Annotated in this window: 53 protein-coding genes and 1 other RNA gene (2 of these 54 only partly in view); 18 read left to right on the plus strand and 36 right to left on the minus strand. The window is 51.9% G+C overall.

All coding sequences use genetic code 11. From position 1 onward, the window contains the following. A protein-coding gene (gene nanK / locus ACMHLI_RS17660) for an N-acetylmannosamine kinase (protein ID WP_413530575.1) crosses the window boundary here: on the plus strand, nucleotides 1–872 show its 3' portion. Its footprint begins 4 nt before the window's first position; 872 of the gene's 876 nt are visible here — the last part of the coding sequence; the start codon falls outside the window, past its left edge; it ends in the stop codon at nucleotides 870–872. Nucleotides 873–940: 68 nt separating this feature from the next. On the opposite strand, the gene ACMHLI_RS17665 is transcribed toward nanK, so the two are convergent. Together ACMHLI_RS17665 and gltB are read right to left on the minus strand one after the other, a co-directional pair. Continuing rightward, entirely contained in the window at nucleotides 941–2,359 is a 1,419-nt protein-coding gene (locus ACMHLI_RS17665; protein ID WP_112169234.1) for a glutamate synthase small subunit, read from the minus strand. Between the two features lie 9 nt (nucleotides 2,360–2,368). Further along, on the minus strand, nucleotides 2,369–6,826 hold the full coding sequence (gltB, locus tag ACMHLI_RS17670; protein WP_413530576.1) for a glutamate synthase large subunit: 4,458 nt from the start codon (nucleotides 6,824–6,826) through the stop codon (nucleotides 2,369–2,371). A gap of 870 nt (nucleotides 6,827–7,696) precedes the next feature. Between gltB and arcB the strand changes: the two genes are divergently transcribed. After that, the gene (gene arcB, locus ACMHLI_RS17675) at nucleotides 7,697–10,036 is read left to right on the plus strand and encodes an aerobic respiration two-component sensor histidine kinase ArcB (protein ID WP_413530577.1); all 2,340 of its coding nucleotides are present in this window, start codon (nucleotides 7,697–7,699) and stop codon (nucleotides 10,034–10,036) included. A gap of 896 nt (nucleotides 10,037–10,932) precedes the next feature. After that, nucleotides 10,933–11,661 carry a monofunctional biosynthetic peptidoglycan transglycosylase gene (gene mtgA, locus ACMHLI_RS17680; protein WP_413530578.1) on the plus strand — a complete coding sequence of 243 codons (729 nt, stop codon included), beginning with the start codon at nucleotides 10,933–10,935 and terminating at the stop codon, nucleotides 11,659–11,661. A gap of 79 nt (nucleotides 11,662–11,740) precedes the next feature. Here the strand turns inward: mtgA and dolP are convergent, their stop codons facing one another. The 4 genes from dolP to ACMHLI_RS17700 form a co-directional block, all read right to left on the minus strand. Further along, entirely contained in the window at nucleotides 11,741–12,316 is a 576-nt protein-coding gene (gene dolP, locus ACMHLI_RS17685) for a division/outer membrane stress-associated lipid-binding lipoprotein (RefSeq protein ID WP_413530579.1), read from the minus strand. Nucleotides 12,317–12,325: 9 nt separating this feature from the next. Next, on the minus strand, nucleotides 12,326–12,916 hold the full coding sequence (gene diaA / locus ACMHLI_RS17690; RefSeq protein ID WP_056776362.1) for a DnaA initiator-associating protein DiaA: 591 nt from the start codon (nucleotides 12,914–12,916) through the stop codon (nucleotides 12,326–12,328). A gap of 30 nt (nucleotides 12,917–12,946) precedes the next feature. Beyond that, nucleotides 12,947–13,321 carry a YraN family protein gene (locus ACMHLI_RS17695; protein WP_413530580.1) on the minus strand — a complete coding sequence of 125 codons (375 nt, stop codon included), beginning with the start codon at nucleotides 13,319–13,321 and terminating at the stop codon, nucleotides 12,947–12,949. Between the two features lie 77 nt (nucleotides 13,322–13,398). Beyond that, nucleotides 13,399–15,423, minus strand: coding sequence for a penicillin-binding protein activator (locus ACMHLI_RS17700; protein WP_413530581.1), 2,025 nt, complete (start codon nucleotides 15,421–15,423; stop codon nucleotides 13,399–13,401). Between the two features lie 62 nt (nucleotides 15,424–15,485). Here ACMHLI_RS17700 and rsmI point away from each other — a divergent pair, with 62 nt between their 5' ends. The 6 genes from rsmI (at nucleotide 15,486) to ACMHLI_RS17730 (ending at nucleotide 20,471) form a co-directional block, all read left to right on the plus strand. Further along, entirely contained in the window at nucleotides 15,486–16,355 is an 870-nt protein-coding gene (gene rsmI / locus ACMHLI_RS17705; RefSeq protein ID WP_112169248.1) for a 16S rRNA (cytidine(1402)-2'-O)-methyltransferase, read from the plus strand. 25 nt (nucleotides 16,356–16,380) lie between these two features. Beyond that, nucleotides 16,381–16,759: RNase P RNA component class A (gene rnpB, locus ACMHLI_RS17710), an RNA gene on the plus strand. Between the two features lie 279 nt (nucleotides 16,760–17,038). Beyond that, a complete protein-coding gene (locus tag ACMHLI_RS17715; RefSeq protein WP_413530582.1) occupies nucleotides 17,039–18,457 on the plus strand; it encodes a tyrosine-type recombinase/integrase in 1,419 nt (472 codons plus the stop codon). A gap of 578 nt (nucleotides 18,458–19,035) precedes the next feature. Continuing rightward, the gene (locus ACMHLI_RS17720; protein WP_413530583.1) at nucleotides 19,036–19,542 is read left to right on the plus strand and encodes a hypothetical protein; all 507 of its coding nucleotides are present in this window, start codon (nucleotides 19,036–19,038) and stop codon (nucleotides 19,540–19,542) included. Continuing rightward, nucleotides 19,539–19,682, plus strand: a complete 144-nt coding sequence (locus tag ACMHLI_RS17725) for a hypothetical protein (RefSeq protein WP_413530584.1) — start codon at nucleotides 19,539–19,541, stop codon at nucleotides 19,680–19,682. The genes ACMHLI_RS17720 and ACMHLI_RS17725 overlap by 4 nt, the downstream gene beginning before the upstream one ends. 126 nt (nucleotides 19,683–19,808) lie before the next feature. Next, nucleotides 19,809–20,471 (plus strand): inovirus-type Gp2 protein, encoded by a 663-nt coding sequence (locus ACMHLI_RS17730; protein WP_413530585.1) that lies wholly within the window; start codon nucleotides 19,809–19,811, stop codon nucleotides 20,469–20,471. Between the two features lie 216 nt (nucleotides 20,472–20,687). Here the strand turns inward: ACMHLI_RS17730 and ACMHLI_RS17735 are convergent, their stop codons facing one another. The 4 genes from ACMHLI_RS17735 to ACMHLI_RS17750 all read right to left on the minus strand — a co-directional run bounded on the left by ACMHLI_RS17735 (nucleotide 20,688) and on the right by ACMHLI_RS17750 (nucleotide 22,998). Continuing rightward, a complete protein-coding gene (locus ACMHLI_RS17735) occupies nucleotides 20,688–21,320 on the minus strand; it encodes a recombinase family protein (RefSeq protein ID WP_413530586.1) in 633 nt (210 codons plus the stop codon). 347 nt (nucleotides 21,321–21,667) lie between these two features. After that, nucleotides 21,668–21,931: a hypothetical protein gene (locus tag ACMHLI_RS17740; RefSeq protein ID WP_413530587.1), complete on the minus strand. Its 264-nt coding sequence runs from the start codon at nucleotides 21,929–21,931 to the stop codon at nucleotides 21,668–21,670. Between the two features lie 200 nt (nucleotides 21,932–22,131). After that, nucleotides 22,132–22,746: a hypothetical protein gene (locus ACMHLI_RS17745; protein ID WP_413530588.1), complete on the minus strand. Its 615-nt coding sequence runs from the start codon at nucleotides 22,744–22,746 to the stop codon at nucleotides 22,132–22,134. Between the two features lie 9 nt (nucleotides 22,747–22,755). Then, nucleotides 22,756–22,998 (minus strand): hypothetical protein, encoded by a 243-nt coding sequence (locus ACMHLI_RS17750; RefSeq protein ID WP_413530589.1) that lies wholly within the window; start codon nucleotides 22,996–22,998, stop codon nucleotides 22,756–22,758. Nucleotides 22,999–23,163: 165 nt separating this feature from the next. On the opposite strand from ACMHLI_RS17750, the gene ACMHLI_RS17755 reads away from it, so the two are divergent. Next, complete coding sequence (locus ACMHLI_RS17755; protein ID WP_413530637.1) at nucleotides 23,164–23,373, plus strand: hypothetical protein; 210 nt, start codon at nucleotides 23,164–23,166, stop codon at nucleotides 23,371–23,373. Between the two features lie 206 nt (nucleotides 23,374–23,579). On the opposite strand, the gene ACMHLI_RS17760 is transcribed toward ACMHLI_RS17755, so the two are convergent. Beyond that, a complete protein-coding gene (locus ACMHLI_RS17760) occupies nucleotides 23,580–24,284 on the minus strand; it encodes a pirin family protein (RefSeq protein ID WP_413530590.1) in 705 nt (234 codons plus the stop codon). Between the two features lie 110 nt (nucleotides 24,285–24,394). On the opposite strand from ACMHLI_RS17760, the gene ACMHLI_RS17765 reads away from it, so the two are divergent. Further along, nucleotides 24,395–25,300: a LysR family transcriptional regulator gene (locus ACMHLI_RS17765; RefSeq protein ID WP_413530591.1), complete on the plus strand. Its 906-nt coding sequence runs from the start codon at nucleotides 24,395–24,397 to the stop codon at nucleotides 25,298–25,300. A gap of 66 nt (nucleotides 25,301–25,366) precedes the next feature. Here ACMHLI_RS17765 and ACMHLI_RS17770 read toward each other — a convergent pair whose 3' ends face one another. From ACMHLI_RS17770 to ACMHLI_RS17820, 11 genes are all read right to left on the minus strand, one after another. After that, on the minus strand, nucleotides 25,367–26,350 hold the full coding sequence (locus tag ACMHLI_RS17770) for a glutathione S-transferase family protein (RefSeq protein ID WP_413530592.1): 984 nt from the start codon (nucleotides 26,348–26,350) through the stop codon (nucleotides 25,367–25,369). Between the two features lie 154 nt (nucleotides 26,351–26,504). Further along, nucleotides 26,505–26,897, minus strand: coding sequence for a DoxX family protein (locus ACMHLI_RS17775; protein ID WP_413530593.1), 393 nt, complete (start codon nucleotides 26,895–26,897; stop codon nucleotides 26,505–26,507). A 258-nt stretch (nucleotides 26,898–27,155) separates the two neighbouring features. Next, a complete protein-coding gene (locus ACMHLI_RS17780) occupies nucleotides 27,156–27,440 on the minus strand; it encodes a YqjK-like family protein (RefSeq protein WP_413530594.1) in 285 nt (94 codons plus the stop codon). Beyond that, on the minus strand, nucleotides 27,437–27,844 hold the full coding sequence (locus ACMHLI_RS17785; RefSeq protein ID WP_112169259.1) for a phage holin family protein: 408 nt from the start codon (nucleotides 27,842–27,844) through the stop codon (nucleotides 27,437–27,439). The genes ACMHLI_RS17780 and ACMHLI_RS17785 overlap by 4 nt, the downstream gene beginning before the upstream one ends. A 2-nt stretch (nucleotides 27,845–27,846) precedes the next feature. Further along, entirely contained in the window at nucleotides 27,847–28,149 is a 303-nt protein-coding gene (locus tag ACMHLI_RS17790) for a DUF883 family protein (RefSeq protein WP_101074995.1), read from the minus strand. 148 nt (nucleotides 28,150–28,297) lie between these two features. After that, on the minus strand, nucleotides 28,298–28,675 hold the full coding sequence (locus ACMHLI_RS17795) for a DUF1090 domain-containing protein (protein WP_413530595.1): 378 nt from the start codon (nucleotides 28,673–28,675) through the stop codon (nucleotides 28,298–28,300). A 155-nt stretch (nucleotides 28,676–28,830) separates the two neighbouring features. After that, on the minus strand, nucleotides 28,831–29,214 hold the full coding sequence (gene mzrA, locus ACMHLI_RS17800; RefSeq protein WP_413530596.1) for an EnvZ/OmpR regulon moderator MzrA: 384 nt from the start codon (nucleotides 29,212–29,214) through the stop codon (nucleotides 28,831–28,833). Beyond that, nucleotides 29,214–29,894 (minus strand): DedA family protein, encoded by a 681-nt coding sequence (locus tag ACMHLI_RS17805; RefSeq protein ID WP_413530597.1) that lies wholly within the window; start codon nucleotides 29,892–29,894, stop codon nucleotides 29,214–29,216. Before ACMHLI_RS17805 ends, mzrA begins: the two co-directional genes overlap by 1 nt. A gap of 385 nt (nucleotides 29,895–30,279) precedes the next feature. Further along, the gene (gene exuR, locus ACMHLI_RS17810; RefSeq protein ID WP_112169267.1) at nucleotides 30,280–31,056 is read right to left on the minus strand and encodes a transcriptional regulator ExuR; all 777 of its coding nucleotides are present in this window, start codon (nucleotides 31,054–31,056) and stop codon (nucleotides 30,280–30,282) included. A gap of 185 nt (nucleotides 31,057–31,241) precedes the next feature. Then, entirely contained in the window at nucleotides 31,242–32,534 is a 1,293-nt protein-coding gene (locus tag ACMHLI_RS17815; protein ID WP_413530598.1) for an MFS transporter, read from the minus strand. After that, nucleotides 32,527–32,904 (minus strand): hypothetical protein, encoded by a 378-nt coding sequence (locus tag ACMHLI_RS17820; RefSeq protein ID WP_413530599.1) that lies wholly within the window; start codon nucleotides 32,902–32,904, stop codon nucleotides 32,527–32,529. Before ACMHLI_RS17820 ends, ACMHLI_RS17815 begins: the two co-directional genes overlap by 8 nt. A gap of 489 nt (nucleotides 32,905–33,393) precedes the next feature. Here ACMHLI_RS17820 and uxaC point away from each other — a divergent pair, with 489 nt between their 5' ends. From uxaC to ACMHLI_RS17840, 4 genes are all read left to right on the plus strand, one after another. Continuing rightward, nucleotides 33,394–34,806 (plus strand): glucuronate isomerase, encoded by a 1,413-nt coding sequence (uxaC, locus tag ACMHLI_RS17825; protein ID WP_413530600.1) that lies wholly within the window; start codon nucleotides 33,394–33,396, stop codon nucleotides 34,804–34,806. A gap of 142 nt (nucleotides 34,807–34,948) precedes the next feature. Continuing rightward, nucleotides 34,949–36,400, plus strand: coding sequence for a tagaturonate reductase (locus ACMHLI_RS17830; RefSeq protein ID WP_413530601.1), 1,452 nt, complete (start codon nucleotides 34,949–34,951; stop codon nucleotides 36,398–36,400). 10 nt (nucleotides 36,401–36,410) lie between these two features. Next, a complete protein-coding gene (locus ACMHLI_RS17835) occupies nucleotides 36,411–37,901 on the plus strand; it encodes a UxaA family hydrolase (protein WP_413530602.1) in 1,491 nt (496 codons plus the stop codon). Between the two features lie 126 nt (nucleotides 37,902–38,027). Beyond that, complete coding sequence (locus ACMHLI_RS17840; protein WP_413530603.1) at nucleotides 38,028–38,591, plus strand: YgjV family protein; 564 nt, start codon at nucleotides 38,028–38,030, stop codon at nucleotides 38,589–38,591. A gap of 23 nt (nucleotides 38,592–38,614) precedes the next feature. Here ACMHLI_RS17840 and ACMHLI_RS17845 read toward each other — a convergent pair whose 3' ends face one another. The 7 genes from ACMHLI_RS17845 to pyrB all read right to left on the minus strand — a co-directional run bounded on the left by ACMHLI_RS17845 (nucleotide 38,615) and on the right by pyrB (nucleotide 44,740). Next, complete coding sequence (locus ACMHLI_RS17845; RefSeq protein WP_413530604.1) at nucleotides 38,615–39,346, minus strand: peptidase; 732 nt, start codon at nucleotides 39,344–39,346, stop codon at nucleotides 38,615–38,617. 31 nt (nucleotides 39,347–39,377) lie between these two features. After that, nucleotides 39,378–40,172 carry a transglutaminase family protein gene (locus tag ACMHLI_RS17850; RefSeq protein WP_112169281.1) on the minus strand — a complete coding sequence of 265 codons (795 nt, stop codon included), beginning with the start codon at nucleotides 40,170–40,172 and terminating at the stop codon, nucleotides 39,378–39,380. Next, nucleotides 40,172–41,113, minus strand: coding sequence for an alpha-E domain-containing protein (locus tag ACMHLI_RS17855; RefSeq protein WP_413530605.1), 942 nt, complete (start codon nucleotides 41,111–41,113; stop codon nucleotides 40,172–40,174). Before ACMHLI_RS17855 ends, ACMHLI_RS17850 begins: the two co-directional genes overlap by 1 nt. Beyond that, complete coding sequence (locus ACMHLI_RS17860) at nucleotides 41,107–42,561, minus strand: circularly permuted type 2 ATP-grasp protein (protein WP_413530638.1); 1,455 nt, start codon at nucleotides 42,559–42,561, stop codon at nucleotides 41,107–41,109. The genes ACMHLI_RS17855 and ACMHLI_RS17860 overlap by 7 nt, the downstream gene beginning before the upstream one ends. A 319-nt stretch (nucleotides 42,562–42,880) precedes the next feature. Continuing rightward, on the minus strand, nucleotides 42,881–43,267 hold the full coding sequence (gene ridA / locus ACMHLI_RS17865; RefSeq protein WP_413530606.1) for a 2-iminobutanoate/2-iminopropanoate deaminase: 387 nt from the start codon (nucleotides 43,265–43,267) through the stop codon (nucleotides 42,881–42,883). A gap of 53 nt (nucleotides 43,268–43,320) precedes the next feature. Further along, complete coding sequence (gene pyrI / locus ACMHLI_RS17870; RefSeq protein WP_413530607.1) at nucleotides 43,321–43,785, minus strand: aspartate carbamoyltransferase regulatory subunit; 465 nt, start codon at nucleotides 43,783–43,785, stop codon at nucleotides 43,321–43,323. A gap of 19 nt (nucleotides 43,786–43,804) precedes the next feature. Further along, entirely contained in the window at nucleotides 43,805–44,740 is a 936-nt protein-coding gene (pyrB, locus tag ACMHLI_RS17875; protein ID WP_413530608.1) for an aspartate carbamoyltransferase, read from the minus strand. A gap of 416 nt (nucleotides 44,741–45,156) precedes the next feature. Between pyrB and ACMHLI_RS17880 the strand changes: the two genes are divergently transcribed. Next, a complete protein-coding gene (locus tag ACMHLI_RS17880) occupies nucleotides 45,157–45,627 on the plus strand; it encodes a YhcH/YjgK/YiaL family protein (RefSeq protein ID WP_413530609.1) in 471 nt (156 codons plus the stop codon). Nucleotides 45,628–45,637: 10 nt separating this feature from the next. Here the strand turns inward: ACMHLI_RS17880 and ACMHLI_RS17885 are convergent, their stop codons facing one another. Continuing rightward, nucleotides 45,638–47,410: a sugar phosphorylase gene (locus ACMHLI_RS17885; protein WP_413530610.1), complete on the minus strand. Its 1,773-nt coding sequence runs from the start codon at nucleotides 47,408–47,410 to the stop codon at nucleotides 45,638–45,640. Nucleotides 47,411–47,583: 173 nt separating this feature from the next. After that, nucleotides 47,584–48,591: an ornithine carbamoyltransferase gene (gene argF, locus ACMHLI_RS17890; RefSeq protein WP_413530611.1), complete on the minus strand. Its 1,008-nt coding sequence runs from the start codon at nucleotides 48,589–48,591 to the stop codon at nucleotides 47,584–47,586. 171 nt (nucleotides 48,592–48,762) lie between these two features. Between argF and rraB the strand changes: the two genes are divergently transcribed. Next, entirely contained in the window at nucleotides 48,763–49,188 is a 426-nt protein-coding gene (rraB, locus tag ACMHLI_RS17895) for a ribonuclease E inhibitor RraB (protein ID WP_056776511.1), read from the plus strand. Between the two features lie 559 nt (nucleotides 49,189–49,747). Here the strand turns inward: rraB and ACMHLI_RS17900 are convergent. After that, nucleotides 49,748–50,113: a hypothetical protein gene (locus ACMHLI_RS17900; protein WP_413530612.1), complete on the minus strand. Its 366-nt coding sequence runs from the start codon at nucleotides 50,111–50,113 to the stop codon at nucleotides 49,748–49,750. Nucleotides 50,114–50,503: 390 nt separating this feature from the next. On the opposite strand from ACMHLI_RS17900, the gene ACMHLI_RS17905 reads away from it, so the two are divergent. Next, nucleotides 50,504–51,292, plus strand: coding sequence for a DUF4225 domain-containing protein (locus tag ACMHLI_RS17905; protein ID WP_413530613.1), 789 nt, complete (start codon nucleotides 50,504–50,506; stop codon nucleotides 51,290–51,292). 490 nt (nucleotides 51,293–51,782) lie between these two features. On the opposite strand, the gene ACMHLI_RS17910 is transcribed toward ACMHLI_RS17905, so the two are convergent. The 4 genes from ACMHLI_RS17910 to tssA form a co-directional block, all read right to left on the minus strand. Then, nucleotides 51,783–52,262, minus strand: coding sequence for an Hcp family type VI secretion system effector (locus tag ACMHLI_RS17910; protein WP_413530614.1), 480 nt, complete (start codon nucleotides 52,260–52,262; stop codon nucleotides 51,783–51,785). 17 nt (nucleotides 52,263–52,279) lie between these two features. Continuing rightward, nucleotides 52,280–53,638 carry a VasL domain-containing protein gene (locus ACMHLI_RS17915; protein WP_413530615.1) on the minus strand — a complete coding sequence of 453 codons (1,359 nt, stop codon included), beginning with the start codon at nucleotides 53,636–53,638 and terminating at the stop codon, nucleotides 52,280–52,282. 41 nt (nucleotides 53,639–53,679) lie between these two features. Further along, nucleotides 53,680–57,162, minus strand: a complete 3,483-nt coding sequence (gene tssM, locus ACMHLI_RS17920; RefSeq protein ID WP_413530639.1) for a type VI secretion system membrane subunit TssM — start codon at nucleotides 57,160–57,162, stop codon at nucleotides 53,680–53,682. A gap of 80 nt (nucleotides 57,163–57,242) precedes the next feature. Next, nucleotides 57,243–57,671 carry the 3' end of a type VI secretion system protein TssA gene (gene tssA, locus ACMHLI_RS17925; RefSeq protein WP_413530616.1) on the minus strand. 999 nt of this gene lie beyond the right edge of the window, so the window shows 429 of its 1,428 coding nt (coding positions 1,000–1,428); its start codon lies beyond the right edge, outside the window; its stop codon occupies nucleotides 57,243–57,245.

Below are 57,671 nucleotides of genomic sequence, written 5' to 3' on the forward strand. Positions count from 1 at the left end.
CGACGCTGGTGATTGATATCGGTGGCACTAAACTTGCGGCTGCGCTGGCAGACAGCGGCTTGCATCTCACCCGGCGTCGGGAAATCCCCACACCCGCCAGCCGGACGGCGGATGCTTTGCATACTGCACTGTCTGAACTGATCGCCCCGCTGGTTTCACAGGCTCAGCGAGTGGCGATAGCTTCTACGGGCATTATTAAGCAGGGGGTTCTGACAGCGCTGAATCCAGATAATCTGGGTGGTCTCAGCCATTTTCCGCTGGTGGAGGCGATTTCCCGTCTGACCCAACTTCCCTGCATAGCGATAAATGATGCTCAGGCCGCCACCTGGGCCGAGTATCATTCACTGGCAACGGATATCCGGGATATGGTGTTTCTCACTGTCTCGACTGGCGTAGGCGGCGGAATTATCAGTAATGGAAAGTTGCTGACAGGCACCCAAGGGCTGGCGGGACATTTTGGCCATACGCTGGCCGATCCTCAGGGGCCACGCTGTGGTTGCGGCCGGACGGGGTGCGTGGAGGTGATGGCCTCAGGGCGTGGAATTGCCAGCGCTGCACGGGGCGAATTAGCCGGTAGTACCGCAAAACAGATTTTTGCCCACGCGGCTGCGGGAAATTTGCACGCACAAGCACTGATCTTACGTTCGGCCCAGGTGCTGGCACGTTTGATTGCAGATATCAAAATAGTGACGGATTGCCAGTGTGTCATCATTGGCGGCAGTATTGGTCTGGCCGACGGCTATTTAGGGCAGGTGAAAACCTGTCTTGATGAAGAACCTGAGGTGTGTCGCGTACCACTATTGAGAGCGCAACATCAGCATGACGCCGGTTTGCGGGGAGCCGCTTTACTGGCGCGGGAAATGACGTTTTAGGTTGATTCCGCTTAAAAAAAAAGGACTGTCATCGCTGGCAGCCCCTTTTTTGTTGATGACCTGTTGGATCAGACCTCGAGGAAATTCATAATCCCTTCAGCCGCTTTACGCCCTTCAGCAATCGCCGTGACCACCAGATCAGAACCGCGAACCGCATCGCCACCGGCGAAGATTTTCGGATTGCTGGTCTGGAAAGCGTTATCGCTGCCTTCCGGTGCCAGGATGCGTCCCTGAGTATCCAGTTCGACGTCGTGTGCAGCCAGCCATTCCATTTTGTGAGGACGGAAACCGAAGGCCATGACCACGGCGTCTGCTTCCATCACATGCTCGGAACCGGCAACAATCTCAGCACGGCGACGGCCATGTGCATCTGGTGCACCCAGTTCGGTACGCGCCATGCGCACGCCGCAGACACGGCCAGAATCATTCAGCTCAATACTCAGAGGTTGCAGGTTGAACTTGAATTCCACGCCTTCTTCACGCGCGTTCTTCACTTCGCGACGCGAGCCCGGCATGTTCTCTTCATCACGACGGTACGCACAGGTCACGTGAGTCGCACCCTGACGGATTGAAGTACGCACGCAGTCCATCGCAGTATCACCACCGCCCAGCACCACCACGCGTTTCTTGTCCATGGTGACGTAAGGCTCTTCCTGACTGTCGTCGTAACCCATCAGCTGTTTGGTGTTGGCTATGAGGAACGGTAGTGCATCGTACACGCCGGGTGCATCTTCGTTCGCCAGACCGCCGCGCATGGACTGATAAGTCCCCACGCCGAGGAAGACAGAATCGTATTCCGCCAGCAGTGCATCAATGGTGATGTCTTTACCAACTTCCGTATTGAGTTGGAACTCGATACCCATCTCAGTGAAGATTTCACGACGCTTGGTCATGACCGATTTTTCCAGCTTGAAGGCCGGAATACCGAACGTCAGCAGGCCGCCGATTTCCGGATGACGGTCATATACCACTGCTTTGACGCCGTTACGGGTCAGTACGTCGGCACATGCCAGGCCAGCCGGTCCTGCGCCGATGATCGCCACACGTTTTCCTGTTGGATGCACGTGAGACATATCCGGGCGCCAGCCCATTTCGATGGCTTTGTCGCTGATGTAGCGTTCGATATTACCGATGGTCACCGCGCCGAATTCATCGTTCAGGGTGCAGGAACCTTCGCACAGACGATCCTGCGGGCAGACGCGCCCACAAACTTCCGGCAGGCTGTTGGTCTGGTGCGCGAGGTCGGCGGCTTCCATGATGCGACCTTCGTTTGCCAGCTTCAGCCAGTTTGGAATGTAATTGTGTACCGGACATTTCCATTCGCAATAAGGGTTACCACAGGAAAGACAGCGGTCTGCCTGCGATGCAGCCTGAGTTGCTGAGAACGGCTCGTAAATTTCCACAAACTCAATTTTACGGATCTTCAGCGCTTTCTTAGGCGGATCAACACGCTGTAAGTCGACAAATTGATAAACGTTTTGACTCATCTTAACCTCTTACTGCGCTTGTACCCGCAGCTCAGCTGCGGAACGGCTACGGTGACCCAACAATGCTTTGACATCACTGGACTTCGGTTTAACCAGGGCAAATTTCGGTGCCCATTCTGGCCAGTTTGCCAAAATCTCTTCACCGCGGGCTGATGCGGTCAACTGTACGTGTTCAATAATCAAACCGCGCAGATGCTCTTCGTGGATGGCCAGGTCGGCCACTTCCAGCACTTCTACCAGTTCAGGATTGACGCGCTTACGGAATTCACCATCTTCATCCAGCACGTAAGCGAAGCCGCCGGTCATGCCTGCGCCGAAGTTGACGCCGGTACGACCCAGCACGCAGACGATGCCGCCAGTCATATATTCACAGCCGTTGTCGCCGATGCCTTCAACCACGGTAATCGCGCCGGAGTTACGCACGGCGAAACGTTCGCCTGCGCGACCCGCCGCAAACATTTTGCCGCCGGTTGCGCCATACAGGCAGGTGTTACCGATGATGCTGGCTTCGTGGCTGCGGAATGCTGAACCGATTGGCGGGCGGATGGCGATACGGCCACCGGCCATGCCTTTACCCACGTAGTCGTTCGCGTCGCCGGTCAGCATTAAGTCCACACCGCCTGCGTTCCAGACGCCGAAGCTCTGGCCTGCGGTGCCGTTGAAGTTAATACGCACCGGATCTGCCGCCATGCCCTGATCGCCATGTTTCTCAGCAATCGCGCCGGACAACATTGCGCCGACAGAACGGTCGGTGTTACGGATATCAAAGTAGAACGCTTTGCTCTGCTTAGAATCGATATGCGGCGATGCCTGCTCCAGAATATCTTTGTTCAGCTGACCTTTGTCGAAGGCCGGGTTACCTTCGGTGCAGTACACCGCTTTGCCTTCGTGCGGCGTGGCGGTCGCCAGCATCGCAGAAAGATCAAGGCTGTTTTGCTTCGCGGTGAAGCCGTCCAGCTCGGTAAGCAAGTCGGTACGACCGATCAAATCTACCAGCTGACTGACGCCCAACTCGGCCATGATTTCACGGGTTTCCTGCGTGATGAACTTGAAGTAGTTCACTACGCGCTCTGGCAGGCCGTGGTAATGGTTGCGGCGCAGTTTGTCATCCTGTGTTGCCACGCCGGTGGCGCAGTTGTTCAGGTGACAGATACGCAGGTATTTACATCCCAGCGCGACCATCGGGCCGGTACCAAAACCGAAGCTCTCTGCGCCCAGAATGGCCGCTTTGATGATGTCTAAGCCGGTTTTCAGACCGCCATCCACTTGCAGACGAATTTTGTGACGCAGGCCGTTGGCCACCAGAGCCTGCTGTGTTTCCACCAGACCCAGCTCCCACGGACAGCCCGCGTATTTCACCGAAGACAGCGGGCTTGCGCCGGTGCCGCCGTCGTAACCTGCGATGGTGATTAAATCGGCATAGGCTTTTGCCACACCGACCGCGATGGTACCGACGCCTGGTTCAGAAACCAGCTTCACCGAAATCATCGCTTTCGGGTTGACCTGTTTCAGATCGAAGATCAGCTGTGCCAGATCTTCGATGGAATAGATGTCGTGGTGCGGCGGTGGAGAAATCAGGGTCACGCCCGGCACGGAATAACGCAGTTTCGCAATGTACGGCGTCACTTTGTCACCCGGCAGCTGGCCGCCTTCGCCCGGTTTTGCACCCTGCGCTACTTTGATCTGAATAACGTCAGCATTCACCAGGTACGCCGGCGTCACGCCGAAGCGGCCAGAAGCCACCTGTTTGATACGGGACACTTTATTGGTGCCGTAGCGCGCCGGATCTTCGCCGCCTTCGCCGGAGTTCGAACGTCCGCCGATGCTGTTCATCGCTTCGGCCAGAGACTCATGCGCTTCCGGGCTTAACGCACCGATAGACATCGCTGCGGTATCGAAACGGGTAAACAGACCTTCCGCCGGCTCTACCTGATCGACCGGGATCGGCTGGTCTTTCGGCGTTACTTTCAGCAAGTCGCGCAGTGTGGCGACCGGACGCTCGTTAACCAGTTTGGCGTATTTTTTATAGTCATCGTAATCACCGCTGTTGACTGCCGTTTGCAGGGTGGTGACCACATCCGGATTGTAAGAATGATATTCACCGCCGTGCACGAATTTCAGCAATCCGCCCTGATCCAGCGTTTTACGTTTCAGCCACGCGCGCTTGGACAGGTTCAGCAGATCCTGTTCAAAGTCAGTGTAACCGGCGCCGCCGATACGGCTGACCACGCCGTTGAAGCAGGTGTTGCAAAGATCTTTCGCCAGACCGACGGCTTCAAACAGTTTGGAACAACGGTAAGAGGCAACGGTGGATATGCCCATTTTGGACATGATCTTGTACAGACCTTTGTTGATGCCGTTACGGTAGTTCAGCATCACTTCACGGTATTTCTTCTCGATAACCTGCGAATCCACCAGCTTGGCCAGCGTTTCATAGGCGAGGTATGGATAAACGGCGGTGGCACCGAAGCCGATCAGCACCGCGAAATGATGCGGGTCACGGGCGCTGGCGGTTTCAACAATAATGTTGGCGTCGCAGCGCAGGCTTTTCTCAACCAGGCGCAGCTGCAGCGCACCGACGGCCATTGGTGCAGGCAGCGGCAGGCGGTTAGCGGAGATGTTGCGGTCGGACAGCACCAGCAGCACCGCGCCGTTACGCACTTTCTCTTCGCCTTCGTCACAGAGTTTCTGGACGAACTGCTCCATATTTTGCTCGGTCGGATCGTAGGTCAGATCCAGTGTCTCAGCGCGATAGTGTTTACTGTCAAGCTGGGTGAGCTGTTTAAAGTCAGACCACAGCAGGATTGGCGATTTGAAGCTCAGACGGTGTGCCTGACCTTCAGCTTCGCAGAACACGTTCATTTCGCGGCCAATGCTGGTCGCCAGAGACATGACGTGTGCTTCACGCAGCGGATCGATTGGCGGGTTGGTCACCTGCGCAAACTGCTGGCGGAAGTAGTCATAAATAATGCGCGGACGGCTGGAGAGCACGGCAAACGGCGTATCATCGCCCATCGAACCGACGGCTTCCTGACCGTTCTCACCGAGTACGCGGATGATTTGATCTAATTCTTCACTGCTGTAGCCGAACTGTTTCTGGAAGGTTTCCAGCGTAGTGTCGTCCAGTTCGCGGCTACCGACCTGATCTTCCGGCAGGTCTTCGAACGGCACCAGACGCTGAACGTTTTTCTCCATCCACTCTTTATACGGATGGCGACCTTTCAGATCGTTGTCGGTTTCAGCCGAGTGGTGGATTTTCCCGCTGCGGGTATCGATCACCATCAGTTCGCCCGGCCCGACGCGGCCTTTTTCGACCACTTCGTCCGGCTGGTAATCCCAGATACCCACTTCAGACGCACAGGTAATCAGCTTGTCTTTGGTGATGACGTAGCGCGCAGGGCGCAGGCCGTTACGGTCGAGGTTACAGGCGGCGTAGCGGCCATCTGACATCACGATACCGGCCGGGCCGTCCCACGGTTCCATGTGCATGGAGTTAAAGTCGAAGAACGCGCGCAGATCGTTATCCATATCCGGGTTTTGCTGCCAGGCTGGCGGCACCAGCAAACGCATGGCGCGCAGCAGGTCCATACCGCCCGCCAGGAACAGTTCCAGCATGTTATCGAGCGAGCTGGAGTCCGAACCGGTTTCATTGACGAAAGGTGCAGCATCTTGCAGATCGGGGATCAGCGGCGTTTTGAATTTGTACGCACGGGCGCGCGCCCACTGGCGGTTGCCGGTGATGGTGTTGATTTCGCCGTTGTGCGCCAGATAGCGGAAAGGCTGAGCCAGCTGCCAGCGCGGTACCGTGTTGGTTGAAAAACGCTGGTGGAACAGGCAGATAGCTGATTCCAGACGCAGGTCGGCCAGGTCTAAATAGAAGCGTGGCAGATCCGCAGGCATACACAGGCCTTTGTAAATCGTGACCACGTTGGAGAAACTGCATACGTAGAAGTCTTTATCCTGAACGCGTTTCTCAATGCGGCGGCGCGCCATATACAGGCGGCGCTCCATGTCACGCGGACGCCAGCCGGCAGGCGCGTTGACAAAAATTTGTTCGATACGGGGCAGGGAGGAAAGCGCGATTTCACCGAGGACATCCGGATTGGTCGGAACGTCACGCCAGCCCACTACGGACAACGTCTCGTTTTGCAGCTCTTCTTCAACAATGCGGCGGCTTTCAGCCGCTTCTGTTTCGTCTTTGCTGAGGAATAGCATACCGACGGCATAGTTCTTCGCCAGACGCCAGCTGCGCTCTTCGGCGATCATCCGGAAGAAACGGTCCGGCTTCTGTAAATGCAGGCCACAGCCGTCGCCGGTCTTGCCGTCAGCAAGGATCGCGCCACGGTGTTGCATACGCGCCAGTGCGTGGATTGCCGTACGCACGACCTTATGGCTAGGTTCGCCTTCAATATGGGCGATCAGGCCGAAACCACAGTTGTCCCTCTCTTGGGATTTATCGTACAACATATCGTGAACCCCCCAGGCTCTGCGAGACTCTCACACCAACCGCGAGGGCGCTATAGACAGAGATTGCTCGCATTTTCGCGCACTCTTGCGGTGCGTTGAATGCCCGGGCATCTCCGTCAAAGGCCTCTCGTGATGGTGCTCACAAGTGGTGGTTGACTTGTTTTAATGAGGGAGTCTTCAATTACTGCATAAATATGACGAGTTGCTCACCCGTCGAGATTGCTTCCAGCGGACTCCCAACTTAGCGAGAAAGCACTGACAGGTCAAATGGCGAATTAAGTTATATTAAAAGTGATATAAAGAGATTTAATTAATTGAAATATATATGAATTGTGTCGTTTTTATTGGCGTATTTTCGGTGGGGTCATGCCTGTAAAGTGTGAGCTGACTCACTATGGAGAAAGCTTCAGATCTCCGCACCATGCTGGCACGGGCGTAATTACCAGTATTTTATACTGCAAAAGACTGTGCTGATGCGGTTTGTCACTGTTTTTAACCGGGTCGTAATAATGTACTAATACGGGAGCAGTAATAAGAATTATTCATACTGCCATGAATGACTTTATTTGCAGTAATAATGAATAGTTATGCCTGCGCGGGCAGCGCCTTCAGAGAAAGGTTTACGGGGATAATGAAGAAAAACGTTAGCCGGAGTGCATTTGGCCGGGCTACGGGCAGAATATGGCCGGCCGATATTAATAATATCGCGGCGAAGATTAGTCAATAACTCTGCACTTATTTCCCGCATTGCACCACAGCAAGCCCCTGCAAGGTGCAGCTCACAAACTTTCTGCGCAATATCCGCCCTCAGACTCACCCCGGTGAGGTTTTGCGGTATGATTCACGCGACTTCGTTTTAAGGGAACCGTTATGAAGCAAATCCGGGTTTTAGCGCAGTATTATGTCGATCTGATGGTCAAACTGGGGCTGGTGAGATTCTCACTGCTGTTGGCCTCTGCGCTGGTGGTACTGGCGATGATTGTCCAGATGGCGGTGACCATGCTTCTGCGTGGCCAGGTGGAAAGTATCGATGTGGTTCGGTCCATTTTCTTTGGTTTGCTGATCACGCCCTGGGCCGTGTATTTCCTCTCGGTGGTGGTCGAGCAGCTTGAAGAGTCGCGCCAGCGGTTAACGCGCCTGGTTGATAAGCTGGAAGAGATGCGTCATCGCGATCTCGAACTGAATCAGCAACTGAAAGACAATATCACCCAACTTAATCAGGAAATCGCCGACCGCGTGAAAGCAGAAGAAGCGCGTCTGGCAGTGGTCGATAAGCTAAAACTTGAAATGCATCACCGCGAGCAGGCGCAGATCGAACTGAGCCAGCAATCGGCGTTATTACGCTCCTTCCTCGATGCGTCCCCGGATCTGGTGTATTACCGCAACGAAGATAAAGAATTCTCCGGCTGTAACCGTGCGATGGAATTGCTGACCGGTAAAAGCGAGAAGCAGCTTATCGGCCTGACGCCTGATGATGTGTATACCCCGGACATCGCCGAGAAAGTGGTGGAGACCGATGAAAAAGTATTCCGTCACAACGTTTCTCTGACCTACGAACAATGGCTGGTGTATCCGGATGGTCGTAAAGCCTGCTTCGAACTGCGTAAAGTACCGTTTTACGATCGTATCGGTAAGCGCCATGGCCTGATGGGCTTCGGACGTGATATTACCGAGCGTAAGCGCTACCAGGACGCGCTGGAGAATGCCAGCCGCGAAAAGACCACGTTTATTTCCACCATCAGTCACGAGTTGCGTACGCCACTTAACGGCATTGTCGGGCTGAGCCGCATTCTGCTCGATACCGAACTCGACAAAGAACAGCACAGCTACCTGAAAACCATTCACGTCAGCGCCATCACCCTTGGCAACATTTTCAACGACATTATCGAGATGGACAAAATCGAGCGCCGCAAAGTGCAGCTCGATAACCAACCGGTGGATTTCACTGAGTTCCTGTCCGATCTGGAAAACCTCTCCGGCCTGCTGGTGCAGCCGAAAGGGCTGAAGTTCATTATGGATCCCGATTTACCCTTGCCGCGCAGCATCACTACCGACGGCACGCGCTTACGCCAGATTCTATGGAACCTGATCGGTAACGCCGTGAAATTCACCCGCCAAGGGGAAATTGTGCTGAGTGTGCATTACGAAGCTAACAATATGCTGCGTTTCGTTGTGCGTGATTCGGGGATGGGGATCCCGCAGGACGAGCAGGACAAAATCTTCGCCATGTATTATCAGGTGAAAGATCGCAACGGGGGCAAACCGGCGACCGGCACCGGTATCGGTCTTGCCGTGTCGAAGCGTCTGGCGCAGGCGATGGGTGGCGATATCACCGTCAGCAGCGTACCGGGGCAGGGATCAAGCTTCACGTTAACCGTACGCGCTCCGACGCTGGATGCACCGGTGGCACAGACTGATGAAGAAGAGGATATGCCGCTGCCGGCGCTGCACGTGCTGCTGGTGGAAGATATTGAGCTGAACGTCATTGTGGCGCGCTCGGTGCTGGAGAAACTCGGTAACAGCGTGGAAGTGGCGATGAACGGCCATGATGCGCTGGAGATGTTCGATCCACAGGAATTCGATCTGGTGCTTCTGGATATCCAGCTGCCGGATATGACCGGGCTGGATATCGCCCGTAAACTGCGCAACGATTACGCCGGTCAGCATTTGCCGCCGCTGATCGCGCTCACGGCCAACGTACTGAAAGACAAAAAAGAGTATCTCGACGCAGGTATGGACGATGTGCTGAGCAAGCCGCTGTCCGTTTCTGCGCTGACCGCGATGATCCAGCAGTTCTGGGATCATCAGCCCGATGTTTCCCTTGTGCAGAAGGAGCCCGTAGTGATGAAAGACAGCGAAGCTTTACTCGATACCGCCATGCTGGAGCAGTACATCGATCTGGTTGGCCCGCAGTTGATTTATCAGAGCGCAGACATGTTCGAAAAAATGATGCCGGGTTATCTCGCGGTGTTGGATTCCAATATGACAGCGCGTGACCAGAAAGGAATTGCGGAAGAAGGGCACAAAATTAAAGGCGCGGCGGGTTCGGTAGGTCTTAAGCATTTGCAACAACTGGCGCAGCAGATTCAGACGCCGACGTTACCGGCATGGTGGGATAACGTGCAGGAATGGATTGATGAACTGAAGGCCGAGTGGCGAAATGATATACAGGTATTGCGCGAATGGACGGCAAACGCTGAAAAAAAATAACCCCAGCCGAGGCCGGGGTGCGCGAATACTGCGCCAACACCAGGGAAAGAGGTAACCCACGATAGTTGTTAGGGTTTGGATTTCGCAGGTCTTGGAATTAAGCGTTAAGTCTAATACATCCTGTAGCAATCAACATAACAAATATAAGCTGAACTGTTACAACATTCATTAAAAACTGTGATGTAGATTAGTCTTTGTCTATACAAAACATCAAGTCTTTATCGCAGGATTTTTGAGAGATTACAAATGAAGGTTGCTGATGTCTCCACGCAGGAACGCAGTTTTGCTTATGTTCATGAAAATAAGGGCACTGATTTGCTGGTTTTTCCAACAGAATTTCAGTGTCGTTAATCACCGTGAAGTTGTATAACAGCGTGGCAACCCACTGTAATTCATGATTTATAGGTATCGTGTGATCATATTTTGATCAAAATAAACGGCAGTTTTGAGTTGCCTAAAGATAATGAAAAAATTTCACTTAGGTTGGAAAGGAAAATGCCAGACATAAGCGTAAATTTCCCGCTGAATTTCGCTTTATTTGCGTTGCAGGTTTGACTTAGTGGCAAGAAATTTCAGAGAGGAATTGATGAGAATTCGTTCAGTTTACGTAATTCAATTCATTAGATTTGTTAATCAATTTTTTTTCGATTTTTTACCGCTTACAACCAGAGATCACACGAAAAAAAAATGAGATAAAAGGCATGGGAACCGGTTCCCATGATGCGGAACTCATTGATGATATGGATCAAAAAAATTTTTATTTGTTCAGTTTATGGGTAAAAATCTTAACAACATAAACAGATTGTTAGCAATTCGAGTCGTTATTTCGCTAGCCTGAACCGGCAGCTTCTTACGGAGATTGATTAGATGGTCAGATGTGTTGTGGAAAGTGCTGAATGAATAAATCTTCTAAAAGAGGTCTGTTACGTAAGCCACTGTTATGGCTCAAACGTATACTGATATTGATACCCTGCTTATGGATAGCAGGTATCGTTATTTTCGCGTTTTTGCCGGTGCCATTTTCAGCTGTCATGGTGGAGAGGCAGGTCTCGGCATGGCTGACCGGCGACTTTAGCTACGTCGCGCATTCCGACTGGGTGTCTATGGACGAAATTGCCTCGCCGATGGCACTGGCCGTCATGGCGGCAGAAGACCAAAAATTCCCGGAGCATTGGGGATTTGATGTGGATGCCATTCAGTCGGTGCTCGATCGTGATAAAGAGGGCGGTAAAATGCGTGGCGCATCGACCCTGTCGCAGCAAACCGCAAAAAATCTCTTCTTGTGGGACGGGCGCAGCTGGATCCGTAAAGGGCTGGAAGCCGGGTTGACCGTTGGCATTGAAACGGTCTGGACCAAGCGACGCATCCTGACGGTTTACCTGAACATCGTGGAGTTTGGCGATGGCGTCTTCGGCGTCGAGCAGGCCTCTCAGCACTTCTTCCATAAACCCGCCAGCAAGCTGACCGCATCGCAGGCGGCATTGCTGGCGGCAGTGCTGCCTAATCCACATCTGTTTAAGGTCAACGCGCCGTCGGCGTATGTTATGCGCAGACAGCAGTGGATCCTGCGCCAGATGAGCCAGCTCGGCGGCGAATCTTTCCTGGTGGAACATAAACTGAACTAGGTCTGGCTGAGTTGAACCATAAAAAAGGACAGCCTGAGCGCTGTCCTTTTTCGTCACTAACGTCTGACAACCGTCGGAATTACTTCACGTAAGTAAACGCCGTGGTGACGTGTTTCACGCCGCTCACGCCTGCTGCGATACCCGCCGCAGATTTACCTTCTTCTGGTGTCACCAGCCCCAGCAGGAAGACTTCGCCGTTTTCGGTGGTCACTTTCACGTTGGACGATTTCACTGAGTCACTGGTCAGCAGTTGCGAGCGGACTTTGGTGGTGATCCAGGTATCGGTGGACGCCGTACCCATGCTGACTGGCTTGCCGGTGCGGATCTCGTTATACACTTCGGTTGCACCTTCCACGCCAACTGCAATCTGCTTGGCGCGTGCGGCCATGTCCGGCGTCGGTGTCTGGCCGGTCAGCAGGACTTTGCCCTGATAGGCGGTCGCCACGATACGGGCTTCGTCTTTCAGCTGTTTATCTTTACTCATGGCATTGGAAACACGGGCTTCCAGCGTGCTGTCGTCTACCTGAGTACCGACGGTACGCGGGTCAGTGGTGGTTTTGGTGGCCACGCCAGCTACGCCAACAACGGCGGCGGCAACACAACCTTGTAAAAGAAGGGCGCTAAACACTACTGCAAAGAGGGAACTTGCCTTCATTGGAACTCCTTAATCGTCCTGGTGAGGGAACAGCGTGCTATCAATCAGGTCACAGAGGCAATTCACTGTGAGCATATGCATTTCCTGAATACGGGCGCTGCGATGGGACGGGATGCGGATCTCAACGTCGTGAGGCCCCAGTAAACCCGCCAGCTCGCCGCCGTCATAACCCGTCAGTGCCACAATCGTCATATCACGGGTTACCGCTGCTTCAACGGCTTTCACAATATCACGGCTGTTGCCGCGGGTAGATATAGCCAACAGAACGTCGCCCGCTTGTCCCAGCGCCCGCACCTGTTTGGCATAGATTTCGTCATGCAGCCGGTCATTCGCGATGGCGGTCAGCACAATGTTATCTGCACAGAGTGAGATTGCAGGAAGGCTCGGACGTTCAGTTTCAAAACGATTAATCAGACTGGCGGAAAAATGCTGAGCATTGGCCGCAGAAGTGCCGTTACCGCAGCACAGAATTTTATTGCCGTTGAGCAGCGATTGCACCAGCGTCATCGCGGCGCGGGAAATCGCGTCAGGCAAGGCTTCTGCCGCTGCAATCTGGGTTTGGATACTTTCGGTAAAGCAGACTTTGATTCTATCCAGCACGGGTTTTCGTCCAGTCAGTCGTCATAATATTTATTCCGCATTGAAGGCATCACGCAGCCATTCTATCTGGCTGCCGGTGATGGCAAAAACATCAAAACGGCAAGATGATGTGTCAAAGCTTGCGTGACGTGCGGCAAGCCAGAAAGATGCAGCGCGCAGTAATCGCTGCTGTTTTTGACGCGTTACGCTTTCCGCCGCGCCGCCAAATTTCGCATTGCGCCGGTAGCGAACTTCAACAAACACCCAGGTTTGCTGGTCGCGCATGATCAGGTCTATCTCTCCGGAGCGGCATGCCACATTGGCCGCCACAAAGGTTAACCCTTCGCGTTCAAGATAGCGTCGTGCGAAAGCCTCATACTGATCCCCACACGATCTTGCGCGCAACTTTGACACATTTCCAAACATCAGTACGTCCTTGTACCTGTAAAGTTCTGAATTCCCTTCGCGCTAGCGCTGTTTCAGGTATCTCTTAGAATCACGTCTTAAGAGGAAACCGGCACCAGCGAGCCCTGACGGTATTGCAGCCACGGCAGTTTACGATGGATCACGCAGTTAGCATTGGCGCTCAGATCTCCTGTGCTGCCGGAAACTTCAAAGCCCGGCAACGTGCGCATTTGGGAGAAGTGATTGGCCAGATTCCAGGCATCAATCCCCATTGCGTAGAGACGCACCAGCGAGTAATCGTTGCCGAATTTTGCGGTGGCCTGCTGCATCAGCGCCGGGTTAGAACCTGCCAGCAATGGAATATCGCTAAACTGCACGCCTTCCATTTCCAGTCGGTAATCCGGACCTGCACCGGCCTGATAGCTGCGGGAGCTGGCATAGACAGAAGGACGTGAACGGCCGCTGCCACTCATATCGAACATCGGTTTAATCAGCGTCAGTTCGCTTTGCGTGGCGACTACGTAGACAGAATCCACTGCGCCGCCTGAGCTGCCCTGAACAATCTGAGCATCAGTCGGTGGTGCAGGAATGGTGATCCCGCCGATGGTCACACCCTGCGCTTGTCCCGGAGCGGCTGCATTGCTGGCAATGACCGGCGTCCCTGTCATACGAATACCGCTGCCGATGGATGAACGTAATTCACCCGCAGAACCCAGACCTTGTTTCAGGACGGTCTGACCTCCCAGCTTCTGCCATTCATTAGCAAACGCCTGTGCGATTCGGTCGCCAAAGTTGCCACGCGGAACCAGCAGTAACGGCATACGTTTTTGCTGCGACCACATATGGCGGGCGGCATCCTGTGCCTCGTCTTCCGGCGAGAGCGCAAAGTAACAGATATTTGGGGCGTTTTTCTCAGTTTCTGGCTGATTGAGCGCTAAAACGTTCAACGGGGTTTGATCAGAGGACAGCTCGTTCACCTGATCTTTCAGCAACGGACCGACGACAAGCGTTGCGCCATCTTGCTGAGCCTGCGTCAGCAACGCGCTGAGCGGCTGGCCATTAGTGTCGTAGATTTTGACCTGTGCATTGCTGCTGGCAACCGGTACGGCGGCAGGAGCAGACGTTTGCGGCTGTTCTGCCGGCGTTGCTGTACTTGTGCTCGCGTCCGGCGCAGAGGTGCTGACAGCGGCATCAGGATCCGTGGCGGGCTGAGCCTGCGCATTTTGATCGACCGGCGTATTTTGTGGTGCAGGTTGCGAAATCTGACCGGTCATCGCGGCATTAAAGCCCTGCTGGATGGCATTGCCGTACACTTGCGCCGGGCCGCTCATCGGCAGGAATAGCGCAATTTTACCGGTAGATGCTGGCTGGAACGTCAGCACATTATTCAGCTGCGTTGGCAGGTTTTTGGCTGCCGGATTGACCGGATAACGGCGCTGCCAGTCTTTGATACCGGCTTTCAGCAGATCGGGATCCTGCTTATTGCTCTGCCAGACGCTGAGTAAATCCAGCCATCCCTGCAATGTATTTTCGTCCGCATTGATAACAATACTGGCGGCATCCTGCGCAGAAAGCTGTGTCAGCGACATCCAGGTGCGGTCGATATTGTCCTGATGCGGCTGGCCCTGCAACAGCGGTTCCTGTGCGATATACGCGCGGATCACCCCCAGACTGGTGCGGCCCTGACTGGCGTCGATTTGCGCCTGATAGTAACGTGCCTTCTGATCGTTGGTCAGGTTGGTCGGATCCAACTTACTCAGGCTGGTCGCCGCATCGGTGAAATTCTTCTGCGCTATTTGCAATTGGGCGGCGGTCAGTTGCTGCTCGGTGGTTTGTTCTGAGCTCAGATTCCGCGGCAGCTTGGCGAGCTGATCGGCCGCCTGAGGCAGTTTGCCTTCGCGTATCAGGGCACGCACTGCAAGCAATTGCCAGTCAGCCTTGTTATCATCACCGCTTTGCTGTGCCTGTTGCAGATAATAGTCAGAGCTGCCGGACGCTGCCCCCTGGACACTTTCAGTCGGTGCCTGTGGCGACTGACCGGTACAGCTGGCGAGAAGCATCGCTACGATAATGGCAGGGAGCAAACGTCCCGAACGGGTACGAAAAGTCATTGAGGAAGGCATTCAGTTTCCAGTGATGTTTTTTTCAAGATGCTCAATATTAAATCGGCAATCCGGATGAAACAATGAATCAACACGATCAAGCAGATATTTCTGCATCAACGCTGTACATCGTACCCACGCCAATCGGCAATTTAGGGGATATTACCCAACGTGCATTGGCCGTGCTGAGCAGCGTGGATTTGATTGCGGCGGAGGATACCCGTCATACCGGATTATTGCTGCACCATTTTGGTATCAGCGCCAAAATGTATCCGCTTCATGACCACAACGAACAGCAAAAAGCTGAGCATTTATTATCAAAACTTCAGGAAGGTCAAAGCATTGCGCTAGTTTCCGATGCCGGAACGCCGCTGATTAATGACCCCGGCTACCATCTGGTGCGTCGCTGTCGTGAAGCTGGTGTGCGCGTGGTGCCCTTGCCGGGTGCCTGTGCGGCGATCGCGGCGTTATCCGCCGCCGGTTTGCCTTCCGATCGCTTCTGTTATGAAGGTTTTCTGCCTGCGAAAACAAAATCGCGAAAAGATACCCTTCAGGCACTGATCGAAGAGCCACGCACGCTGATTTTCTATGAATCCACCCATCGTCTGCTCGACAGCCTGCAGGATATGGTGGAAGTCTGGGGGCCGGATCGCTACGTGGTGCTTGCCCGTGAGCTGACCAAAACCTGGGAAAATATTCGCGGCGACGGCGTCGGCGCATTACTGGCCTGGGTGCTTGAAGATGAAACGCGCAAGCGCGGTGAAATGGTCCTGATCGTTGAAGGCCATAAAGCCGATACCGAGGCGTTACCGGCAGAAGCTTTGCGCACGCTGGCGCTGTTGCAAAAAGAACTTCCGTTGAAAAAAGCCGCCGCGCTGGCCGCCGAAATCCACGGTGTGAAAAAGAATGCGTTGTATAAATACGCGCTTGATGAGCAAGAGGGTGACAAATAGGGCGTAATACCCTATCATCCGCCGCGGAGTTGACCAGACAGTCGCCGCTTCGTTGCCGTCCCTTTCGGGGGAGACAGATGGAGGGGAGGAAAGTCCGGGCTCCATAGGGCAGGGTGCCAGGTAACGCCTGGGAAGCGCGAGCTTACGACAAGTGCAACAGAGAGCAAACCGCCGATGGCCCACGCAAGTGGGATCAGGTAAGGGTGAAAGGGTGCGGTAAGAGCGCACCGCGCGGCTGGCAACAGTTCGTGGCATGGTAAACTCCACCCGGAGCAAGGCCAAATAGGGGTTCACATGGTACGGCCCGTACTGAACCCGGGTAGGCTGCTTGAGCCAGTGAGCGATTGCTGGCCTAGACGAATGACTGTCCACGACAGAACCCGGCTTAACGGTCAACTCCAACTTCTATATAAAACAATACGTTGATGTATCTCAGGTGCCCAGAAGCAAAAATGGGATACATAATGGGATACATCAACGGTTGTAACATCCCCCACACACTCCGCCGTAACAACATTTACTACGTTTATTTTCGCCTCCCTGATAACCATTTTTTTCGCTGTTCGATAGGAACCGATAGCCCTCGTCGCTGTAGCCTTATTATTTCCCGCCTTATGCCGTACATATCGCTGTTTAGACTTGGTAAGATAGGGCGTGAACAATTTCTCAAGGTTCTTAGAACAATGAAAAAGCTAACCTCTCAAGATATTGATTTGTTTGTTGCAAATATGAATGCTGAAATCTTGGACTATGTTGAGGCTATACCGGCTGATGCACGTCTTGAGGTGCTGGAAGGGGAAACGACGCCGACACCAGTTCCGATGAAACAGGGCTCCGCTTCATTCTTCAAGAACTACTATGAGGATGCTTTCTTTAACGGCGGCGAGTCCGCGACGGAAACCTACTTCAATAAAGTCTTGGCGACGGTCTTTGACATCTCCGGTATGGAGAAAGCGATCGCGGACGCCGCGTCAAAATACAGCGTCCTTCTCCATCAATCTCAGGAAGCTCAACTCGCTTTTCTCGATAGGGATATCTCCGGCTATCGACAGATTCTCAGCGCCATGAAACCAGTTGCCGCGCTTGTTACGCCAGCCGCTTCCGCCCCAGCGTACAGTGAACCAGAAACGCCCGCATTGACGTTAGCGCAAGCGGTAGAGGGATTCTTGAAGTTTAAATCTGACTGGAAACCCAAGATTCGTCAGAACAACGGAAAATATCTGGAAATCATTAAAGAAGTGCTGGGGGCTGATACGTCAGTAACGAAGATTACGCGGCGTGATATCAAAAACCTTCTTGAAGTCGTGGAAGGGCTACCACTACAAAACAAGACCGCCTATAAGGGGAAAACCGCGAGAGAGCTTATCGAGCTTGATGATATCCCCGAGGATGATCTGATCTCATCCAAAACAGTTAAAGATTATCTGAAACTTTGTCAGGGGCTGTTTTCTACTTACCTAACCGGTTATCAGGACGTACTTCCCGCTTCACCGACTAACAATGTTCGTTATGAGGCGAACAGCACCCGTTATGGCGACTATAGCCTGACGGAAATGAGTAGGTTGGTGACGCATTTTATGACGTTAGATGGCTGGAAAAAGTGGTCGTTACTTCTGCTGGCCTACACCGGCGCACGTCGGAGTGAGATTATTTCTTTGACGGTTGGGGATGTTCGGTTAGATGAAGATTCAAATCGCCATTACATAATGATTGGGCAAAGCAAAACCGATGCCGGAATCCGGCGAGTGCCTTTGTCCGAGCATATTTTGGATATGGGATTTCTGGCCTTTCTGGAAGACCGGGGGAAGGAGGAAAAAATCTTCCCCGAAATCACCTACGCTAACCAACTGTCCAAAGTTTTTCATGGCATCCGTGATGATTTGGAAATTCCGTACCTGAACGATTTTAAAGAGCGCCGGGTGATCCATTCTCTGAGGCATACATTCATTACAGCAGCCAGTAAAAAGCATATTACGCAGCTCGTTCAGCGATTCGTCGGTCATGAACTATCAAACATAGGACAGACGCAAAATTATACTCACCTGAACAGCTTTACCGTGACTGACCTGCTTCCTATCGCCGACTCCATCAACTGGCAATAAATGCGAGTGTTTTAATGCACAAAAACAACATTAATGCAAATGAAAAAATTCTCATTTTGTGCCTTTTGTGATAAAATCATTGTGGGCCAATAAATTAGACAAAATAGAGGACACCTTGAATGTAACATCACCGCCAGCCGCTTTCGCACCTCCAACTGACGCCGAACGTCTTAAGCTGGCAACAGTTTTAAATTCCGTTGACCTACGTACAACGACCCTGCGAATTAACGTTCTCCACTATCTGAATATCGCAGATGTGCCGGTAACAGCAGAAGCAGTCAGCCGCTTCGTGGACCTTCCCCTTTCAACGGCATATAGAACTCTCACCGCGCTTGAGATTAACCGTCTGGCAGGCGTGACCTTCGAACGCGGACATGTAACGCGTTGGTTCCGGTTCCTCCCGGAGACACCACAACACTGTCCGGCATGTGGGCAGAGCTTCTATACAGAGTACGCATAAGCCGTACACACAAACACCGATGAGATGACCGCATATTACGGTTGCAAAAAATGACGCTCACCAGAGAGCGCCAGAGGCCTGCTATGGCCCTTACTCACCAATTCCAGAGGATTACACAATGACAAAGAAGACAGCACACAGCGCCGCTGAGGGCGATCTAAAGGCATTCCTGAGCGAGGCCGCCGAAAGATTCCAACCTGACGCCAACGTACTGGCAGCGCGGATTGATACCGCCGTCAAACGGCATACAGCTACCAGCACCACACAGCGTTTAAATGCTCCCGCTCCGCTGGCTATCCAACAACTCCAAGAGAGGATTCTGGAAGGGTGGCGATATGACATCGGAATCCCTCAGTCGGTCTATCTCGCTGGTAGCTCGGGGAATATGGCAATCACGCTGCGCAAACCAGAATCACTGGTGAAGCAGGAGATTGCCGACCTGAAAAGACAGGTTGAGGATGCATATCACGACGAGCTGGCAAACGCGATGGAACTCGAAGTCGACAAACTGGTACAAGACGCAGCCAACGAGACACAGCGCCTTGCTGAGGAAGCCGCAGCCACAGAACAGGACGCTATGCGAAAGCTCCTCCGCGATATGCTCCTGACTGGAGCGACTGTATGAGCGAGACCAAAAGCGGGCCACCAGCGCCCGCATATATCGCCCCAGAAGCTCTGGAACGTGCAATAGCCGCAGCTCGTAAAATCAGGGAAGCCAACCCGGAAAAGTACAAATCCGTTCCAGCCTCACCGAAACTTTTCTGAGTGAAGAATCTGGCAATTTGTACGACTCCGCGCCAGCAGTGGCGCGGCATGGAGATTCTTTAAGAACGCAGTAACCGTACTGGTTCTTATTAATACCTGTAATACCCACCATCAACTGGAGGAACATTGAACCATGCAGTAACCAGCCATTACGACAATGGCAGATACCACCTTATTAACTCAGCTAACTACACCTTCGACGACAACACGTATCGCCTGAACTTCAAACCTGACAGCAAACGCCATGCGCCGATCCGTCAGGAGATAATCGACAGCTTCATTACCCAGCTCTGCGCGATGCAGTCCCATTACAGCAAAATATTCGCCTTCCGGTTCGACCTGTCAGTACCGGTAGGAATGTCCGTCTCAGAGAGTAACAAGCTAATCAGCGACCTGTTTACCCGGTTGCGTGGCAAGTTCACAGCCAAACGCTGGAATGGGCAGCCGATTAAGAAATTTGCATATGGCTGGGTTCGTGAACTGGAGAAGGCAAAACAGGTTCATTACCACTGCTGGATCGCCTTGCCCCGCTTTCAGGTCAGAGTTGCTGGATTCGGCAACGAGGGCGTATACGGGCTGATAAGCATGTTCTGGAGTGAACTGACAGCCCAAGCTGGTCGCGCCCACCTATGTGATGGCTCATACACCATCAACCGGGATGACCACTCATCGCTGGTGGAACTGGTTGAGCGTGTCTCCTACCTCGCTAAAGCGCGTGGAAAATATTCTACAGGGGACGGGCAGCGTATGTTTTCTGCATCAAAGTTGAAAATACTGACCGCTGCTTAACCGGGTTCGCCTCTAACGGGCAATCCATACGCACAAGAAAAATATCTGGGTCATTTCCCATGACAAATTTGTCTCCAGCAGGCGCACCAACGCCCACAGCGATCCACACGCCGCCGGTTTTCTCACATTAAACAGGCAATAAAAATCCCCGCACATGGCGAGGATCTCAATACGCCCGACCGTCTTAGGTCGGTGCTTTGGATTGTGGACGGCGGATTAGCCAGTGATAGCGGTATCTTTCAGACTCTTGCTCACTTTGGCAACCGTCGCACGGGAACAGTTCACCGTTTCCATGATATCACTGTACGACATACCCGCTTTCAGCAGTCTGGCGATCTTCTCGTTGCGCTGGGCGTCTTCCGGGCGACCTTTGTATTTGCCAGCCTCCTTCGCCTTGCTGATTCCTTGCTCCTGACGGCGTTTACGGTCGGTGTAGTCCTTACGTGCAATGGCGGCGAGCATATCCAACATCATCCCGTTCAATGCTTCCAGCATACGGTTAGTAAACTCATCGCCGGACTGGATTAGCTGGTGGCTGGTAGGTAAGTCTAACGCTACAATCCTGATCCCCTTGTTGCTGATGGTCTGCCGCAATACCTGCCAGTCGTCCGTCTTTAAGCGGCTCAGGCGGTCTACCTGCTCCACAAGCAATACGTCATCCTTCTGTGCGATATCCAGCAACCGGAACAACTCAGGGCGCTGCAAAGACGCTCCCGACTCGTTCTCTGTGAAATAGGTGGCGATGGTCATACCCTTAGAATGAGCGAACTCATCAAGCTGCTCTCTGGCGCGTGATGCGTTCTGCTCTTTAGTCGAGGCTCTGAGGTAGGCATAAACACGTGATGTCATGGCGGCGTCCCTTGTTAGTCTGTTTTTAGTGGTTCAATAATAACAGTCTATTAAGAGTGGTTCAATAAATGTTTTTCCCGGCCTGACTGGTTCAATAAACCAGTGCCTATTTAGGTATACTCAAAAGAGACTTATAGGATAATGAGAGCAGGCAAGATATTTGAGATTAATGGCGAATAGTCCGAACGCATCCACTAAGCAGGCTTGGCTGTGTTCCATGAATGCTGGTACAACCAGATATTTCCACTACCATTTCGCCATAAAGTCAGGCCATATGTATATCTGTGTGAGGGGGGGGGAATTCCAAAAGATGAGCCTCACATGAGGCTCCATCCAACAAACAAAAATTATCCCATCCAACCCGCCTGCTTGGCTGCTTTCCGCATTGCCGGTTGTCCGCCATAGATAGCGGCAAATCCAGTCATATCATTATTGAGCATGAGACACATACGCCAAGTCAGACTTGCTGCGGTGGCATTAGCTCTTGTGATGTCATACGTCTCTTCATAGATAGAAAGAAAGGTAAACGCACGACAAGATTGAAACGTGATATAACGGCCAATCCAAACAAATGCACCGACTGCAATAGCAATACCGATGATAATTTCCATACCAGATACACCAAGTTAGCCCGAAAAACGTAACGACAGGCCTCTTCTACAGAAGGCTCTGCCCCATCACTGTCACTACCGATTTGAACTCTTATCCACATCGCCAAAGTAAAACATTGGCACTGACAACACCTGACGAGCATCACTAAAACAAATCTGCAAATCAAGGGTTACATATCAGTTATTTCTGAGAAAAATATTTAGCGGAAGTCCTTCATTGTGTATCTGTACGCGCTATCATCGGAATTGGCGTACAACTCGGTGATGGTCAGTGAGGCATCATTGATGGCAAACTCGACATTGAAATCAACATTCCCCTTTCCGTTCCAGCGGTTGGTACTTTGCCCTGATTCAGTCCAGATCACATTGTTGCCAGATAATTTGCAATCGATTGAATATTGATTGCCGTCAGACGGACGGCGATAAGAAATTTTATACACGCCAGCCGTATTCGCTTTTGCAGCTTTGAGTGTACCCATATCGCGCCCCATCATTCCAGCAATCGCAGCTTTACAAACCTGAGCAGTGGAAAACGGTCGAGTTTCCGCAGAAGGCAAATCTACCGGAGCGGCAACTTTCATTTTTGTCATGCCAGAAGGTGCAAACGTGCTCTCAGAGTTTCCTGCTGAAACCACATCCTTTGCTGGCTCTGGTTTGTCATCAGTAAACACGACCCACCCGGCCCAGCCTATTACTGCCAGTAGAAAGATTCCTTTGAACGGTGAAATATAAGGTTTTTTTATTCCACAGGACGTGCACACCTTCGCGCTGCTCGAAATACTATGCCCACATTCACGGCATTTTTTCATTGCCATATCCGGGCCTCAATCATTGACTTCAACAATCCAGCGACCACCATGATCCTTGATAGTGTACTCGTAAACATCGTCACAAAAGACGGTGAACGAATTGCTGAATTGAGCAGGATAGACTCCCTTAACCCTGTTGCACTTATAACCAGCCCCCTGGATCAGCGCTTTAGCCTCAGCTTTCATTTCAGGGGAACCATCGTCCGCGTATGCATTACCCACCAACAACCCCAGCACAACCAGAAGTATCGTTTTCAAAATCAGCTCCTTGAACAGAATGACACCGTGAAAAATCAAAATTCATCTTAACCACTATAATAAATTAATTAGATCTTAAAGATCAGTCTTATCGATCGATTAAGATGATAAATTACATGTATGAATCGTGAACAGCACAGAGTGACTCAAAAGGAGCAGGTCGAAATGAAGGGTTTTTCTTTGATTTTTTACGGTTTATTGATGTCATTCAACGTCGCCGCAGGGCAGATCACTATGAATGCACCGGAGCAATCAACCACGGCGAGTGGACAAACGTTGTGTGTCTATAGCAATTCTATCTACACGTTTACGTACGTCACGAAGTCAAAGCATTGCCCGTACAGTAAGACGTTCGACACTGAGGATGCTGATTAAATCAGGTACGGTTAGTAAGTGTGAAGGCAGACTTTATCCGGGATACAAAGTGCGATACATTAAGTGATACACGACTAACACAGCGCCAGAGCACACGTGATGTACTGTTAGTTGAAGGTGACTTAACGGTCAACTCCCTCGTCAAAAGAAAGCCCGCGCAGATAACTCTGTGCGGGCTTTCGCCTTTCTGTGATTCGCAAAATATTTTAGACCGGCAAATCGATCAGCAATGCCCGCAGCGGCGTGCTGGCGGAGACGGTCAGGCTATTTTCCTGATGAATGAACGCGCCATCGCCGCAGGTCAGTTTTTGGGATTCGCGGCTGGCTGAGCCCTGCGCATCCACCTGTCCATGAATTGACTGTAAATACGCACGAGGCCCGCGGATTGGAATCGAAATATGTTCGCCCGCGGCTAAATCCAGATGATGGATCCACACGCTTTGCCGCAGTTGCAGGCTGCCCGCTTCGCCATCCGGAGAAGCCAGCAGGAAACTTTTCGTATTTGGCAGCGCCATTTTTTGCGTCACCGGATTTTCATGCTCCGGGCAGGCATCGAGCCACAGCTGCATCCGCGTCAGCGGTTGTTTATCGCTGGTGTTCAACTCGCTGTAGCTGACGTTGGCCTGGGTCGATAACAACGCCGCTTCTCCCGCTTTTACGCGCACGCTGTGCCCTTCACTGTCGCGGTACTCGGCTTCTCCCTGCAATACCAGATTCAACACATCCACACGCGGATAGGTTCGCGGCTGAAAACTGGCACCTGGCGCCAGCACTTCCTGATTCAGCACGCGCAGTGAGGCGTAGCCCATCAATTTAGGATCGAAGTAGTGGCCAAAGGAAAACGTGTAGCGGGCTTGCAGCCAGCCAAAGTCAGCGGTGCCGCACTCTTTTGCCGTTCTGCTGGTAATCATGGCGGTCGCCTCAGTTAAAAATTTCAATGGATAAATGGTAAGCGTCTGGACGTGTGATTGTTAGCCAGTTAATCTGGTCGCTATATTCAAATTTCCTGAAAGAGAAAAGAATGGCTAAGGATCGCGCACTCACACTGGAAGCTTTAAGGGTCATGGACGCCATAGACCGGCGGGGCAGTTTTGCCGCCGCTGCCGATGAGCTGGGCCGCGTCCCGTCAGCCCTGAGCTACACCATGCAAAAGCTGGAAGAGGAGCTGGACGTAGTGCTGTTTGACCGTTCAGGTCATCGGACAAAATTCACCAATGTGGGCCGTATGCTGCTCGAACGTGGCCGCGTACTGCTGGAAGCGGCGGATAAACTGACCGTCGATGCCGAAGCGCTGGCGCGTGGCTGGGAAACGCAGATCACCATCGTCTGTGAAGCGCTGTCACCGGCGACTAAACTCTTTCCGCTGGTTGAAAAACTGGCGCTGAAAGCCAATACGCAGGTGTCGCTAATCACCGAAGTCCTGGCCGGTGCCTGGGAACGTCTTGAGCAGGGCCGCGCTGACATCGTCATCGCCCCCGATATGCACTTCCGCTCATCGACAGAAATCAACAGCCGTAAGCTGTATAAGCTGGTCAGCGTGTACGTGGCCGCACCGGATCATCCCATCCATCTGGAAGCGGAACCGCTTTCAGACGTCAGTCGCGTAAAATATCGCGGGATTGCCGTGGCCGATACCGCCCGCGAGCGCCCGGTGCTGACCGTGCAGCTGCTGGACAAACAACAACGTCTGACGGTAAGTACGCTGGAAGAAAAACGTCAGGCCCTGCTGGCAGGCTTAGGTGTGGCGACGATGCCGTATCCGATGGTGGAAAAAGACATCGCCGAAGGGCGTTTGCGGGTGGTGAGTGCGGAATACAATCACGAAACCGACATCATTATGGCGTGGCGTCGCGACAGCATGGGCGAGGCCAAAGCCTGGTTCCTGCGTGAAATCGTTAAACTGCTGGGCACGCGCGAAGCGAAGTGATTTTGTCTTCGCTCATTACTCCCATACTTTTCCAGCCTTCCCCCTTGTGAAAGGGGAAGGAGCAGGTCAGAAGCGGTTCTCGCGACCATGATCCGATTCTAAATCCTGCGCCGGGCCGGTGGATATAATGCCGTAAGGATTGATCGTCGCGTGGCTGCGGTAATAGTGGTTGCGGATATGCGCGAAGTCGGTGGTATCACGGATGCCCGGCATCTGATAAATATCGCGCAGAAAGCCGTAAAGATTTGGGTAATCGCTGATGCGGTGACGGTCGCATTTGAAATGCGTGACGTAAACCGGATCAAATCGCACCAGCGTAGTCCACAGGCGAAGATCGGCCTCGGTCAGCTGATTGCCGGTCAGATAACGGTGTTTACCCAGTAAATCCTCCGCGCGTTCCAGCGCAGTAAACACGCCATTCACCGCTTCATCGTAAGCATCCTGAGACGTTGCGAAACCGGCTTTATACACGCCGTTGTTGATCTGCGGATATACCCATTCATTAATCTCATCGATCGCCGGACGTAAAGACTGCGGATAATAATCGCCCGCTCGCGCACCAACGGCGTCAAACGCGCTGTTGAACATACGGATGATATCGGCGGATTCATTGCTGACGATGGTCTGCTGCTTTTTGTCCCACAGGATCGGCACCGTGACGCGTCCGGTGTAATCCTTCTGCGCGCGCAGATAGATTTCATAGGCAAAGTTCAGGTGATACAGATCGTCGCCCGTGGCGGCCGGGAAATCGGTCCCGAAGGTCCAGCCATTTTCCAGCATCAGCGGATGTACTACGGAAACCGGAATAATATCCTCAAGGCCTTTTAGCGTACGCATCAGCAAAGTCCGGTGCGCCCACGGGCAGGCGAGCGAAACATACAGATGATAGCGGTCGCGTTCTGCCGCAAAGCCGCCCACGCCATGTTCACCGGGAGCGCCGTCTGCAGTTACCCAGTTACGGAATTGCGATACGGAACGTTTGAAGTGTCCGCCGGTAGACTTGGTGTCGTACCAGGTGTCTTGCCAGATACCATCTACTAATTGTCCCATGGTCTTCTACCTTGTTTTCAGATGTTTTTTCAGAAATGAAAAAGGGCGAGGTGATAAATCACATCGCCCTGCAGGTCTTACATATTATCTAATTATTCAAGTATAGCCGGGTATTGCCGGCGCGATGTCCGGCGTTATCCCTGGTGTCGGACGATTACCAGTTTTTCTTGATCAAACGGTCGATGCTGAATGCACCAGGACCTGAAGCAAACAGGACGAAGAAACCACCGGCGATGGACAGGTTTTTCATGAACATCATCTGGTTAACGCCCTGAGCGAAATCAGTGTGGAAGATAAGCGCGGTCAGGATGGTGAAGACGGCGGTAATCAGCGCGGTGGTACGGGTCAGGAAACCGAAAAGAATTGCCAGGCCGCCGCCGAATTCCAGCAGGATGGTCAGTGGCAGGAAGAAGCTTGGCACGCCCATGGAAGTCATGTAACCGGCGGTTGCGGTGTAACCATTGATTTTGCCCCAGCCTGCAACGATAAACAGAATTGGCATCAGAATACGGGCAACCAGCAGGGCAGTGTCTTGTAACTTAGTCATCTAATTTCTCTCCGAACGTCATGTGCTCAAATTGAGCTTTAAATGTTACCGGCCCGGTCGGAAAATGTTTCCTGCCGTTACCGCATCAGTTGATGACGAGATAATAGGGGGAATGACGATGCTTTGTTAGCAAGTAAATCTGTCTGAAAGCTTCAAAAAAATTGAACGGGCTTAGGATTGTTATTCAAAAAGAAAAGGGCCAGATGAATGTTCATCCGGCCCTCAGATGTGAAAGCATTGACGTAAAGAGCAGAGCGCTTATTTCTGAGCGAAGGTCTTACGGAACAAACGTACCGTTCCCCAGATCCCGAAAGCGCGTCGTGACCAGCGGACAATCACGCTGGGATGGCGAATACCGTAGACGGCGACCAGACTGGAGCCAACCACCAGATATTTACGCATATCCACGAGTTTCACCCAGCCGCGGTCGATTTTTGCAGTAGCATCCAGCCAGTCAGCACCGGCATGAGATAACTCATTCCGCTGGCGCTGTATCTTGCGCAAAATTCTGACTTTCTCGATAGCGCGGTCCGAGGTGCTCATTGCTCGTCATCCTTCTCAAGCAGGGCGCGATCGACGTCAAGTTGCTTACGCGTGAGGCTAAGTAGCGTAGAACGCTTAGCTTTCGCCAGCGTCATTGCACCCAGAATCACCGCCAGCAGCAGCAGTACGCCGGTCGTAGTGCCCATGGCCATCAGGCGATAAGCCGGATCGATTGCCCAGAAGAGGACAACCAGCAGGCTCATCAGGCCGAAGGCAGTAAAGATCAGGGTAATACCGGCCATGAGCAGCAATTGGAAAATATTGGCCTTTTCCTCTTCCAGCTCAATTACGGCCAGTCTGACGCGCGTTTCGACAATGCCGACCACCACGGTGGCGACACGTTGAATGATGTCGAAAAGCCCTTTACCCGGTCCTTGTGGTGCAGGTTTTAACGGTTCAGCCATAATTATCGGCGAGCTAACAGAACGCCGATGACTACGCCGACCGCGGCACCAATACCGACGCCCGTCCAGGGTTTTTCATGTACATAATCGTCGGCTTTGCCGGCAATTTCTTTTGTCTGATAGGCAATTTTGTCACCCGTATCGCTCAGACGTGCGCGCGTGTCTTTGAGCAGGGATTCTGCTTTACCGCGCAGTTTATCGAGTTCAGCTTTCGGCTTATCGGTAGAAGTCTGGAGCACTTCTTCCAGGGTATCTGCCAATGACTTTAATTCAGCCCGCAGTTGTTCTGATGTATTACTCGCCATGTGTAAGTCACTCCATACGTTAACTGATTCGAACTTTTAACATAGCGGATATTCAGGTGATCGCAAATGCGAATAGTCTGTTTCAAAAAGCAAGATCCCCCAAAAATCCTCCGTGGCAGGGTGCAAAATCACCTCTGACGGAACGAAATCAGTGGCCCTGGGCCTCTTTCAATTCCGCTTGTGCTTCCTGCAACTTCTGCTGTTTTTTAACGATTTTATCGTGATCGCCTTTTGCCTGAGCTTCTTTCAGCTCCTGCTCGCGCTCGCTGACTTTTTCACGTTTCTCTTCAACACGTTTTTCATTCTCAGCTTTCAAGCCAGCGTCGGTACAATGCGCCTTATTTTCACGCAGCGCTTTCTCAAGACCATTAACGCGGTTCTGATTTTTGTGCGCGCGAGCTTCGTCGATTTGTTTTTGAATTTCGTGTTGTTTGGTCACGCAGCTTTCAGGCTGTGGTGCAGCAAAGCTGGTTGTGCTGAAGAATAAAGCAGGGGTGAGCAGCAGTGCAGATAAGGTCAGTTTCATCGTATAGCTTCCTTTTGATGTTTAAGTGAGTGTGGCACTTAATTCCTTGAACAGAGAACGTCAAACAATAGATTTTGTGTATAACTAGCTTATAAATAATATCACCGCCAAATGGGCGGTGATATCAGAAAATTTAACCAAAACAGCCAAAGTGCTTATCCAAACCTCAACCGGTCCCGGTTGAGCTTATCAAGCCACACCCTCGCATGGGGCGGCTCGCAGTTCTGAATGAGGAATCCTGGCGGCAGAATATCCTGCAAAACGCTTTGCGCCATCTGGCGCTGTTCAGAGGAATCGAGCTGAATAACCAGCCCGTCATTGAGTGGCGTAATGCTTTTGATATGGATCCCACGCTGGCTGAGCCCCTGATATACAAAAAAGCCGTCAGGTAGCGAAATACCTGCTTTAGCCGGGCGGATTTGAAGCGCATTGCCGTTGGCGGGTATCCGTGAAACAGCCAGCCCTATCATGGCGGCGGTGGCCAGCAGCATGATCATCACCGGCAAAAGAAAAGAACGTTTAAGAAACCTGCGGCTCATTATGCGCTTTTGCCTTTATTCTGGCGGTCGGCGTGCTTTTTACGCCACAGTACGACAATCGAACCGACCAGCCCGCCGATCAGCAACAGCACCGGTAATAACATCAGACAGTTCATCACCTGATCTTCATATTTGAGGAACAGCGGCGTTTTACCGAGGAAATAGCCCAGCGAGGTAAGGATCATGATCCACAGGAATCCGCTGACCCAGTTGAAGAACTGAAAGCGGCTGTTGCTAAGCCCTGATAAACCGGCGATGGTCGGCAACAGGGTGCGAACAAAGGCCAGAAAACGGCCCACCAGCAGGGCCGAAAGACCGTGTTTATGGAACAGCGCGTGGGCGCGTTCGTGATAATGAACAGGCAAGTGCCCGAGCCAGCTTTGGACTATTCGCGTATTTCCCAGCCATTTCCCCTGCACATAACTGAGCCAGCAACCCAGGCTGGCAGCGCTGGTCAGCAGGAAAATGGTGAGCGGGAAATTCATCGCGTCTTTGGCGATCAGCACACCGACCAAAATTAACAGGCTGTCGCCGGGCAAAAACGCCGCAGGTAGCAGGCCGTTTTCAAGAAAAATGATCATGAATAAAATCAGGTACAGCGCCCAGACCAGCGATGGGTCAGCCAGGGTTTTATAATCTTGTTGCCAGAGTGCATCGATGAGAGAACTGATAATTTCCATCTGTTTCTTAAAACTCCATCATGTTCAGTGAGTCAGCGAAATACATCAGCGGAGAAACTGTCTCGACGCTACCTGTAAGGCTGATATTGGTCGCCTCTTCCCTGGCGTGCGGTCTGGTTGCGAATCTTATGCGTTCCTACGCGTCGTTTTGCCGTGTTTCACCTGGCGCAAACGGGTAAGAAAAGTCGTCTAACTGTAACAAAATAACAATAGCTCAGACAGGTAAATATAGCGCGTCGGGGCCGATCATTTAAGCCTGAAGCACGTTATGGAAAAGGGTTTTACATTGACTGACACTACTCGACAGTGACTGACAGGGAAGGGAAGTTTCTTGCAGAGGCAGGAAAATGGCAGGTTGGGTGAATGAACCTGCCGTAATGCGGGTTTATTTATTATTTACCAGAGGCTGATCGAGATGAACCACCGGATTTTCTGAATACAGATAACGGTCTACATTGAACTCGAAATCATCACTGGTGGCGCGGAAAAGCATTTGTTTGGTGTTTTCCAGATGCTGCCACATTGCCAGTTTTGCCGCGTGCGGATCGCGGCGGATCAACGCTTTAAGGATCAGGTCATGATCTTCACACCAGCTTTCGATCGACTTTTCGTCGATATGTTCATGCAGCTTGCGCCAGTACGGGTTGTGCAGACGCTGGCTCCACATCTTTTCGACGATGGTGGCCAGCGCGCTGTTTTGCGTCGCCTGCGCCACCTGCACGTGAAATTTAAGATCCCATTCTGAATCACGGAACCGGTCTTCCTGCCGCGCATGCTCCTGAATTTCCATCAGGCGCATGATGTCCTGCTTGGTGACCTGCGTGGCGGCAAACTCCGCAATGTTACTTTCAATCAACTGGCGCGCCTGCAATAACTCAAACGGTCCCGCGGTGCCAAATTCACTGCCGCAATCCGGCACGACCAGATGGCGCTGCTGGTTGGACATCACATGAATGCCCGATCCTTTACGGACTTCCACATAACCTTCCACTTCCAGCATGATTATCGCTTCGCGTACCACGGTGCGGCTGACGTTCATTTCATCGGAAATCAGACGTTCGGCGGGAAGTTTCTCGCCAACCGGATAGACTCCGGTCTCAACGCGCTCCTTGAGCGTGGCAGCCAGTTGTTGATAAAGGCGTCTGGTGTCTGTGGATTCCATGTGAGTGCTCTTTAAAGTAGTGAACCTGCAACGAATGAGTCTGACAGATCCCGGGACCTGTTATACAAGTACCAGTATACGGTTTAAGAAGAGGGGATGCACCGTGCATTGGTCAGAAAGGCAGGGGGGATATCTCAGAAAAAGCAAAGCCCGGCAAAGGATCTTACCGGGCTGTAATCAGCGGATCAGGCTTTCGCGGTTTTTAGCGGAGCCGGTACCGGTTCAACGGCGGAACGGTTCTGCAATACTGTCCAGATGATGATTGCACCCAGCAAGTCGAAGACGGCGAGCGCCGCAAACAGCGGGCTGAAACCGATGGTATCGGCCAGCGCACCAACAACCAGTGCAAACAGGGTACTTGCTGTCCAGGCGGCCATCCCGGTCAGTCCGTTGGCTGTCGCCACTTCGTTACGACCAAACACATCAGAAGAGAGCGTAATCAGCGCGCCAGACAGTGACTGGTGAGCAAAGCCACCCACACACAATAAAGCGATAGCAGCGTAAGGGCTGGTGAACAGGCCGATCATGCCAGGGCCTATCATCAGGACTGCACCCATGGTCACGACCATTTTGCGGGAAACGATCAAGTTTACTTTAAAATGTTTCTGGAAGAACGGCGGCAGATAACCACCCAGGATACAACCGAGGTCAGCAAACAGCATCGGCATCCAGGCGAACATCGCGATTTCTTTCAGGTTGAAGCCATACACCTTGAACATAAACAATGGGATCCAGGCATTGAATGTGCCCCATGCCGGTTCAGCCAGAAAACGTGGCAGCGCGATACCCCAGAACTGACGGTTACGCAGGATCTCCCAGGCAGACATTTTCTTGCCGTTGGTGGTTTGGTGCTGTGCTTCCTGACCTTCCAGAATGTAATCGCGTTCTTCGTTACTGAGTTTTTTCTGGTCTTTCGGGTGTTTGTAGAGAACTAACCAGCTGATCGCCCAAAGCATGCTGAGCCCACCGGTGATGACGAACGCGAGCTGCCAGCTGTGCATGATGATGCACCAGACAACCAGCGGTGGCGCAATCATCCCGCCGATAGAAGAACCAACGTTAAAGTAACCGACGGCAATAGAACGTTCTTTTGCCGGGAACCATTCGCTGCTGGCTTTCAGGCCGGCTGGGATCATCGCGGCTTCTGCCATACCGACAGCACCACGCGCGATAGCGAGTCCACCCCAGCTGCTGGCCAGCGCGGTCGCCATACAGAAGATGGCCCACATGATGGCAAACATGGCGTAACCGACTTTGGTGCCCATCACGTCGAGAACATAACCGGCTACCGGCTGCATCAGGGTATAGCAGGCAGAATAGGCGGCGATAATATAAGAATATTGTTGTGTACTGATGTTGAGCTGACTCATCAGTGTCGGTGCTGCAGCGGCTATGGCGTTACGTGTTAAATAACCCAGTACAGTCCCGACTGTGACCAGCCCGATCATGTACCAGCGTAACCCTTTGATCTTACCCATTTAACTCACTCCCAGTAAATAATCCGGCAATGACGGCTGAGGCTGTCATCGCACATTTCGCGCCATCTGACTCAGCATGGGCTTCTGGCTTTTCCTTAAAGTGTTTTCCGGGAACATCGCCGCCAGAGGATTTCGCTGGGGGAGCTGCCCGATGACTCACGCACTGCTTTATTCTTATCTGTGCGTAAGGATCCGATGAACTTCCTGCACACCAGAACAACTGCTTCACCTTCCGGCTGACTGCACCTGAGAAGTGTTGTCCGGCAACAGCGAAAGGACGTGGCAGGTAATCTCTGACGCTCTTGTCCGGACGCAGCAAAGATAACTTGTCATACAGATTTAAAATTTGAATGACATCACAAAACCACATTTAAACTGTGTGCTTACTTAACTTTTTTAACTTCACGGTTATTTACTTGATTTTACAGAGTTAATGGTTTTTTTGTCGACATGCGTCACACTTTTCACTGGTTACGTAACAACCAGCACCTGAAAAATCAAACGAAAGTGGTGTAACAACTTTACGATTTGTTCACAATCGAGGAAAAGAGAGTTAAAACGGCTTTATGCAAGCCATCAGCGGGCGGCGGGGATTGCTGACAGAGAAATAACTTGTCATACCGATTTAAAGTTTGAGTGACATCACAAAATCACACTCGGAATGTGAGGATAATAGCGGTCAGTGCTTAAAGACTCTAAAGTTTTTGTTTTAGAGAGAATTAGTGTGTGTTTTACAACGGAAATCGCCCACTTTCGCGGAAGAGTACCCCTAAAAAGAGCTGGACGATAAACTGAATTGGTGTGATAACTTCTCACCATTGAGAGACAACTCTACAGAATTCATGATGAGGATCCTAAGATGGCGCAGTTTTTAACGGAAGATTTCCTTCTCGACACAGAATTCGCACGTCGCCTGTATCACGACTACGCGAAAGATGAGCCCATTTTCGACTACCACTGCCATTTGCCGCCTGAGCTGATTGCGCAGGATTATAAATTTAAAAACATGTACGACGTATGGCTGAAAGGCGATCACTACAAATGGCGCGCGATGCGTACCAATGGTGTGCCTGAACGTATGTGTACCGGTGATGCTACTGACCGCGAGAAGTTTGACGCCTGGGCGGCAACAGTTCCGCACACCATCGGTAACCCGCTGTACCACTGGACCCACCTCGAGCTGCGTCGTCCGTTCGGCATCACCGGTAAATTGCTTTCTCCGTCTACCGCAGGCGAAATCTGGGAGCGCGGTAATGCTTTACTGGCGCAGGATAACTTTTCTGCCCGTGGCATCATGAAACAGATGAACGTGAAAATGGTCGGCACCACCGATGATCCGATCGATTCTCTGGAACATCACAAAGCCGTGGCGCAGGACAGTAGTTTTGACGTTAAAGTTCTGCCGAGCTGGCGTCCGGACAAAGCCTTCAACATCCAGGCCGCGACGTTCGTGGACTATATGAAGAAACTGGAAGCGGCCTCTGATGTGTCAATCACCCGTTTCAGCGATCTTCGTGATGCCCTGAAAAAACGTATGGATCATTTCGCAGCGCACGGCTGCAAAGTCTCCGACCACGCACTGGATGTTGTGGTATTTGGCGAAGCGGATGATGCGACGCTGGACGGCATTCTGGCCCGTCGTCTGAACGGTGAAACGCCAACGACTGAAGAAATTGCCCAGTTTAAAACCGGCGTTCTGCTGTATCTGGCTTCTGAATATCAGCGTCGTGAATGGGTGCAGCAGTACCATATTGGCGCGCTGCGTGACAATAACACCCGTATGTTCCAGCTGATTGGTGCGGACGTTGGTTTCGATTCTATCAGCGACCAACCGCTGGCAGAGCCGCTGTCTAAGCTGCTGGGTGCGCAGGGTATGGCTGGTGGCCTGCCAAAAACTATTTTGTACTGCCTGAATCCGCGCGATAACGAAGTGATCGGCACCATGGTCGGTAATTTCCAGGGTGAAGGGATGCCGGGCAAGATGCAGTTTGGTTCCGGCTGGTGGTTCAACGATCAGAAAGACGGTATGCAACGCCAGATGACTCAGCTCGCCAACCTCGGCTTACTCAGTCGTTTCGTGGGCATGCTGACCGACAGCCGCAGCTTCCTGTCTTATACGCGTCATGAATACTTCCGCCGCATTCTGTGCCAGATGATCGGCCGCTGGGTGGAAGATGGCGAAGCGCCGGCGGATATCGAACTGCTGGGCAGCATGGTGAAAAACATCTGCTTTGACAACGCCAAACAGTATTTCCAAATCGAGCTGAATTAAAAACGCACGACGGAGCGCAGATTCCTGCGCTCCGATAATAAGCAGAGTAATAACAACTAATTATCCCCTTTAGCACGGCGGCCACAGGACACATTCTTTGTCCTCAAAGACCGGCGTCTGAGCAAATTAAGGTAAATGTGAGATGCAAAGGTTAAATCGCCGTGACTTTCCAGGCCGTCATCATCCCGACAAAATTATTCAGTTCGGTGAAGGTAACTTTTTGCGGGCGTTCGTCGACTGGCAAATCGACCTGTTAAATGAGCATACCGATCTGAACGCCGGTATCGTGATCGTTCGCCCGATTGACACCGATTTTCCGCCTTCGCTCAGCACCCAGGATGGCCTGTACACCACCATCATCAGCGGCCTGAACGAGCAGGGCGAAACAGTGCGTGATACGCGCATCATTCGTTCCGTAAACCGCGAAATCAATATCTACCATCAGTTTGACGAATATCTGGCGCTGGCGCGCGATCCTAATATCCGCTTTGTGTTTTCCAACACCACCGAAGCCGGGATCAGCTACGTCGAGAGCGATTGTCTTGAAGACGCGCCACCGGCCAGCTTCCCGGCCAAACTGACCCGTTTGCTGTTCGAGCGTTTCACTCACTTCTCCGGCGCCGCCGATAAAGGCTGGGTTTTACTGCCGTGTGAACTGATCGACTACAACGGCGAAGCCTTACAAGAACTGGTGCTGCGTTACGCCCAACAGTGGGCGTTACCTGCTTCCTTCACCCACTGGCTGGAAACCAGCAACACCTTCTGCTCAACGCTGGTTGACCGCATTGTGACCGGTTATCCGCGCAGCGAAGTGGACAGCCTGCAGCAGGAACTGGGCTATCAGGACAGCTTCTTCGACAGCGCCGAACACTTCTACCTGTTCGTGATCCAGGGGCCGAAAAGTCTGGCTCAGGAGCTGCGTCTGGACAAACTGTCGCTGAACATCCGTCTGGTTGATGACATTAAACCGTACAAAGAACGCAAAGTGGCGATCCTCAACGGTGCGCACACCGCGCTGGTACCGGTGGCATTTCTCTGTGGTCTGAACACCGTCGGCGAATCGATGAATGATGCGCAGTTAAGCCGTTTTGTAGAGCTGGCTATCGCTGAAGAAATCTCGCCGGTGCTGGATCTGCCGCAGAATGAACTGACCTCCTTCGCGCAGGCAGTGCTAAGCCGTTTCCGCAACCCGTTCATTCAGCATCAGCTGTTGTCGATTGCCCTGAACGGCATGACTAAATACCGTACCCGCATTCTGCCTCAGCTGCTGGCGAGTCAGGAAAAGCATCAGATCCTGCCGCCGCGCCTGACCTTCGCGCTGGCCGCCTTGCTGGCGTTTTACCGTGGCGAACGCCATGGTGAAATCTATCCGTTGCAGGATGATGCCCACTGGCTGAGCCGTTTCTCAGAATTGTGGAGCGGCGTGCGTACCGGCGAATTACCGCTGGCCGGGCTGGTGGAGAGCGTGCTGGCCGATGAAGAACACTGGGGACGGGATCTCAATACCGTACCTGGCCTGACCGCCAAAGTGACCGAACAGTTACAGGCGATCGAAGACCGTGGCATGCGCGATGCGCTGGCGGCTTACAGCTAAGAGGGCGACTATGCAAAGTATCATTCAAATTCATCCTGCTGATAACGTTGCCGTGGCACTGCGCGACATTGAAGCCGGTGAGCGCGTCGAAGCTGGCGATTATCATGTCGTATTGCCAGAAGCGGTTGCCCGTGGTCACAAATTTGCCCTGCGCCCGATTGCGGCCGGGGAAAATATTGTCAAATACGGTCTGCCGATTGGCCATGCACTGACTGCGATCGAACCAGGTGTGCATATTCATTCACAAAACGGTAAAACCAATTTAAGCGATCTGGATCAGTACCAGTATCAGCCGGAATTTGTGACCGTGCCTGAGCAGATGGCCGATCGCGAAGTCCAGATCTACCGTCGTAAAGACGGTCAGGTGGGGATCCGCAACGAGCTATGGTTAATCCCGACCGTCGGCTGTGTGAACGGTATCGCCCGTCAGATCCAGACGCGCTTTCTCAAAGAGACCAATGACGCAGAAGGTACCGACGGGGTTTATCTGTTCACGCATCCGTTTGGCTGTTCGCAGCTGGGCGACGATCACGTCAACACCCGCACCATGCTGCAAAATATGGTGCGCCACCCGAACGCCGGGGCGGTGCTGGTGATCGGCCTGGGTTGTGAAAACAATCAGGTGGACGTATTCCGCGAGACGCTGGGTGAAGTCGACGAAGACCGCGTGCGTTTCATGACGCTGCAAAAATTCGATGACGAAGTGGAAGCCGGTCTGGAGCGTCTGCGCGAGCTGTATGCCGTCATGCGTGATGACAAGCGCGAGAGCGGCAAACTCAGCGAGCTGAAGTTTGGTCTGGAATGCGGTGGCTCCGACGGGCTGTCCGGCATCACCGCCAACCCGCTGCTGGGGCGCTTCTCCGACTTTGTGATTGCCAACGGCGGCACCTCCGTGCTGACCGAAGTGCCGGAAATGTTTGGCGCAGAACGGATTCTGATGAGCCGTTGCCGCGACGAATCGACGTTTGAAAAAACCGTTCATATGGTGAACGACTTCAAGCAGTACTTCATCGAGCACAATCAGCCGATTTACGAAAACCCGTCTCCGGGCAATAAAGCCGGGGGGATCACTACCCTTGAAGAGAAGTCGCTAGGCTGTACGCAGAAAGCCGGTCAGAGCCCGGTCATGGACGTACTGAAATACGGCGAGCGTCTGACCACGCCGGGGCTAAACCTGTTGAGCGCGCCGGGTAACGATGCCGTCGCGACCAGCGCCTTAGCCGGTGCCGGCTGCCATATGGTGCTGTTCAGCACCGGTCGCGGTACGCCTTACGGCGGTTTTGTTCCGACGGTGAAACTGGCGACCAACAGCGAGCTGGCGGCGAAAAAACCGCACTGGATCGATTTCGACGCAGGCCAGCTGATCCACGATGTCAGTATGGATCAACTGCTGGGTGAATTTGTGGATCTGATCGTGGCGATCGCTGATGGCCGCAAAGCCAAAAACGAACTGAATGATTTCCGTGAATTAGCGATTTTTAAAAGCGGTGTCACATTGTAACCCTGCGGCTTTATCGTTAGGATGAAACGGCGTTTCAATTATGAAGCGCCGTTTTTACGTTAGAGCTTTGCGTAGCAGCGATACGTAAAAAAATCGACGAAGTCTTCTACGCAGAGAGCCTGATAAATGACGTATTACTGGTTTGCCCAGTCGATTGGTGTGGTGGCTTTTGTTGTCGGCATCACCATGTTTTTCAACCGCAGCGATCGACGTTTCAAACAGCAACTTTCCGCCTACAGCGCCATTATCGGCGTGCATTTTCTGCTGATGGGCGCCGCACCCGCAGGCATGAGCGCCTTGCTCAACTCCATCCGTACTCTGATTTCTCTGCGCACCCGCAACCAGTGGATTATGGTGATTTTCATCGTCCTGACGCTGGTGCTGGGCCTGAGCCGCGCGCATCACTGGATGGAATTATTACCGGTAGGCGCCACCGTCGTCAGTACCTGGGCGCTGTTCCGCACCAGCGGGCTGACCACGCGCTGCATCATGTGGTGTTCAACCTGCTGTTGGGTGGCTCATAACATCTGGCTTGGCTCGATTGGTGGCTCGCTTATCGAAGGCAGTTTTCTCGTCATGAACGGTTTTAACATCATCCGCTTCCGCCGCCTGCAACTGCGGGGCATCGATCCTTTCGAGGTGGAAAAGAAGATTGTGAAGAAGATGGATGAGAACAAAGCGGCGGAGTGAGATTTCACTCCGTCTCAGGAAAATTACTCTTCCAGCTTAAGCGGCGGCAGCTGCGCGAAGATACTCAGCAAGCCTTCTCCCCAGCCTTTGCGGATCATGTCGAAATATGGGTGTGTTTCGGTTATCCGGTATTGTTGCGCGGTGCTGTAGCTGTCGGTCGGATAGGTCAGAACGTCCAGCGGCAGGCCGACGGACAGATTGCTGCGCAGCGTCGAATCCATCGAAATCAGCGCGCACTGCATCGCCTGATCCAGCGGGGTATCGAAGCTCAGCACGCGATCGATAATCGGCTTGCCGTACTTGCTTTCACCCACCTGAAAATAGGGCGTGTCGTGCGTGGCTTCGATGAAGTTGCCCTGCGGATAAATGTGGAACAGCCGCAGGCCTTCGCCCTTGATCTGGCCGCCGAGCAGCAGGTTGCAGCTGAAATCCGTGGTGCCGCCCTGATTGGCGCCGCTGTCGCGGGCAATCACTTCACGCACCGTTTCCCCGAGCAGGCTGGCGGCGTCATACATCGACTCCACGTTGAGCAGGTTTTCCCGATGATCATCCAGACAGCGGCGATGGAGCAGGCTGATAATGCTCTGTGTGGTCGCCAGATTTCCGGCACTTTGGAGCACCAGCACGCGTTCATCGCTTTGATGAAAAACGTGCAGTTTTCGGAAAGTGGAAATATGGTCCACCCCGGCGTTAGTACGCGAATCTGATACAAACACCAGGCCAGAGGACAAGCGCATGGCCACACAGTAAGTCATAGAAAAATCTTCCTATTTCAAGCAGTCAGGATTATTGCGGAATGTCGAACATCTCAACCGCCGCGACAGTGCGCATGTCTTCGCATCCCCCACCTAACCGGATACCGCGGACCGGGCACGCATCAAGATAATCTATGCCGATAGCCAGTTTCAAATGCTGATTGGGCTGGCAGGTATTATTCGTGACATCGAAGCTTTGCCAGCGGTCATCCAGCCAGGCTTCTGCCCACGCGTGCATTGCCACATGGGCGGAGTCCTGGGTATAGAGATAACCGCTGACGTAACGCGCCGGAATGCCCAGACTGCGGCAGCAGGCGAGGAAAACGTGGGTATGATCCTGACACACGCCCTGTTGCGCGGAAAACGCCTGTGAGGCGCTGTCTTTCACGGTGGTAGTGCCGGGGCTGTAGGGCATTTTCAGCAACAGTTCACCCATCAGACTACACAAACTTTCGTGTTGTGCCTGCGGCCGGTAATAACGGTTTGCGAAATCGCGGATCGCCCCATCGGCTAGCGTCAGCGGGCTGGTGCGCAAAAATACCAGCGGCGAAAGATGCCCGCAATTATCGTCTTCGGTATTGTCTTCAATCTCCACTACGCCGTTGGCTTCAATGGTGATCGCCTGATGCGGCTGATCCAGCGTCAGCACATGCAGTACATTGCCGTAAGCATCGAATGTGCGGGTGGCGTATTCCGGCAGCGTTAAATCCCACGACAGGATTTTTTGATGGCTGGAGTTCTGCGGCGTGAGGCGCAGATACTGTGTGCTGTGCTTGACCTGTTGTGCATAGGTGTAATGCGTCTGATGACTGACATTCAGTTTCATTATTGTGCCTCCAGATAGGTCTGATGGATGCTTTCTGCGATAGCGCCGGTCTGGTCGAGGAACTGCATCAACCAGGGGCTAAGACCCATTTCGACAATTTCTTCCATTTCGGTGAAGCGTAGCTGTGCATGCAGGGTGTGAACGCGGCGACGTGGCAGATTGCCCGCCGTACCGCCGATTTCTTCCAGCTGCTCGGCCATGATTTCCACGCATGACAGCAGGGATCGCGGCAACTCACGGCGCAGGATCAGCAGCTCGGCGATGTGCTTCTGGCTGAGCTGCTGTTTGTAGAGCGTGTGGAAGGCTTCACGGGCGCTGACGGCGCGCAGCAAGGTATCCATCCGGTAATATTCGCGCACCGGATCTTCATCGGCATTGAGCAACTGATTTTTGGCATCCAGCAGGCGTGCAGTGCTGTCTGCACGTTCAAGCATGGTGCCGAGCCGGATGAAATTTTGGGCATCGCTGCGCAGCAAAGTGCCGAACATCGCGCCACGGAACAGATGTGAGCGCTCCTTAACCCAGTCGAAGAAGGAATCCGCACCGGCGGAACCGACACCCTGACGGCGGATGAGTTTCATCTCAATCCATGTGGCGTTGATGCTTTCCCAGACTTCGGAAGACAGGCTGCCGCGCACCGCGTGAGCGTTGTTCCACGCCATTTGCAGACAGCTGTAAATACTGCCGTGATTGATGTTATCCAGCGCGAAAAAGTTGAGCAGATTGCTCATGGTCAGCTGCGGATAATGTTCATTGAACAGCGTGCGGGTACCGGTCATGGTCAGCGGCACCAGCAGATCGTTATTTTCATCGCGCGCCGTGACGTCACGGATCGACATCATCGACAGCTTGTTGGTGACGTCCAACAGACGGGCGATATTCTCGGCGCGTTCCAGATAACGCGCCATCCAGTACAGCTCACTGGCGGTTCTGCTTAGCATGCGTCATCCTCCGTCGAATCTTCTTCTTCCAGCACCCAGGTATCTTTGGTGCCGCCGCCCTGTGATGAGTTGACCACCAGGGATCCTTCGGCGAGCGCCACGCGGGTTAAACCGCCGGGAACCAGACGGATTTCCGCACCGGTGAGCGCGAAGGGCCGCAAATCGATATGGCGCGGTGCCAGACCGTTTTCGACAAACGTCGGGCAGGTTGAGAGCGCGAGCGTTTCCTGCGCGATGTAATTCTCGGGGCGGGTTTTCAGCAAATCGCGAAAACGTGCCAGTTCCTCCAGGCTGGCGGTCGGGCCAATTAACATGCCGTAACCGCCCGCGCCGTGAACTTCTTTCACCACCATTTTGTCCAGATTCGCCAGTACGAAAGACAGGTCGGATTCTTTGCGGCATTGCCACGTCGGCACATTGTTGAGGATCGGATCTTCACCCAGGTAATAACGGATCATCTCAGGCACATACGGGTAGATGGATTTGTCGTCGGCAACGCCGGTGCCGATGGCATTTGCCAGCACCACGCCACCGGCACGATAGACCGACAGCAGGCCGGGCACGCCAAGCATGGAGTCAGCGCGGAATGCCAGCGGATCTAAAAACGCATCGTCGATGCGCCGGTAGATAACGTCGATCTTGCACGGGCCTGCCGTGGTACGCATCAGCACCGCTCCGTCTTTAACGAACAAATCGGCGCTTTCTACCAGTTCGACGCCCATTTGCTGCGCCAGGAAACTGTGCTCGAAATAGGCGCTGTTAAAGCGCCCCGGCGTCAGTACGACGACGGTCGGATCGTTAACCGGCGTGCTTTCACGCAAAGTTTGCAGCAGATGAGAAGGGTAGCGTGAGACCGGCGCGATACGCTGCTCGGCAAACAGTTCCGGGTACAGCCGCATCATCATTTTGCGGTTTTCCATCATGTAGGAAACGCCGGACGGTGTGCGCAGGTTGTCTTCCAGCACGTAATATTCGCCATCGCCGCCACGCACCATGTCGGTTCCGGCGATGTGGGCATAGGTATCGCGATGAAGATCAATGCCCTGCATGCAGGGTTGATACTGATCGTTGGCCAGCACCTGTTCGGCAGGTACCAGTCCGGCTTTGAGTATTTTCTGGTCGTGATAAATATCATGCAAAAACGCGTTCAGCGCCTGTACCCGCTGGCGGATCCCGCGATCGAGCATTTTCCATTCCCCGGCGGGAATAATGCGCGGCACGCTGTCAAACGGGATCAGCCGCTCTGCGCCATCATCTTCGCCGTAAACATTAAAGGTAATCCCCACCCGGTGGAAAAGCAGCGCTGCTTCCTCTTTTTTGCGCTGGACGGCCTGTTGATCGGCCTGCTGCAACCACTGCCAGTAAGCCTGATAATGGCTGCGGTGTTTCCCTTCAGCCATTAACATTTCATCAAAAAAGGGTGAATCGGAAAGGTCAATCTTAATCATCATCACCTCACAAACTGGACCGGCTGCAATGGAATCGTTCAATAACAATGAAGATCACGCATAAAGTGTGCCATCGTGCAAAACCCGCGGGAAATCAGGAGTCAGGACGTGCATCTGCTCTCAAAAGGTGCAGAAAAAACCACGGCTGAGTGAAAAGAGGGCAAAAAAGGTCGGGATATAATGAGTATGGTCGCTGATGAGGCAATCGCCACTGCCGGGCGAAAACAACAGAAAGGCTAATGGGTGAGGGGATTGGTAAAAGCAGGCGAAAAAAAACCAGCCCGAAGGCTGGCTCATCAAAACCTGATGCTTTCGCGAATTAACGGCGAACAGCGATGGCTTCGATTTCGATTTTCACGTCTTTTGGCAGACGGGCAACTTCAACGCATGAACGCGCAGGGAAAGGCGCTTTATGCTCGGTGAAGAATGCTTCGTAAGTGGCGTTAACGGTGGCGAAATCATTCAGATCTTTCACGAAAACGGTAGTTTTCACGATGTCTGAGACTTTCAGGCCAGCGGCTTCGACGATAGCTTGCACGTTTTCCAGTGACTGACGCGCCTGAGCGGCGATGTCTTCGGCTACGGCACCGGTTTTAGGATCCACAGGGATCTGACCGGAAGTGATGATCATGCTGCCAAGATCTACGCCCTGAATATAAGGACCGATGGCGGCTGGAGCGTTTTCAGTGCTGATTTCGCGGGACATAATGTCTCCTGATTATTGAGTAGTTGGAACGAGATTCGCGCCAGTATAATCGGTCAGTCGTTGTTGAGCACGACCTGATGCTCAAACTCTTTCTCGCAATACTTACATTTCAGATGCACGCCGTCAGCACGCTGTTTCACCGCAAAGCTCGAATCCACCGGTTCAAAACGACTGATGCAATTGCCGTTCGGGCAACGCAGCACACCGATGATCCGGTCCGGCAGCGTCGGCATTAGCTTCTTCACCACTTCGTAATCATCGATGCGGTTTACCGTCGCGCGCGGCGCATAGACCGCCAGCTGATTGACCTGCTCATCGGTCAGGAAGGTGTTCTCGATTTTGATGATGTCTTTGCGGCCAAGCTCGCCGGACGGCAGATTCAGGCCGACCGTGACGCGTTGTTCCGTCTGGGTAAATTTGAACAGCGAAAGCAATTTAAACCCGATCTGCGCCGGAATATGGTCGATGACCGTACCGCATTTAATCGCTTCAACCTGAAGTTTATTGTCGTGAGTCATAGTCGTTTTCTCCTCAAGTTTACTGTGCAATGTCTGCGTTCAGAACCAGCGCCAGCAATGCCTGACGCGCAAAAATCCCGTTACCGGCCTGCTGGAAGTACCAGGCATAGGGCGTTTTATCGACGTCAGGGGTGATTTCATCAATGCGCGGCAGCGGGTGCAGGACTTTAAGATGCGGCTGTGCGTCCGCCAGATCCGCGGCGCGCAGCACAAACTGGGCTTTGACGTTGGCGTATTCGGATGGATCCAGACGCTCTTTCTGCACCCGGGTCATGTACAGAATATCGATTTCGGGCACCACTTCGTCGATGCTGCTATGCAGACTGTATTCAATTCCTTTCTCTTCCAGCAGCGCCAGAATATAGCCCGGCATCGCCAGCGCGTCGGGCGCGATAAAGTAGAAACGGTTGCCGTTAAATTTCGCCAGTGCCTGCGCCAGAGAGTGGACGGTACGACCATATTTCAAATCACCGACCATCGCGATTTTGATGTTATCCAGACGCCCTTGCGTTTCCTGAATGGTGAAAAGATCCAGCAGCGTCTGCGTCGGGTGCTGGTTCGCGCCGTCACCGGCGTTCAGGATCGGAATGCCGCCGGAAAATTCTGTCGCCAGGCGCGCTGCACCTTCTTGTGGATGGCGCATCACGATGGCATCGACGTAGGTGCTGATGACCGAAATGGTATCGGCCAGCGTCTCGCCTTTTTTGCCGAGCGAGGTGTTGCTGCCGTCGGCGAAACCCACCACCGATGCGCCGAGACGATGGATGGAGGTCTCGAACGACAGCCGCGTGCGGGTTGAGGCTTCGAAGAAGCAGCTGGCGATCACTTTGTGTTTCAGGAGCTCAGGCTGCGGCGTGGCTTTCAGGCTGGCGGCGGTGTCGAGCACCAGTTCGAGCTCCTCGCGGCTGAGATCGTTGATTGAAATGATGTCTTTTTGATACAGCGGGTTCGCCATCGTCATTCTCCTGTTTCTTTGTTCTTAAAAGATGCGCTCCCCGACAGGTGCGCACTCAAATTTCAGACAAAAAAAAGCCCCTGCAATGAGGGGCCTTTCTTTTTGATCAACTGAACGCTGACCGGCAATACAACGGAAGAACAACGGCAGCGGGCTGCCTGATGGCACGGCGTTTGGTCGATCGTCTGAGCGCAAAACGTGGCAATTTTTCATGGGTTCTCCCGGCAAATTGTGGCGCATTATACGCGCGTAACTGACGACATCAAGCGGAAAAATCACGCAAAGGCAAACGGTTGGCTGCGTGTCTGCTCACAAGTGAAAACTGTTAACTGGATCAAGTGGCGGACGGTCGCGGTGCTTTATCATAAGTCGACATTGAAACATCATTTCATTTTTTCTTTAACAAAGGGAAACTCATGATCACTGGTAATATTCATCAACTGCACCTAGTGCCGTATCTGCCCGCCGCACTGCGCGAAGCTATCGAGTTCGTTAAACAGCGCATCACCGCCGACACTCCGCTGGGTAAACACGACATCTGCGGTGACGACGTCTTTGTGCTGATTTCCAATGATTCCACTGCGCCTCAGGCAGAACGCCGCGCCGAGTTCCATGCGCGTTATCTGGATATCCAGATTATTCTCAATGGCACCGAAGGGATGACGTTCAGCAACTTACCGGCGGGTGATGTCGATACTGACTGGCTGGCTGATAAAGACATCGCGTTTCTCGCCGCCGGCGAACAGGAAAAAACCATGATCATGCAGGCCGGTGACTTCGTGGTGTTCTATCCGGGCGAAGTCCACAAACCGCTGTGCGCCGTCGGCGAACCGGCCAACGTGCGCAAAGCCGTGGTCAAAATGGACGTCAGCGTGTTACCCGTTTAAGTTTTTAAAGTTAGCGCTTACTTCGCTTAAACAGCTTCATACGCCAGCGACGCAGCCTGCCAAGGCGTTCTGGCGCTTTCAGTTTGTGCTTGATCCACACCACTTGCCATGGCTGGAGTCGTGTCTGGCCGGTAAACGCGTTTCCACTGATAAGATCCTTGCCTTCCACTGCCAGTTTCAGCACCCGTGAATGGCTGCTGATATTAAACACGCAGGTGATGCGATCCTCGGTTTTGGGATCATAACGCTCCATCGCAAACAGCGATTTTCCCAGATCAAACACCCGCTGACCGGCCTGCGGTGAAAATGCAGGATGGGCGCGCCGGTGCTTAATCAGGTCCTGCAATCCGTTGAACACGCGGGCGCGCAGTCCCTCTTTTTTCTCCAGCTCGGCTTCCAGTTTATCCAGATCCAGCTTTTTACGGTTGATGCGCCGGTTGATGCCCGACTGGTGCATTCCCTCGAGATCGTTTTCGCTGCCCAGCAGGCTGTGAATATAAATCGCCGGCACGCCGATGAACGACAGCAGCAGCGCCTGCGCTGCCAGAAACTTACGCGCTTTCATCGCGACGTCATCTTCCGGCTCGGTCAGTGCGCTCAGGTAATTGATATTCAGCTCGTATGGCGAATGAGTGCCGTCACCGTTGTCTTTGTAAGAAACGCGGCCTTCTTTGCGCAGCGTTTCCTGCGCCATGTATTTGCGTTCTTCATCGCTCAGGAAAGTTTCCGTCGGGCGCAACCCGATGCCGTCGTGGCTGGCGAGGAAGTTAAAATAGGTGGTATCCGGGTAACGGGCTTCGGCATTCAGGCTCTGCGCCCACTTCGTCAGCGTGGTGGTGTCTTCGCGCAAAAAGGCGTGCAACGTCAGTGGCGGCAACGGGAACTGATACACCATGTGCGCTTCATCGCCTTCACCGAAATAGCTGATATTTTCGTGATGCGGCACATTGGTTTCGGTAATCAGCCGCGTGCCGGGGATCACTTCATCCAGAATGGCGCGCCACACTTTGATGATGTTGTGCGCCTGCGGCATGTGAATGCACGACGTGCCCACTTCCTTCCAGATATAACCAATCGCATCAAGGCGGATCGATTGCCCGCCGCTGGCCGCGTATTGCAGCAGCACGTCGATGCTTTCCAGCAGTACCTGTGGATTTTTAAAATTGATATCCACCTGGTCTTCGCTGAACGTTGTCCACAGATACAGCTCGGTGCCGTCGGTTTTGATAAACGGCGTCAGCAGCGGCGAGGCGCGGGGGCGAACGACGCGGCTGTAATCGAGCTCGGGGTTGGAGGCAATAAAGTAATTTTGGTAGTACGGATCGTCGTGCAGATAACCTTTCATCCAGTCGCTCGAGCGCGAGATGTGGTTGATCACGCAGTCAAACATCAGATTAAAATTTTCAGAAAGATGGTGAATATCGGACCAACCGCCGAGATTTTCGTCGATCCGCCGATAGTCGATCACGCTAAAGCCGTCATCCGAACTGTACGGATACATAGGCAAGATATGAATGTCACTGATGATTTCACGCAGATAAGTATTGGCAAAATGATTGAGCGTCGCCAGTGGCGGTTGTTCACCGTGGCGTAGATTGTCGCCGTAGGTGATCAGATAAATATTGGTGCCATCAACCCAGTGCGTGGTGCGATGTCTGCCGTAATTCCATTTGTCGGCGAGATGCAGGATTTTTTTCAGCAGATCGGCGATGTGTTCCCTGGGGTAAATCCTGCTTAACAGGCTTTCCAGCCGCAGGACATACTCAAGATTAACTGAGCTCATATCGGTTCCTTCTTACTGCGTTTGTATTTTTCTGATGGAGTTATAAAAACAACGCGCTGTAAAAAGGTTAGTTGAAAATGAAGGGGTGTGATGGCCAAAAGGGGAGATAGCAGAGGATTCTGGTGGAAAAATGCGGCATCATCCGGGAAAAGCGCGAATGATGCCGGGATAAATTATTCCGTGCCGAGGGTCGCGACCATTACGGCTTTGATGGTGTGAAGACGGTTCTCCGCCTGATCAAACACCACGCTGTGCGCCGATTCAAACACCTCATCCGTCACTTCCATACCGCCGTGCAGGCCATACTCTTGTGCCATCTGTTTGCCGAGCGACGTTTGATCATCATGGAAAGCCGGCAGGCAGTGCAGGAACTTGACGTTCGGGTTGCCGGTCAGCGCCAGCATCGCGCTGTTGACCTGATAAGGGCGCAGCAGGGTGATGCGTTCCTTCCAGGCTTCTTTCGGCTCGCCCATCGATACCCAGACGTCGGTATAAAGGAAATCCGCATCTTTCACACCGGCTGCGATATCCTCGGTCAGGGTGATCTTGCCACCGTTTTCGGTGGCGAGATGTTGGCAGGTCGCGACCAGTTCAGCATCCGGCCAGCAAACCGACGGTGCGACAAGGCGTAAATCCAGCCCGCACAGCGCCGCAGCTTCCAGCAGCGAGTTACCCATATTGTTACGGGTGTCGCCCAGATACGCGAGACGCATCCCTTTCAGCGGCTGATTGGGCAGATGTTCCTGCATCGTCAGCAGGTCGGCCAGCAGCTGCGTCGGGTGGAATTCGTTGGTTAAGCCATTCCAGACCGGCACGCCCGCGTATTCCGCCAACGTTTCGACCTTATCCTGACCAAAACCGCGATACTGAATACCGTCATACATTCTGCCAAGCACGCGGGCGGTATCTTTCATCGATTCTTTGTGACCGATCTGGCTGCCGCTTGGGCCGAGATAAGTGACTTTCGCCCCCTGATCGTATGCGGCAACTTCGAAAGAGCATCGGGTGCGGGTTGAGTCTTTTTCGAAGATGAGCGCGATGTTTTTGCCTTGCAGGCGGGCTTTTTCGGTGCCGTTTTTCTTTGCTGCTTTTAGTTCAGCGGAGAGTTTCAGCAGGGACGAAATCTCTGACGGGGTAAAATCCAGTAACCTGAGAAAATGACGTTTACTCAACAAACTCATGATGTCGCTCCATAGCGCGTAAGCATTTCGGATTGAATTAAAATTCAATTTATCTGGATGAATATGCAATTACAACCCTGAAGTAAAAACTTTGTCGTTGTTTATAGTGGAGGCTGGCTCTGCGGTGTGTGAAAATAGCCTACAAACGTCAAATTGATTGAGGACAGAGAAATGGCAAACCGTGAATTGCTGGAAGAACAACGTGAAGAAACTCGCTTAATCATCGAAGAACTGCTGGATGATGGCAGTGATCCTGACGCGCTTTACACCATCGAACACCACTTATCTTCAGAGAAGTTCGAAGTGCTGGAGAAAGCGGTCGTAGAAGCGTTCAAACTGGGTTACGAAGTCTCCGATCCGGAAGAGCTGGAAGCGGAAGATGGTACCGTCATGATGTGCTGTGACGTGATCAGTGAAGTCGCGCTGAATGCAGAACTTATCGACGCCCAGGTTGAGCAACTGATGAATCTGGCTGAAACCAACGGCGTAAACTACGACGGCTGGGGCACTTACTTCGAAGGCGATGACGACGAAGAAGGTGAAGAAGGCGAAGATGAAGATTTCATCGATGAAGACGATGACGGAAAGCGTCATTGATTGAGTCGGGTTTCTGAATAATTGGTTAATGAATAAATAGTAAAAGGCTCCCAGAGATGGCGGCCTTTTTTATATTTTAGGCGCTACAAAAAATCATTTTGGAAATAATTATTTAAGAATTTTATCGCCCGTTAGGTTATCTTTATCTCTTGCCATTTCATATTTTTTCAATAATATTCACACCGAATACCCAAGGTTCAGTCTTGGGTTCCACCCCCATATATTGTCATGTTTTCTAAGATTCCTACTTCATCATCGACATTTCCCTTAAAATATAATCTACAAATTTCACATATATGAAAAAATCTTCCTTCTCAATAATTTTTAACCAATGAAAATGTAGGTTCTAATCGCGGAGAGGAGGCCACTAAGAAGTTGAATGAAACATTAAAACTCATGAATATTAATCTGGCTTTTTTGAATATTTGCATCTGTCCTTCTCTTAAAATATTTAGCTTTATTACTCAAAGCATTATTAAATTAAAGATATTTAAAATTCAACAGGTAATCACGTTAAGTTTTGTTAGTTTTTAATAAAAGGTTAAAAATATTTTAATTTTTAATCTGTAGGGGGAAAGGGTTTTAGAGGCCCTAGACCAGCAAGATCATCTTTATCACTCGCCATTTCATGTGTCTTCTGAGAAACATAAACGCTGAAAATCCGAGGATGTGTTTCAGGGTCTCCCTTGCAATCACCTCCATGTTTTTCCAATAAATCAACGAGGTCAATACCTGCCTCAATATTTTTTGTGAGGAAATAGTCCGTACATTTGGCATCAGAAACTAAATTATTTTTCTCGACTGTAATTTTAACTAACGAAATTACGGGATCTATTTTTATATTATCGCGGGCCATGCTAAAACAAACTCTTGTTGATGCTAAGAAAAATACAATTAAATGTGTTTTACTTATTTTATATATCATATACTTCTCCTTCTCCTTCTCCTTCTCCTTCTCCTTCTCCTTCTCCTTCTCCTTCTCCTTCTCCTTCTCCTTCTTTAATTTTATTTGTCATAATCGCTTAAACCGTTTGCCCGAATTATTGATATTATAAGTTTTTCATAGTAAGGGTTTATTGCCTATAAAGACAACTCTTTATAGGGTTGTTCGTTGTTATAATTTATTGTGTGGGGTAAATAGGTTTAATTCATTCACTGCGTGAATGTGTAAAATTTAAATAATCGTGAATTATACTGTTTCCTTGGTTTTTTTATTATTTGCTATCAAGATCAAGAATGTATTTTAAGTAAATGATATCTTATTATAGGTAAACGTTTCTTTATTGAATATACCAACAATAGATAGGGTGGTCTTATGCGTGATAAACAAAATAATGACAATTTGGTATTGAAAAGTAAGGAGCTTATAAGATTGGCTCAAACATTATCATATGATTACTTAGCCAGCTATCAGTTGAGGCGAGAGTTTAATATGAAAGCTTATTCATTCACGCAAAAAATACAAAAAAACGTAAGTGAAAATTGCTTGACAATTGACGCTGGAGTGAGATTAATTCAGTCAGAAATAGACTCGCTTATAATGCAATCTAGAAAAGTGCAAACTGCAAGAACCGAGCAGTATGCTGCTGTCAGGTTGGAAAAAAAGAAAGATAGAATCAATGTGATTCTTGCTCAGGTGGGTTTTGTAGGTGGTGGAACACAGATATTTTCTGGTGGAGAAGTCTGTTTAGCAACTAGAGGGGTTCGATGTAAGACATGGGGAGTGCCACTGATACTTCATGGGGTAAACAACATGTGGGAAAATGGTTACTTTCTGCTGTTTAGAAAAAACTCTCCAGGTTGGATTAGAGAAGGTTATAGAAAAATAGCTGTGTACTCAGGAGTGAAGGAGGACGTAGGAGATTATGCCTATACTGTTGTTGATCTTTCGTTATCTGCTTATGGCGTTGGTCGGAAAATTTATAAACCGCGTGAGCACTCTTGGAGGCTTTGGGATGCTATGAATAACGATTACATTTTTGGTTGGAAGGAAATGGGAGTAGTACCTTTAATTTTTGAAGCTGCGGTTGATAGTTCTACTGCTTACACGGGCTATAGCCAATTCAAGGCGATTCGAGTGGGGAATAGTTTTGATAATAAATAATTCTAGCGACATTGTTATCAATACTTTTTCATATTGGCCCATACTGATTTATTTATCTTTTTCAGTATTTCTTTGTGTTTTTCTCTATTATTTGAGGTTGTTTTCTCTTTCGTTAAGAAGTATTACTATTTTTACTATTACTGTTATTATCAATTTGAGTATTACATTTTCATATTTTTATGCTGGCATATATGGTAATGATTTTATAAGGTTGATAGATTTCGATAAGTACTCCTACTTACAGGATTGTTGTTTGTTTTTTTCATTTTTATATGCTTTATTAATTCCGCGTGCAAAAAATAATTTTAAATGGTGGTGAGAATGGTTTTTTTGTATTTTAACTGGTTGGATTAATTATATTCCCTGTCCCTGCGTTGATGAATTGGATTGAAATAATTCATTAAGCATACACTAATCCAGTTGGGTATGCTTGATGATTTATAACCTCATATTTTTTTGGGATAACTTTATAAAAGATATGGTGAGTTTTTTATAAAACTCTGTCATTCCATAAACTGTATGCACTTGTTCCAGCAGGTAGATGTTCCCAAGTTATAGTTTCATAAGCAATAGATAATGTTTCATGAGGTTGCATGTCATTATTATTTAGAGTGTTAGGGAATATCACTTCAATATTGGTGATTCTTGCTTTAGTGAGTTTCACCTTATAAAATAACTCATTAATTCCAAACTTGTTTAATCTGTAAATATCAAAATCACAATTTAATATCTCATTCTCTGAAACTGCTTTCCCAAGCAAAGGAGATGATTTATCGACAGGTTTAGTGAGAAAAATGGGGTGGTGATTGGCATTTTCGTCTCGAGAGATAGTATGCGACAACTCATAAACCATAATCTGATCCAAGTGTGCGATCTGCGCCTTATTTCCTATCGAGTCCAGTGATGAACATCCTGCGGAAATCAGGCCCTGGGTCTGGCCGTTAAGGGTTAAATAAATAAGATTTGCCATGATATTATTCCTTTAGCTTATTCATGAGTGTTAACGTGATTATTTAACGATGAATCGATTTGGGAAATATCTCGGATTAATAAATAGCGGCTGGATAATGCCTCCATCCTTTCATTTATTTGTTTCTCTAAGATTTGTGTATTCTGATTCTGTTTTTTGGCGTCTTCCAGCCGTGTTAACAGTATTTCGAGCGGCGTTTCCTGATTCAGCAGGTTTTCGGCCTGATAGGCGACGGTTTTGAGATAAGAGAGCGTGATGCCTTCTTTACTTTTTTCGCGCTGCAATAACAGCGCAGCGAACTCATGTAAATCCTGCTGAACCTGCATATAGCCGCGCAGCGTCGGGCTGTTGTCTGCGCGCAGTTTGATTGCTGCGTGCCAGCGGGCGGTAGCCTGCTGTTGCTGTTCATTTTCAGGCCAGACGGAGGCAGCGGTTTTTGTCAGATGCTCGCCGGTTTCCAGTGGTTGAAGTGGAGATACGTTCAGTAAACGGTCCAGACGCTGAGGGTATTCTTTCAACTCAGGGGATGTCAGCCAGAGTGCTGCGCCGCCCTGCGGGGTGTCGTTGACGATGGTGATTTTTTGCTGCAGCGGTGACACCTGCCACCACCATAATCCGCTGCATACTATGGCCGTGCAGGCGATACCCGCCAAAAATCCGCCAATTACCGGCATTCGTGAAGGGCGCTTTTTGTTTTCTGATCCGGTGAAATGGACTTCAACTTTCGGCGCCTGATGAGCGGGTTCCATGGAGGGCAGCGGCGAATATATTGGCTCAGTTTGAGCTGTTGGCTCTGGCATATAAACCAGCGTCGGCGAGACATAATGATAAGCCTGCGTGTTATGCGCCTGCTGTTCAGCCTCGGTACGTTTACGGATGTTTTGCACAAAATAAAGCAGATTTTCTACCCGAGGGACACGCTTCAGTTCGACCTGCTGAAGCTTGTCGCAGATGAGTTGCAGAGTGCGTTCGGTGCGATACAGCAGCTGCAAGTCGCCGAGCGCCAGGGACGGATTTCTCCGCAGAATATTGCCGATGCGGGTGTTGAACCACTCCAGCATATCGCTGCGTGCCTGATAGTTTTGCGGCCAGAAGCGTTCCCATTCGGCGGTGATCAACCCCGCCAGCAGTTCGCATCCTTCACAAAAACCTGAGAGCCCGTTAAGTTTGGTGCGCGCCAGCGTGTAGTACGTTGCGGTGTGCAAATCAACGCCGTTACTTTTAAACAGCGTCAGCGCCAGCGATTCGACCAGCCGCCAGTTCACCTCCGGTTGCGTGGGATGATTGGATTTGTTGATTTCTTCGCGGATGGCACTGAATTCCGGCAAAAAGCGCGGATCGTCGCCGATTTTAATAATGTGTGTATCGTCGTTCATGTTTTTCCTTAATACCCCGGCATGGCTACCGGGGGTGATCCTTAATACAAGGTATCCGGCAGGGTGAACTCGCTGAAAAGGCCGCCGGTGAACGGGTTGTCTTGCGTATCGAAATGCACGCGGTAAATCATGTAACCACCGTCGACGTTGAAACGGACGTCAAACGAACCGTCATCGACGTTGGTCAGGTTGCCGGCGTCGATCAGGCGGAACTGCGCCCACGGTCCTCTAAAGCTGATGCTGCGCGGCGATCCGCTGTCGTTGCCGACCAGCGTCAGTTTGCTTTCGGTACCGTCGCGCATGGTGTTTGGCCAGACCAGGTGCGCGGTATAGTTACGGCCGTGGCTGTAATCCAGCAGTTGCCCGTCCATGTTCAGGACGCTGCGGCGTTTGTTGGATGACAGTTCGGTGGTCTCGACAGCGTACTGAGTGCCGAGCGCGCTTTGCTGCGTAAAGAAGGTCTCACGGATTTTTTGTGCGGTGTCCAGCTGCTGCTGAACGTCGTCGCGGATCAGCACATCATCGTCTTCGCCCCACGTGAGTTTGTTCTCGATAAACAGCTTCAGGTTTTGCTGATAGAAACTGTCGAGCACGCCATCGGGTTTGAAGAAGCGGTTGAAGGCGTCGAGGGAGGCATCCTGCGTGGCGTCCGGGTTGAATGGATAGCGATCAGCCAGTTGCTCATTGAACGTTTTGACCACTTTGTCATTCCACTCGACTTCCATGTAGTGAACGGCTTCGATCATCACCACGTGCCACGCCTGGTCGGCCAGCTTCCCGACCCAGCGATTGAGCGGTGCAGGCAGCGTTTTGGCCATCTGACGTGTGGCTAGGATCGGATCGCTGTTGTTCTGATCGAGCCGCATCTGCACGGCTTTCAACGCCGATTTACCCGGTACCGGCGAATTCTGGATCGCCAAAAGGTAGCGGTGCAGCTCGGTCAGTTGCTGATAAACCGCCTGTAACGTACTTTCTTTGTCTTTAGTCTCAGTGAGCACGCCGTTTTCCGGAGCAAATTCGCGGCTTAACCGCGTAAGCAGCTGGAAGTCGAGTGAAGACATCAGCGCTTCCCGCGCTTTGTCTGGCATGTTGGCCGGCGGTGGCGGGAGCTGCGTGTTATCCCGCAGCGTTTGCAGCGCACGATACAACGGCTGATCGCCGCTGATGATTTGCTCCAGTGCATCGGTAACTTCCTGCATATCCTCATATTCACGGATATCCAGATTATTCATCCCTGCCTGCCAGGTCGCGGTGTAATCGCTCACGTATTGTTCGGTGATGTGACGCTGGATCTCTTCACGGTCGGTGTCACTGAATGTGACGTCTTTGGTGATGTTGAGTACCCAGCTGTCCAGCGCGGTGAGTTCTACCAGACTGTCGCGCTGCTTCACAAAATAGCTTTGCAGCCCGTAGCGGGTAAGGAACTGCGGTATCGCCAGATCTTCTTCTTTATTCGCCACAAAGACTTTATCGAAACTCGGCCCGATTTGATCCCGCAGGTTCAGATCGGCCGGCAGCAGGCCCTGCGCTTTCGATCTCAGGCTTTGATAAACCCGCTGATAAATAGAGAGTTTACTGAGCTCACGCTGTGCGGCAGCGACAGGTTTATCGTAAGGAACGAAACGGCTTATCGCGTCGTTATCTGCGTTAACTCGCCGCGCATGCCAGTCGGTGTGATCCAGTGCGTAATCCAGATGTGACATCAGCTGCGTCTGAAGTCCGCGCTGGCCATGGAAATTTTCGCTCCAGCGTTGCGCCATGTATTGTTCGACGACTTTATTATCGCGGCCGCTTTTGTCTTCCAGCATGCGGATGACGCGAAGGACGGATAGCTTCTTTTCACTTCCCGGCGGCGCGGCGTTCAGGTCTTTTATCAGGCCGTTCAGCAGTGCCGGTAAAAAGCGCTGTTCGAGCAACTGCAGATAGGTTTTCTCGACATAAGGTCCGATTTTCACGCCCTGATACAGCGCCATGTCGGTGAGGGCGTTGTGTTCACGATAATCACCGTAGGCCAGCGTGGCGTCGCGCATCGGATTAAGTAAAGGAAGCTGAAGATTACCCAGCTCATCAATGCCCTGCGGCGGCGGAATATCCATAAAGGATTTTGCCTGCGCCAGCACGGTGACACCCGCGTGATAGTTGGAATTGTAGTAATGATGCCAGCCCGCGATGCAGGCTACGGCGGCGGCCGCGCCTATCGCGGAGAATACGGTGCGGCGGCGACGCGTTTTACTTAGCCAGACGCTGTTTTCTCCGGCCAGATTCGGTTCCGCCAGCAACACTTGCGGAAACAGATCGCGGGTAAAATAGGGTTGGGTGACGACCATCGGCCACGAAGAGAGAGCAGTCTGACCCAGGCGATATTGAACGGCGGCGGACTGAATGAACATATCGTCAACCTGACCGCGCTGGAGCGAAGAGGTGAGATAAACCCCGCGCAGCATCACCGACATGTTATCGCCCGCAAGCAGACTGCTGAGTAATGCTTCCAGATGTTCGTTAATCCCGTGAATCTGGCGGTTAAAACTGAACAACATGCTGCGCTGGCTGGCTTCCACATGACTGAGTAACAGATCGGGGAGTGCCTGATTAAATCGCGCTATCCACTCCTGCCAGAACGTATGTAACTCATCGCGCCAGCGATCGTTATCGTGAGAACCTTCCGTAAAGGTGACTCCGAGAATGCTGTCGCGCTGTTGCTTATCCAGTGGCTGAAACAGCGGGGCGAAACCGTACAGCAAGTCCAGTTTAGTGAGGACAATATAGACCGGAAGCTCGCAGTGCAGCTGTTGGCGGATATCCTGCAGTCGCTGACGTAACACCGTCAGCTGACGCTCGCGCTGAGGTTTGGTGGCGGTCAGCAGTTCAGGCAAATCCAGTGAAAGAATAATGCCGTTCAGTGGCTGACGGGGACGGTTCTGACTCAACCAGCCGAGCCAGTGATTCCATAACCTGCTGTAAATATTAGCGTCTTCCTGACTGCTTACCGGCTGATCAATCAGAACACCGTTGATGTCAAAAATGACGGCATGTTCACCGACGTGCGGCCCAATGTGCCAGACGCCGGTGTTTTCGCCACGCACTTTCTCCGGTACATAAATCGTGTCGGAAGAATAACCTTCGCGCAGCAGCGTACTTTTGCCACTGTCCGCCGTACCTATGACGATGTACCACGGAAGATGATAAATGTAATTACGCCGCGCCAGATGTCGTTGCAATCGTAACAGCCAGTGATCGAGATGGCGCTGTTGCTGGTGGACTTCCAGACTCTGGGGATCTTTCTCATGCTGGCGCTGTTGTCGCTGCAACGTTTCCAGATGCTGAAGGCGCTTGATTACCCGCCATGTTAGCCAGGCCAGGGCGATGAGCACCCAGACAGACGTCGCCAGCCAGCGGTTAGCCTGCGCAGCCAGCGGATGCTGTTGTCCAAGCGTCCATGACGGCCCCTTCCACCAGATCCAGACCAGTGATAACACCCAGCCGATGATCACTACGATCAGGGCGGAGATTTTAAACCGCGGCATGGCAGGTTTGAGCGTGGGTTTTAATGCCCGGAGAAAGCCGGGCTTTGATATTTTGAACACAATTAAACTCCTGTTTTACTTCACTGGTCCGTCGTGATTTTTTCTTCTAATTGTTCAAGCAACGCCGGTTCCCAGTCGGGTAAGGTTGTCTGGCGTGCGGTCTGGTGCAGAGTTTTGTATTGCTGAAACGCGGATGCGGCCATACCGGCTTTTTCGAGGAGCTGCGCGCCGAGATATTGACGGTAAAACAGCTGGCGCGGTTCAGGAGAGTGTTGCTGAAGCTGGTCAAGAAGGTGTAACGCCGGTGCCAGCCCCTGGTCGGAGAAACACTGCCAGACACTGTTGGTTTCATCATCATGCGCTGCCGATACGCCCGAAACGGCTTTCGAGGCCATATCTTCGTCCAGCCAGTCCCGGGTCTGCCCGCACAAAAAGGGCGTGAGATCGGTAAAGTACAAGTTCCTTAGTACCGGGATGCGATCGATGAAAAGATGGAGTTCATCGCGGAT

This window comes from Rahnella inusitata, from assembly GCF_965118895.1.
Taxonomy (GTDB): domain Bacteria; phylum Pseudomonadota; class Gammaproteobacteria; order Enterobacterales; family Enterobacteriaceae; genus Rahnella; species Rahnella inusitata_A.

Bases quoted from the DNA above. Each gene is read 5' to 3' on its own strand.
- ACMHLI_RS17885 (WP_413530610.1), bottom strand. From the start codon at position 47,410: ATGAGCTCAGTTAATCTTGAGTATGTCCTGCGGCTGGAAAGCCTGTTA.
- ACMHLI_RS17910 (WP_413530614.1), bottom strand. From the start codon at position 52,262: ATGGCAAATCTTATTTATTTAACCCTTAACGGCCAGACCCAGGGCCTG.
- mzrA (WP_413530596.1), bottom strand. From the start codon at position 29,214: ATGAGCCGCAGGTTTCTTAAACGTTCTTTTCTTTTGCCGGTGATGATC.
- ACMHLI_RS17755 (WP_413530637.1), top strand. From the start codon at position 23,164: ATGAAGGGTTTTTCTTTGATTTTTTACGGTTTATTGATGTCATTCAAC.
- ACMHLI_RS17785 (WP_112169259.1), bottom strand. From the start codon at position 27,844: ATGGCTGAACCGTTAAAACCTGCACCACAAGGACCGGGTAAAGGGCTT.
- ACMHLI_RS17715 (WP_413530582.1), top strand. From the start codon at position 17,039: ATGAAAAAGCTAACCTCTCAAGATATTGATTTGTTTGTTGCAAATATG.
- gltB (WP_413530576.1), bottom strand. From the start codon at position 6,826: ATGTTGTACGATAAATCCCAAGAGAGGGACAACTGTGGTTTCGGCCTG.
- ACMHLI_RS17905 (WP_413530613.1), top strand. From the start codon at position 50,504: ATGCGTGATAAACAAAATAATGACAATTTGGTATTGAAAAGTAAGGAG.
- rraB (WP_056776511.1), top strand. From the start codon at position 48,763: ATGGCAAACCGTGAATTGCTGGAAGAACAACGTGAAGAAACTCGCTTA.
- ACMHLI_RS17900 (WP_413530612.1), bottom strand. From the start codon at position 50,113: ATGATATATAAAATAAGTAAAACACATTTAATTGTATTTTTCTTAGCA.
- ACMHLI_RS17855 (WP_413530605.1), bottom strand. From the start codon at position 41,113: ATGCTAAGCAGAACCGCCAGTGAGCTGTACTGGATGGCGCGTTATCTG.
- ACMHLI_RS17835 (WP_413530602.1), top strand. From the start codon at position 36,411: ATGCAAAGTATCATTCAAATTCATCCTGCTGATAACGTTGCCGTGGCA.
- ACMHLI_RS17695 (WP_413530580.1), bottom strand. From the start codon at position 13,321: ATGTTTGGAAATGTGTCAAAGTTGCGCGCAAGATCGTGTGGGGATCAG.
- ACMHLI_RS17830 (WP_413530601.1), top strand. From the start codon at position 34,949: ATGCAAAGGTTAAATCGCCGTGACTTTCCAGGCCGTCATCATCCCGAC.
- ACMHLI_RS17790 (WP_101074995.1), bottom strand. From the start codon at position 28,149: ATGGCGAGTAATACATCAGAACAACTGCGGGCTGAATTAAAGTCATTG.
- arcB (WP_413530577.1), top strand. From the start codon at position 7,697: ATGAAGCAAATCCGGGTTTTAGCGCAGTATTATGTCGATCTGATGGTC.
- uxaC (WP_413530600.1), top strand. From the start codon at position 33,394: ATGGCGCAGTTTTTAACGGAAGATTTCCTTCTCGACACAGAATTCGCA.
- ACMHLI_RS17840 (WP_413530603.1), top strand. From the start codon at position 38,028: ATGACGTATTACTGGTTTGCCCAGTCGATTGGTGTGGTGGCTTTTGTT.
- ACMHLI_RS17850 (WP_112169281.1), bottom strand. From the start codon at position 40,172: ATGAAACTGAATGTCAGTCATCAGACGCATTACACCTATGCACAACAG.
- ACMHLI_RS17740 (WP_413530587.1), bottom strand. From the start codon at position 21,931: ATGGAAATTATCATCGGTATTGCTATTGCAGTCGGTGCATTTGTTTGG.
- rsmI (WP_112169248.1), top strand. From the start codon at position 15,486: ATGAATCAACACGATCAAGCAGATATTTCTGCATCAACGCTGTACATC.
- ACMHLI_RS17860 (WP_413530638.1), bottom strand. From the start codon at position 42,561: ATGATTAAGATTGACCTTTCCGATTCACCCTTTTTTGATGAAATGTTA.
- ACMHLI_RS17725 (WP_413530584.1), top strand. From the start codon at position 19,539: ATGAGCGAGACCAAAAGCGGGCCACCAGCGCCCGCATATATCGCCCCA.
- ACMHLI_RS17880 (WP_413530609.1), top strand. From the start codon at position 45,157: ATGATCACTGGTAATATTCATCAACTGCACCTAGTGCCGTATCTGCCC.
- ACMHLI_RS17815 (WP_413530598.1), bottom strand. From the start codon at position 32,534: ATGGGTAAGATCAAAGGGTTACGCTGGTACATGATCGGGCTGGTCACA.
- ACMHLI_RS17780 (WP_413530594.1), bottom strand. From the start codon at position 27,440: ATGAGCACCTCGGACCGCGCTATCGAGAAAGTCAGAATTTTGCGCAAG.
- ACMHLI_RS17745 (WP_413530588.1), bottom strand. From the start codon at position 22,746: ATGGCAATGAAAAAATGCCGTGAATGTGGGCATAGTATTTCGAGCAGC.
- ACMHLI_RS17775 (WP_413530593.1), bottom strand. From the start codon at position 26,897: ATGACTAAGTTACAAGACACTGCCCTGCTGGTTGCCCGTATTCTGATG.
- tssM (WP_413530639.1), bottom strand. From the start codon at position 57,162: ATGCCGCGGTTTAAAATCTCCGCCCTGATCGTAGTGATCATCGGCTGG.
- ACMHLI_RS17805 (WP_413530597.1), bottom strand. From the start codon at position 29,894: ATGGAAATTATCAGTTCTCTCATCGATGCACTCTGGCAACAAGATTAT.
- dolP (WP_413530579.1), bottom strand. From the start codon at position 12,316: ATGAAGGCAAGTTCCCTCTTTGCAGTAGTGTTTAGCGCCCTTCTTTTA.
- ridA (WP_413530606.1), bottom strand. From the start codon at position 43,267: ATGTCCCGCGAAATCAGCACTGAAAACGCTCCAGCCGCCATCGGTCCT.
- argF (WP_413530611.1), bottom strand. From the start codon at position 48,591: ATGAGTTTGTTGAGTAAACGTCATTTTCTCAGGTTACTGGATTTTACC.
- ACMHLI_RS17915 (WP_413530615.1), bottom strand. From the start codon at position 53,638: ATGAACGACGATACACACATTATTAAAATCGGCGACGATCCGCGCTTT.
- pyrB (WP_413530608.1), bottom strand. From the start codon at position 44,740: ATGGCGAACCCGCTGTATCAAAAAGACATCATTTCAATCAACGATCTC.
- ACMHLI_RS17765 (WP_413530591.1), top strand. From the start codon at position 24,395: ATGGCTAAGGATCGCGCACTCACACTGGAAGCTTTAAGGGTCATGGAC.
- ACMHLI_RS17700 (WP_413530581.1), bottom strand. From the start codon at position 15,423: ATGCCTTCCTCAATGACTTTTCGTACCCGTTCGGGACGTTTGCTCCCT.
- ACMHLI_RS17845 (WP_413530604.1), bottom strand. From the start codon at position 39,346: ATGACTTACTGTGTGGCCATGCGCTTGTCCTCTGGCCTGGTGTTTGTA.
- ACMHLI_RS17735 (WP_413530586.1), bottom strand. From the start codon at position 21,320: ATGACATCACGTGTTTATGCCTACCTCAGAGCCTCGACTAAAGAGCAG.
- exuR (WP_112169267.1), bottom strand. From the start codon at position 31,056: ATGGAATCCACAGACACCAGACGCCTTTATCAACAACTGGCTGCCACG.
- ACMHLI_RS17820 (WP_413530599.1), bottom strand. From the start codon at position 32,904: ATGTGGTTTTGTGATGTCATTCAAATTTTAAATCTGTATGACAAGTTA.
- ACMHLI_RS17770 (WP_413530592.1), bottom strand. From the start codon at position 26,350: ATGGGACAATTAGTAGATGGTATCTGGCAAGACACCTGGTACGACACC.
- ACMHLI_RS17720 (WP_413530583.1), top strand. From the start codon at position 19,036: ATGACAAAGAAGACAGCACACAGCGCCGCTGAGGGCGATCTAAAGGCA.
- ACMHLI_RS17795 (WP_413530595.1), bottom strand. From the start codon at position 28,675: ATGAAACTGACCTTATCTGCACTGCTGCTCACCCCTGCTTTATTCTTC.
- mtgA (WP_413530578.1), top strand. From the start codon at position 10,933: ATGAATAAATCTTCTAAAAGAGGTCTGTTACGTAAGCCACTGTTATGG.
- ACMHLI_RS17760 (WP_413530590.1), bottom strand. From the start codon at position 24,284: ATGATTACCAGCAGAACGGCAAAAGAGTGCGGCACCGCTGACTTTGGC.
- pyrI (WP_413530607.1), bottom strand. From the start codon at position 43,785: ATGACTCACGACAATAAACTTCAGGTTGAAGCGATTAAATGCGGTACG.
- ACMHLI_RS17665 (WP_112169234.1), bottom strand. From the start codon at position 2,359: ATGAGTCAAAACGTTTATCAATTTGTCGACTTACAGCGTGTTGATCCG.